The organism is Sphingomonas sp. GW821-FHT10C01, from assembly GCF_059415525.1.
On sequence record NZ_JBWKNK010000003.1, the window covers coordinates 340,615 to 387,015 of the forward strand.

Below are 46,401 nucleotides of genomic sequence, written 5' to 3' on the forward strand. Positions count from 1 at the left end.
GTTCGGCGGCTGGGTGCCCTTCCCCGCCTATCTGCCCGAGCGGCTGGCGTCGGTGCGGATCACGCGTGGCGGGGGCAGCGGCTATCATGGCGCGGGCGCAATGGCTGGGACGATCGAGCTGACCAGCGCCGACGCCGCGACGCTTGGTCCGCTGGCGCTGACCGGCTTCTACGGCAGCCGCGACTCAATCGATCTGGTGGCGACCGGCGGCGCGAAGCTGGGTAGCGGATCACTGACCGTCACGGGGCAGTTCGCCCGCGGGGACGGCTTCGTTCCGATCGTCGAAGAGAATCGTGGCCCGGCCGATCGTGCCGCACCCTATCGACAGGCCAGCCTTGCCCTGCGATCCGTGTTTCCGGTCGGCGAGAACGTGGAGCTGCAGGCGAACCTGTCGGGCTTCACCGACGAACGCGATCGTGGCACCGATTTCACGCCGATGACCAGCCAGGGCGCCGACGCCAGCGTGCGCATGGTCGGGCGCGGACGCTGGCGCTGGTCGGCGCTCGCCTATCTCCAGCATCGCGATTTTTCGAGCGGCTTCGCCAGCATCGGCGCGGGCCGGGCGACCGCCTCACCCACGCTCGACCAGCATGTCCCGGCGACCGGCATGGGTGCACGGCTGGAGATCGAGCCGCCGATCGGCGGTGGCGCCACGCTACGCCTGGGCGGCGATCTGCGCCATACATCAGGGCGCACGCGGGAACTCTACACCTATGTCGCGGGCAAGCCGACGCGACGACGCAGCGCGGGCGGCGAGACGCTGACCGGCGGGCTGTTCGCGGACCTCAGCCTCGAGCGCGGGCCGCTGACGCTAAGCGCGGGCGGGCGGGCCGATCGCTGGACCATCGCCCGTGGTTCGCTGTTCGAGGCGCCGCTGGCGGCTGGCGCTGCGCTCACCGATACGCGCTTCGCCGACCGTGACGGATGGGAAGCGAGCGGCCGCATCGGCGCGGCGGTGAAACTCACGACTGGGGTTTCGATCCGCAGCGCCGTCTATAGCGGATGGCGCCTCCCGACACTCAACGAACTCTACCGCCCATTCCGCGCCGGGACCGACGCGACCGCCGCCAACCCGCTGCTCGACCCAGAGCGGCTGACGGGTGTGGAAGCGGGGATCGACCTGACGCCGACCTCGACGCTGACATTCAGCGCCACCGGCTATTGGAACCGCATCCGCGGCGCGATCGGCAATGTCACGCTGGGCACGGGGCCCGGCAGTTTCCCCGGCGTCGGCTTCGTCGCGGCGGGCGGCGCCTATCGCCAGCGGCTCAACCTCGACGCGATCGTCGCGAGGGGGGCGGAGGTCGATCTGCGCTGGCGATCCGGCCCCTGGCGCGCCAGCGCGTCCTGGGCGTTCACCGACGCCGATGTCGAAGCGTCGGGAACCGCGATCGTGTTGGACGGGAGGCGGCCCGCTCAGACTGCCCGACATCAGGGATCGGCAAGTCTCGGCTGGACGCGCGACCGAGCGTCGGTCTCGTTTACCGCTCGCTATATCGGCCCGCAATTCGAGGACGACCAGAATACGAGGGTGCTGGCGGACGCCGTGACCTTCGACGCGCGGATCGCGATCCCGGTCACTGCCAGGCTGGCTGTCGAGGCGCGGGGCGAGAATCTGACCGACGCCCGTGTCGAGGCCGCGATCACCGGCAACGGCATCGTCGAGCGCGCGACGCCGCGCACGCTCTGGATCGGCCTAAGCTACCGGGTTCGCTGAGCCACAAGATCGTCGAACAGGTCGAGATAGGCCCGAACCGGATCCGGCCCGGTTTCCACCTTTGGCTCAGGGCGCTGGCGGCCGGGCGTCAGCCAGTAATTGAGCGCGCTGACCAGCCGCGCGCGATCACCCGGCGGTATGACGGTGCCGCGCGCGGCGGAATCGATCAGTTCGGGAATCGCGATGCTCGAATCGGTGGCGACGGCCGGCGTGCCGAGTGCGATCGCTTCGCGCAGCACCCCCGGCACACCTTCGAATTCGGACGTCAGCACCATCACCGCCGCGCGCTCGATCGCGGGCAGCGGGTCGGGCGCGTGACCGGGCATCGATACGCGCCCTTGAAGGCCCAATCGTTCCACCAGCCGTTCCAGAGACGCGCGCTCCCCACCTTCGCCAAGGATCAGCAGGTGAATGTCGGGATCATGAAGCCTTGGCATCGCGGCGATCAACCGATCCCAGCGCTTCTGCGGGGCGAGCCGACCCACACCGAGAATGAAGCGCCCGTCGGGCATCGGTGGCAAGGGCGCGCCCGGGATTGGCAGGGTTGGGGGGTTGGCAATGACGTGGACCCGCGACGGCGCGATCCGCATCTGCTCAACCGTTTCCTTGGCCATGGCGGGCGTCATCGCGACCAGCGCGTCCAGAAATCCGGGATGCATGCGCAGCCACGCGCCATATCCCCAGCTGACGGCGCGAAGCAGATCCGATCGCACGAGCGAGTTCGATACCTGTGCCGCCATCGGCGGGCAGGACTTGCCCAATCTGCGATGCAGCCAGAACGCCGCGGCGGTGTAGTGGTTGCCGGGGCAGAAGATCACGTCGGGGCGAACTTCCCGTACGATATCGGCGAGGCCGAACATCGCCCGGTATCTCGCATCGCCAAGTTCATGCAGCACGACGTTGGGCGGCAGCTCATGCGCGAGCGCGCCACTCGCATCGCCGATCACGAGCGTGACCCGTCGTCCGGCCTGTTCCCAGCCGGCCGCCATACGCATCAACGCGCGCTCCACCCCGCCCCCTTTCAACGTCTGGGCGAAGCTGAGGATGTGGGATGCTGGCGGGCTGCGATCGGGCATGGACTTGCGGATTGCCTTGTTAAAGCCCAAATCGCCCCGCGATGAAACCGCATTCTAGTGCGACTGGCCCCGGGGTTAGAATGTCAGGCGCGTTTTGGCATGCCGTAAATTGAAGTCGCTGCGGAGAAGGATGCCAGATTGGCTTATGTAGAACCGCAGGGAGCGCAATCCTTGAATACGACTACCCTGACCGGCTCCGCAGCGCAACATGGCGTCGCTGGCCTAGCTGGCCCCGAACCGATCTCCAAGATCAAGCGCCGCTGGCCCACCTGGCTCGGCGCGGCGCTTTCCTTGCTGATGATCGTAGGGGTCGGCAACGAGCTTCTCAAGAACGGGCTGACCGGCCTGTCGAGCGCCGCGCCCGCCAACCTGACCTTCTACCTCGTCTTCCTGCTATGCTACCTCGCGCCACCGGCCTTCGATTTCGCGATCTTCCGCCGACTCTGGGGAATCCCGTGGAGCGGGATGATCGCGCTGAACAAGAAGCGCATCGCGAACGACGTCGTGCTAGGCTATTCCGGCGAGGCCTATTTCTACACCTGGGCCCGCCAGCGTACCCAGATGGTGGCGGCGCCGTTCGGTGCGGTGAAGGACGTATCGATCCTGTCGGCGATCTCGGGCAACGCCACGACACTGGCCCTGATGGCGATCGCGCTGCCGCTGGTCGGCGATCTGCTGACCCCCGCCCAGTACAAGACCGGGCTGATTTCGTTCGGCGTCATCATCGCCATGTCGCTACCCTTCCTGATCTTTTCCAAGCGCGTCTTTTCGCTGCCACGGCGCGTTCTGTGGTGGGTGTTCGGCATGCATACGCTGCGCATCGTGACCGCGTCGGTACTGCTCGCGCTCGTCTGGCACTTCGCGATGCCGGAAGTCTCGATCGTGATGTGGTTGCTGCTTTCGGTGGCCCGCATGCTGGTGTCGCGCCTGCCGCTGGTCCCCAACAAGGACCTTCTTTTCGCCAATTTCGCGATCATAATGATCGGCCAGGGCGAGGCCCTGTCGCAACTGATGGCGCTGGTCGCGGCGGCAACCTTGCTGATGCATGCGGTGTTGATCATCGGCTTTGCCGTTCTGAGCTTTGTTAGGAAGGATCTATGAGACCCGTCGTCTTCGCTTTCGGAGTTCCGCTTTGCGCGATCGCGCTGGTCGTTGCGCCGGGCGCCGCGGCGCAGACGGTGGTGGGTGAAGATGCCCAAGCCTGCATCCAGGGCAATGAAACCGCGATTCGGGTCAATGTGGTCGGTCTCAAGGACCGCATCGGGCGGCTCAAGCTTGAGCTATACCCGGCGACCGAAGAGGATTTCCTCAAGGACGACCATGCGCTGGTTCGCGAAGGCAAGCTGTTCCATCGCAGCTTCGCCGAGACGCCACGCGCGGGCAACGTCATATTGTGCATCAAGGCACCGCGTCCCGGTCGCTATGCGCTGTTCCTGACGCATGATCGCGACGGGAAGAACAAGTTCAACTTCTGGAAAGACGGCGGCGGTCTGCCGAGCAATCGCAAGCTCGGCCGCAGCCGCCCGAAAGTGGGGGATGGCACCATCAATGTCGGTCACGGCATCACGACCGTGACGATCAAGATGCAATATCTGCGAGGCCTGTCCGGCTTCGCGCCGTTAGACAGCTGACCGCATATGCGCATCGTCGACGTCAACGAATATTATTCGCCGACCGGGGGCGGGGTCCGCACCTATCTGGACCGCAAGATGCGGATCATGGCGGAGCTGGGCCACGAGCTGATCGTGATCGCCCCGTTCCATGAGGACCGGATCGAGGACCGGCCCGATGGCGGACGCATCTACTGGGTCAAATCGCCGCCGTTGATCGTCGATCGCAACTACTGGCTGTTTCGCGATGCCGGGCCAGTCCTGCGCTTGCTCGACGCACTCAAGCCCGACGTGGTCGAGACCAGTTCGCCGTGGCGCCCCGCCTGGTTCCTGGGCCGGTGGCGTGGCGATGCGCTGAAGGTCTTCTTCGCCCACAACGACAATATCGGCGCCTATCCCCAGCGCTGGCTGGCGCCCTTTGCCAGCCCGGACCGGATCGAACAGATCTTCGGCTGGTACACGCGCTACATGAACAAGTTCCTCAAGGGCTTTGACGCGTTCGTGACCAACGGCCCGGCGCTGGCCAAGCGCTACCGCCGCCGCGGTATCCATGTCGATGCGGCGATGCCGCTCGGGATCGACCGCAACCATTTCTCCCCAGTTCTGCGCGACGAGGAACTGCGGGCATCGATGCTGGCGCAGCTCGGGCTGCCGCCCGAAGGGCATTTGCTGATCGGTCTCGGCCGGCACCACAAGGAAAAGCGCTGGCCAGTGGTGATCGACGCCGTCGAACGCGCCGGGGGTCAGCTTCCCGTCGGTCTGATGCTGTTGGGCGACGGCCCGCAGCGATCGGCGCTCGAGCGTCAGATCGCGGGGAACCAACATATCCGCCTGTTCCGCCCGATCTACGATCGCGAGCGGTTTTCCCGCATCATGGCCAGCGCTGACGCGCTCATCCATGGTTCGGACCAGGAACCGTTCGGGCTGGTCGCAAGTGAAGCGCTGGCGTCGGGTCTGCCGCTGATCGTGCCCAACGACGGCGGCTGCGCCGAGGTGGCCGACCCGCTGTTCGCCGAGACCTATCGCGGCGGCGATTCGCGATCCGGCGCGGCGGCGATCCGGCGCCTGTTCGCGCGCGAGCCGGCGATATTGCGCGCGGCCGCGCGCCACGCCGCCGGCCATGTCCTGTCCGATTGCGATCATGCCGAATCGTTGATCGCGCTCTACGAAACACTGAGGTCAGGCCGAGCGCGCGCCGGCGAGCACGCCGCCGCCACGTTCGGCATCACGGGGTGACGGCGAAAACCTCCTGCGGGCATTGATCGATGTGCCGGGGCCAAGGATCGTCCTTGCGCCGATACACGACGCGCGTACGGCCCCGGCCATTACGAACACATAGCACCGGGTCATATTCCGCGCGCAGCACCTGGTGCAGCAGCGACCGGGTCGGGCGATTGCCGAACGCGAACGCCGGAAAGGTCTCGACAATCGCCTCCGGACGATTGGCGAGGATTCTCCGGGTCTCTTCGAGCGGGTCCACGCCCAACGCCCAGGCGTTGTTCTCGTCCTCCGCGTTGACATGGCCGGGGAACGACCAACGCGAAGGCAGGCACGAACCGGTCATCATATAGAGGCCGGGATAGCCGTTATAGATGAAGATGCAGCCATTCCGCGGGATCGCCGCGGCGGCAACGGCACGCATTTCCGCGTTCCCGCCCTTCAGCGTGATAAGGTGCCATTGCACAGCCTGCCCGGCAACCAGCGCCACCAAGGCAATGCCGGCGCCCAGTCGCCGCTTCGCATCAAGCGCGGGTGCGAGCAGCAAGCAGAGCGGAGGCAGCAGCGGCAGCGCATAATGCGGGCTGTTGAAGCGCCAGTAGATCAGGACCCCCGCAAGGGCGACGAGCAGCCAGACCCGCAGCAACGTGCGCTCCGGTCCGCGCGCTTGCCCGCGCAGCGCATGACGACCGACCAGAGCGATCAGACCGAAGGGCAGGAAGATAGCGCTCACCTCGAACAGCTTGCCGACCTGGTTCAGCGGGGCCCCTTTGCCCTGCCCGAAGATGGAAACGAAGTTGCAGAAGATGAATTCGGCAAGATGCCCGACCGACCAGTAATAGAGCATCGCGAGCAATGTCGGGAGCAGCGCCAACGCAACCATTCCCGCGCCGAATGCCACGATCCGACCCCACCCCATCCGCGCCCGAAAGGCGAGCCACAGAAAGGCGCAGCCGAAGAACATGCCTTCAAACACGACCGTGTATTTGATCTGGATCGCGGTGCCGATGAGCAGCATCGCGATGCCGCCGTTCAACAACAGCCGTTCCGGCGTTCGCGCGGCCGCGAACAGCCGCGCGGCGGCGGCAAGCACCAGCAGATTGTAGAAGACCGGCGTCTGCCCGCCTTCGCCCTCCATGAAGTTCAGCCACAGAATATAGAGTGCGGCGGCCAATCCCGCGCCGGTCCGACCCGCATGGCGGCGCGCCATGACATAGATCAGTACCGCCGTGGCGACGACGAACAGCGTCGCCACGAGCTTATACTCGACGAACCCTTCTCCCCCGAGCAGGCGGGCACCGGCATAGATCAGAAAGATCCCGATCGGCTTGCGGTCGAAGATATCGACATAGGGAAGCTCCCCGCGCAGCATCCGGTCACCGACGAGAAGGTAGAATTGCTCGTCGAAACCAAGCGCCGGGTTGCCGAAGGTGATGAAGCGCACGGCAACCGCAAGCACCAGCAGCCCCGCCGCAATAAGATAGTCCGAACGTCCAAGCGCGCCGGCGCGGGGTTCGGAAGCCGGCCGGCCCCCGCCGGATTCGCTAACTGTCATATTCACCTTTCTCGAACCGGTGTCGCCGTTCCGCGCGCCGCGCTAAGCCGAAAGCGGCCCGGCCATTCCCCATAGGCACGGCATTGGCAAGCGCTCACGCCCGTCGGTCGCGGTCGCGAAGATCATAGTTTAGACGGATAGACCGGCTGAATATCGACCGGGATCGCCTTCATCGACGCGATAACGCCGCGCGCATTGTCATCGAGCACCGCCCATTTCGCCATGAACGTCTTGACGCCGGCATAGTCGCCATTGCCCTGAAGCACGATCATGTCGCGCAGCAGGTCGCGCAGGCCGAGCTCGAACCGCGCATCGTCGATGCGGTAGCGCCCGGCCTTGGCGTCCCAGGCAAACGCGCCCTTGGCCTTGAGGTAGCCGAACTGCATCGCCGCGCCCTTGCCGTGCGCCTCCTCGATCCCGAAGCGCATCGCGCGGAAGGTACCAGTGAGGTAGGTGGCGAAGAGCCGTGACTTCTCGGCCGTGGGCAGCTCGCCCTTCTGCATCATGAACAGGATGTTCCAGGCGCCCATGACATCGGCCTTGGCTTCCTCCAGACCGCCGGCCTGATCCTTGAGCGCCTCGCTTACCGTGGTCTTCTGCCCGTTCACGACGATCGTGCCCGGCCCCAGGCTGTGCGACAGCTCATGGAACAGGGTTTCGAGCTGCATGTACTTTCTGGACACCAAGCTCGCCTGATCGGGCACCAGCACCAACGGCGCCATCGGGGCGAGGATGCGCTCATACTTGGCGCCGAGCACGTTGGAGAGGATCACCTTCTTGGCGCCCTTCGCCTCACGCACGCGTTCGTCATTGGGCAGGTTGAAGGCGATGGTCTGGACGCCCGGCACATTGTCGCCGCCGCCGCGGATCTGTTCGGCCACCGCGATCGGGCTTTCGAAGCCGCGCTGGAAATTCTTGTACTTGGCGGCAACCGGTAGGTTGGCCTCCATGTCGCGCAGATAGCGTTTGTACTTGGCGAGCGCGGCGGACTCGGCCGGGTCCTTGAGCGTCACGAAGCTTTCAAACGCGGTCTTCTGGCCGAGCAGCCGGTCGGTATAGACCTCGTACGGCCCGATCGCGACCTCGATCGGGGTGCCCTCCAGGTCCATCCAGGCAAGCTCGGACTCGAAATAATTGTCGGTCAGGAACGCCTTGGCCCGCAGCGTCAGGAATTTCTTGAGGCTGGCGTTGGTGGTGATTGCCGCGGCCTGATCGAGCAGCTTGGCGGCCTGCGTCAGCTCGGCCTTGTAGGCGACCGAATAGGGGATCGCCTTCAGCTTCGCGCCATCGCGAACGACGACAGTGTAGGGGCTGTTGAGCGCAAGCTTCTCACCCGGATTTTTCGACAGATAGGCTTCGAACTCTTCGCGCGTCAGGTCGGTGGGATAGAAACCGGCCCCTTCCGGCATCTTCGCGCCGCCGCCGAACGGGTGCAGATCGGCCAGCTCGTCCCATGGGCCGAAATTGCGATCGTACATTTCCAGCGTGGCCGCATCGCCCCGCTTCTCGAGTCCGGCACGCGTCGCCCGCCAGTTCGAATCGCGCTGGGCGCGATAGATGGTCGACATGATGTCCGACGCCTGGATCAGCAGATTGACCACCTGCCGCTCCTCGTCCGTGAGGAAGCTGGTGTCGGCCTTCATCTCGATCGTCGCGAGTTTCGCCTTTTGAGCGGCAAGATCGTAGCTGTCGGCGACAGCCGTCGCGTCATTGCCCGCGGTCGGGCTCTGGTTGCAGGCGGCGGTGGCGAGAAGCAGCGCGGCAAGGGCGGTTTTGCGCATCGGTATCTCCGGAAACCAGTCGGTTGCCGCCCGCTCTAAACCTGTCAGGATCGACTGTCACGAACCAGCCACATGCGCGGGCCAGGGACGCCGGGAGGGAGACCAGCCATGACCATCCGTATCGATCGCCGTTCCTTGATCCTCACCGGCACGCTGGGGCTGGGCGCCTATGCCATCCCCGGTTTCGCGCAGGGTCCGAACTGGATCGTCGACGGCTTCACCCATTCGGTGGCGAGCGGTGAGCCGGGACCGGACTCGATGCTGCTGTGGACCCGCTATGTCGGCAAGGGCGACTCGGCGAAGCTCAAGGTCGAGGTTTCGGAGACTCCGGACTTCGCCAGGATCGTCGCGGGGGGACAGGCGATCACCGGCCCATGGCGCGATTGGACCACCAAGATCACGGTCACGGGCCTCAAGCCTGGCACCCGCTATCACTATCGCTTCATCGGACCCGACGGCAGCAAGTCGCCGGTCGGCCGCACTCGCACGCTCCCTCAGGGCAATGCCGCACGCTTCGGCATGGCGATCTTCTCCTGCTCGAACATGGGCTTCGGCTATTTCAACGCCTACGCCCATGCGGCCGCGCGCGACGACATCGACCTTGCCGTGCATCTGGGCGACTATCTCTACGAATATGTGCACGGCACCTATCCGGCGATGGATCAGGTGATCGACAATCGCCTGCCGCTGCCCCCAACCGAGATCATCCACCTCGCCGACTATCGCCTGCGCTACGCCAGCTATCGTACCGATCCCGACCTACAGGCGCTGCATGCCGCCAAGGCGATGGTGATCCAGATGGACGATCACGAATCCGCTAACGACAGCTGGGAAGGCGGCGCGCAGAATCACTCGCCCGACAAGGAAGGCGACTGGAGCGTGCGCCGCGCCGCCGCGCTGCAGGCGTGGCGTGAGTGGATGCCGGTCTCCGACGAGCCGTGGAAGACCTATGAGATCGGCACGCTCGCCACCCTGTTCCGCACCGAAACCCGGCTGCTGGGCCGAACGAAGCCATATAGCGCCGCGCCGTTCCTGATGGCGGACGATCCGGTCGCGGCGCTCAAGGCGTTCCGCGACGGCGCATGGCAGGATCCGGCGATGACGATGATGGGCTGGCAGCAGGAAGCGTGGATGGCCGCCGAGCTCAAGCGATCGGTCAAGGCGGGCACGCGCTGGCAGGTGACCGGGTTCGGCACGATCATGGGCAAGCAGGTGGCGCCGAAACAGGCGATGGAATGGCTCAAGCCCGACGCCGCCGAGATCGCGAAACGTTATGTAAAGGCGGGCGTCACGCTTGCTTCACTCGGTCTTCCCTCGAACCTCGACAATTGGGGCGGCTATCCTGCGGCGCGGGCGCGCTTCCTCAAATCCGCACAGGCGGCCAACGCCAATCTCGTCGTGATCGCCGGGGACAGCCACAATGCCTGGGCCTATGACCTGGCGCAGGACGGCAGACCGGCCGGCGTCGAGTTCGCCGGCCATGCGGTGACCTCACCCGGCTACGAAGGCTCAACCGCCGCCGATCCCAAGGTCATCGCCCGCGCGCTGGTCGAGACCAATAGCGAGCTCAAATGGTGCGATACCTCGCGCCGCGGCTACATGGCGCTGACGCTGACGCCAGACACGGTACGCAACGACTGGCTCTTCGCCGACACCGTGCGGACCCGTACCCCCGCCGCCAGCATCGGCCACACCGCAACGGTGCGCCGGGGCCGCAACGTGATGGCCTGACGGGTAGCTGGATACCCAAAGGTCTCAAATGTCACGCCCCTACGCGCGCGCGAGGACATCAGGATCGACAATGCGAAAGAGCGCATGGTCGCTCGCAAGCTGGATCCAACATTGCAAGCCCCCGCAACGGGAGCGGGTCAGCCCTCGAGGCTCTTCGCCACCTGTTCGATCATGTCCTTCGACAGGCCCGGCGTGGCGAGGATACGCGCGAGTTCGGCGCGCATCTTCCCCGCGCGCGTCTCGTCGAAACGCTTCCAGCGGCCGAGCGGCGGAATGAGCTTGGCGGCGGTCTGCGGGTTCAATTTGTCGAGCGCGATCAGCTGGTCGGCGACGAAGCGATAGCCGCGCCCATCGCCCGAATGGAAGGCGCGCTGGTTGATGGCGAACGCGCCGACCAACGCGCGCGCGCGGTTGGGGTTGGCCAGCGTGAAGTCGCGATGCTTCGCCAGCTCCTCGACCGCTTCCGCCGTATCCTCACGGGTCGCCAGCGCCTGGGTCTGAAACCATTTGTCGAGTACCAGCGCGTTGTCGGCATAGCGGTTGTAGAAGATGTCGAGCGCTGCGATGCGCTTGTCCGACTTGCTGTTGACCAGGGTCATCAGCGCACCCTGGCGATCGGTCATGTTGTCCGCGCCTTCGAACTGGCCGAAGGCGAGATCGGGGCCGTCCGCCGCGCCGCTGGCGTTGATATAGCCGAGCGACACCGTGCGCAGCCGTCGCGCGCCCTTGCCCGCAGGGCTGTATTCGAAGCGGTTGGCCTTCACCGCGTCATGCGCGTCGCGCCATTGCTGCTCAAGCGCCTTGCCGAGATCACGACGCAGCGCCTCGCGCTTCTGGAAGATCAGCTCGGGATCGACCACCGGCAACTGGTCGCCGATGAAGCTGTCCGATGGCAGCAGCACGGCTTCGGCAACGAACGCGCGGTCAAGCGCCGGGTCGGCGAGCGTGTTGGCCACCGCCTCGATCACTGGGGCGTGATCAGCACGGCCCTGGGTCACCGCCGCGACCAGCGTGTCGAGCATCAGCTGCTGCATCGCCTCGTACCGCGCGAACGGATCGTCGTCGTGCGCCGAGAGGAAGGCGAGATCGGCGGCGCTGCGGTTGGTGTCGACGATCACCGGTGCGGAGAAACCGCGGTTGATCGACAGCACCGGGCGCTCGGCAACGCCCTCGAACGCGATCTCGGCTTCGGCGTCGGACAGCAGTACCAGCTGCTCGGGCGCGACCGGCTTGGCACTCTCGCCGCCGAACAGGCGCAGCTTGAGCGGGAGCACCATCGGCGCCTTGTCGGGCTGGCCGGGGGTCGGCGGCACGGTCTGACGGATCGTCACGCGCGCGCGGCCACCCTCATGCTCCAGCGTTGCACTGACGCGTGGCGTGCCGGCTTGCGAATACCAGAGGCGGAACTGGCCAAGATCGCTTCCGCTTGCCTCTTCCATGCACGCGACGAAATCCTCGCAGGTCGCGGCGGTGCCGTCGAAGCGCTGGAAATAGAGGTCCGTCCCCGCGCGGAACTTCTGCGGGCCCAGGATCGTGGCCATCATCCGGATGACCTCGGCGCCCTTGTTGTAGATGGTCGCGGTGTAGAAGTTCGAAATCTCGAGATATTCGTCGGGGCGAACCGGATGCGCCAGCGGCCCCGAATCCTCGGGGAACTGCGCCGCGCGCAGCCCGCGCACATCCTCGATCCGCTTGACCGCTGCGCTGCCCTGATCGGCCGAGAAGCTCTGGTCGCGGAAAACGGTGAAGCCTTCTTTCAGCGAGAGCTGGAACCAGTCGCGACAGGTGACGCGATTGCCCGACCAGTTGTGGAAATATTCGTGCGCGACCACCGCGGCGACCGCGTCATAGTCGTAATCGGTGGCGGTATCGGGGTCGGCGAGGATGTAGCGGCTGTTGAAGATGTTCAGCCCCTTATTCTCCATCGCGCCGAAGTTGAAATCGTCGACCGCGACGATGTTGAACACGTCAAGGTCGTACTCGCGGCCATAGAGTTTCTCGTCCCACGCCATGCTGAGCTTCAAGGCATGAAGCGCATGGTCGGTCTTGGGCAGGTCCTTCTCGCGCACCCAGATGCCGAGCTGAACCTCGCGCCCCGACAAGGTGGTGAAGGTGCCGCGATTGGCGGCAAGGTCACCGGCGACCAGTGCGAAGAGGTAACAGGGCTTGGGGAAGGGATCGTGCCACTCCGCCCAATGCTTGCCGTCAGCCGCCTCGCCCGACGTCACCGGGTCGCCATTGGCGAGCAGGACCGGGAAGCGCGTCCTGTCGGCAGTCATCTTCACCCGGTATTTGCTCAGGACATCGGGCCGGTCGGGGAAGAAGGTGATGCGGCGGAATCCCTCGGCCTCGCACTGGGTGCACAGGTTCCCGCCCGAGGCGTAGAGACCCATCAGCTGGGTATTGCGCTCTGGTGCGATCTCGACCCGAGTCTCGACGACATGCGCGTCGCCGGGCAGCGCGATCACCAGCGTCGGGCCGTCCATCTCATAGGCGGCGTCCGCACCATCGACCTTGACCGAAAGCGGCGCCAGGCCATCGCCGTCGAGCCGCAGCGGGCGGTCATGTTCGCCGTTCCGCTCGACATTCAGCACCGCCGTTACCCGCGTCGCCGCCGGGTCCAGGTCGAAGTCGAGCGCGATTTCCGGCACCTGCCAGTCGGGCGCGCGATAGTCTTCGCGGCGGATGACGTGTGGGGCGGAGGCGAGAGCGTCGATCATGGGACAAGCCTATAGGTGGTGCCGACTGAGTGGCACCACGAAATTTCGTTGCGGTGTATAGTTCTAATGCTACGCCTCAACCCATCCTTTGTTCAATCGGAAGACCGTAAATGCTGCGTCCGACGCTCACGCTCGCTCTCATCAGCCTTGCTTTCCCGCTCGCCGCGCAAGAAGCGGCGACCGACACGACCAAGGCGCCGAGCGCCGCCGAAACCAACGCCTTTGTCAACGCGACGCTTCCGGCCGATCAGGCGGCGATGAAGTCGCATGTCATGTTTCTGGCGTCGGACGCGATGAAGGGGCGCGATGCGGGCACCAACGAGTATGAAATCGCCGCGCAATATGTCGCCGCGCAATTCTATGCCGCCGGACTCAGGCCCGCGGGCGTGGACGGCAGCTATCTCCAGCCCGTTCCGCTGCTCAGCTTCCGCCCCGCCGACAAGGGCACGCTGACCGTGACGCGCGCCGGCGCCGCGCCGGTCAACCTCGTCTTTGGCGAGGATTACATCCCAGGCGGCAACCCCGAAAAGCTCAGCACGGTGATCGATGCGGGCGTGGTGTTCGCGGGCTATGGCATCGTCGCGCCGCAATATAAGCGCGACGATTACAACGGCGTGGATGTGAAGGGGAAGATCGTCGCGATCTTCTCCGGCGCACCCGGCGGCTTCGATGGCGAGGAGCGCGCCCATTTCGGCAGCAACGCCAACAAGGCGGCGATCGCGGCCGGCAAGGGCGCGGTCGGCGTCATCGTGCTCGAAAGCCCGAGTTCGGCAAAGGTACGCCCGTTCAGCCGCCTCTCCGAAGCGTGGGACGAATGGCGGATGACCTGGGCCGATGCCCAGGGCAACGGCCACCTGCCCGCCAAGGGCACGCCGACCATCGCCTCACTCAGCGTCAAGGGCGCCGCCAAGCTGTTCGGCGCCGACAAGGGCTGGGCTGCCGCAACGAAGGCGGTCGAAGCGGGCAAGACGGCGGTCGCCCCCTTCGCCAGCAGCGCAACACTCGCCGCCGCGCTCAAGACCGAACGCAAGACGGTGACCAGCAGCAATGTCGCCGGGATCCTCCCCGGCAGCGATCCCAAGCTCAAGGATCAGGTTGTGGTGCTCTCCGCACATCTCGACCATGTCGGGGTCGGCAAGGCGGATGCGAAGGGCGACACGATCCATAACGGCGCGATGGACAATGCCATGGGCATCGCCTCGCTGATCGAGGAGGCGAAGCGCTTCCAGGCGTCGGGCAAGCCGCCGCGTCGCTCGATCATGTTCCTGGCGGTCACCGCCGAGGAAAAGGGGCTGATCGGCGCCGACTATTTCGCGCACAACCCGACCGTGCCCAAGGCGAATCTGGTCGCCAACGTCAATCTCGACATGCCGGTGATCACCTACAAGTTCGAGGACATGATCGCGTTCGGCGCGGCACGCTCGACGCTCGGTCCGATCGTCGCACGCGCGACCGCCGGAGTTGGCGTAGGCGTCGGCAAGGACCCGATGCCCGAGCAAGGCTTTTTCGTCCGCTCCGACCATTATCGCTTCGTCCAGCAGGGCATCCCCTCGGTCTTCCTGTGGCCGGGCATGGCGGGTGTGGGCGGCGAGGCGTTCAACCGCTTCCTCGCCACCCGCTATCACCGTCCGTCGGACGAGATCACCAACCCCGAGATCAAATGGGATCAGGGCGTCCGCTTCATCGAGGCCAATTACGCCATCGCGCGCGAGATCGCCGACGCCGATGCGCGCCCGGCATGGAACAAGGGCGATTTCTTCGGCGTGCTGTACAGCGGATATGGCGCGAAGTGACGTGATCCTCTCCCGCTGGGGGAGGAGCTAGATGCGCCTGCTTGTCTTCGGCCTAGGCTACACCGCGTCGGCGATCGCCGCGCGGCTGCCGGGTGCGCGGATTGCGGCGACCGGGCGCTCCGGCGATATCGCCTTCGCTGACGCGGATCGCGTGCGGTTCGAGATCGCACAGGCGACGCATATCCTCTCATCGGTACCACCGGGCGAGGGTGACCCGGTGCTGGCCTCCTATGGCGACGCGATGGCCGCGACCGGCGCGTGGCTCGGCTATCTCTCCTCGACCGGGGTCTATGGCGACACCGGTGGAGCGTGGGTCGACGAAAGCGCGCCGACCGGGACCGGGCGGCGCAGCGCGCGCGCCGTGGCCGATGCGGCCTGGCTCGCGCTGGGCGCTCGCGTGTTCCGGCTGCCCGGTATCTACGGTCCCGGCCGCTCGCCGCTCGACCGGATCCGCAACGGCGAGGCGCGGCGGATCGACGTGCCAGGGCAGGTATTCAGCCGCGTGCATGTCGACGATATCGCCGGGGGGGTGATCGCCGGCTTCGACGCACCGGCAGGCGCCTACAACCTCGCCGACGACGAACCCGCGCCGCAAAGCGACGTCATCGCTTTCGGCTGCCGGCTGCTGGGGTTGCCGGTGCCGCCGCTCGTGCCGCTGGCGGAAGCGAACCTGTCACCCGCTGCGCGCGCCTTCTATTCGGAGAATCGCCGCGTCGCGAACGGCAAGGCGAAGCGGGCGCTGGGCTGGCGGCCCGCTTATCCCGACTACCGGTTGGGCCTGCGCGCCCTCAACGCCAGCACCAGTCCGGCCCCCGCGAGCAACGCGCCACCGGCGGCAAGCAGCGACCAGCGATAACCCTCGAACAGCGTCGAGAGCAGCATCGCCAGCACCGGGATGATGACGCTCGAATAAGCCGCTTTGGCGGGACCGATCTTGCGTAGGACCGTGAAGTAGAGGGGGAAGGAAATCGCCGAGCCGAAGATGCCGAGATAGAGGACGCCGGCGACATAGTTGAACCGCGTGTCGAACACCGGCGGGCCGACGGTGCTCCACGCGAAGGCAGCATCCATCGACGCGCCGATCAGCATCGACCAGCCGAGCATCGTCGCCATCGGATAGCGCTTCGCCGTATCGGTCGCCTGCATGACATTGGCGGTCGAGGCCGACAGGACACCGAGGCAGGTGAGGCCGATACCGAGCCAGATCTCGCCGCTCGCCATCGGATCGCGGCGAAGTTCATGCAGGAACAATAGCCCGACGCCAGCCATCGCGATCAGCGATCCGATGATGAGCTGCCGCCCCATACGCTGGCCCAGGAAGATGCGCGAAAACACCGCATTGGGAATCAAGAGCAGCGCGAACACCACCGCGACCAGCCCGGAGGTGACATGCATCTCCGCGCGGTAGACGAAGTTGAAATTGAGCGCGAATTGGAAGGCGCCCATCAGCGCGGCGAACACGACGCCGCGCCGGTCAAGCCGCAGCGACTGCCGCGTGAATATGGCCCAGCCGAGCATCGCGACACCGGCGATCAGGAAACGATAGGTGACAGACCAGGTCGGCGGGACCACGCCCAGCTGTCCGGTGATGACGATCCAGGTCGATCCCCAGATCAGCGTCACCGCCGCAAAGGGCAGCAACACCGATAACCGAGCGGAATTGGGCGTCCGCGTGCCGATCACAGCCTGAGAATCGCTTCGGCCAGCGGCCGGACCGCCGCCTCCCCCTGATCCCAGGAAACGACCAGCCGCACCACACCGGGTGACCAGTCGTAGAAATCGAAACCCTGCGCGCGCAGCGTCGCGGCCTCGGCGGGCGTTACCTTCAGGAACACGGCATTGGACTCGACCGGATGCGCCAGGCGCCCTTCCGCCGCCTGACCAAGCAGCGCGGCCCCGGCATTGGCGGCACGCGCATTGCGCAGCCAGAGCGCATCGTCGAGCATCGCGTGGAGTTGTGCCGCGAGATACTTGCCCTTGGACTGAAGATGTCCGGCGCGCTTGCGGCGGACGCGCGCGGCGTCGGCGAGATCAGGGCGGAAATAGACGAGCGCTTCCGCGCCCATGCCGCCATTCTTGATGAAACCGAAGCTCAGCGCATCGGCCCCGGCACGCCAGGTGAGGTCGGCGGGCGAACAGTCCAGATGCACCAGCGCATTGGCGAAGCGCGCGCCATCGACATGGAAGCCAAGACCGCGTTCCTTGGCGAGCGCGCCGATCGCCGCGGTCTCCTCAGGGGTATAGACCAGCCCATATTCAGTGGCGTTGGTGATCGAGATCGCATGCGGCTGGGTCCAATGGACGCCGGGCTTGATCCGGTCGATCACCGCGCGGATCGCATCGGGGGTCAGCTTCGCGCCGTCGCCCTCAGCCAGCAGCAGCTTGGCGCCGTGGGTGAAGAATTCGGGCGCGCCCGCCTCGTCCGCCTGGATATGCGCCTCGCGGTGGCAGACCACCCCGCCATAGGGCGGGCAGAGCGACGCGAGCGCGAGGCAATTGGCGGCGGTGCCGGTGGGCAGCCACAGCACCGCGACCTCGGTTTCGAACAATTCGGAAAAGCGCGAGTCGAGCGACTGGCTGAGCGCGTCGCCATCATAGGCGATGTCCTGCACATTCGCCGCCGTCAGTGCCGCAAGCACCTGGGGACTGGCGGGCGCGGTATTGTCGGAGAAAAAACGCATGCGGCCACATGCGCCCGGCGATTCATGCCGTCAACGGTCGTCCGTCGAACGACGGGCGCACGCGTTTGACGATCGCGTCGTCATCGCGCGGCTGGCGGGCTTTGCCCATGTGAAGAGGGTCGCCTGGCGATCCTCGAACCCTGAGGGAGGATCGGCTGTTTCGAGGGGGGACGGCGACGGCGATGGTTCGCGTCCCGAAACTCCCGAGGCGGTGTCGCACCCCGGGCCTGCGGGGCTCAGGCGATGATGCCCGAGCCCGGCACGGCGGTGGTGGTGAAGATCGTCACGGCGGTGATGCCGAAGGAGACGAAAGTGGCGAGGACGTGGCGTGTCATGGTCTTGCTCCCTGTTCTGTGTGGGCCGGTCAGGCGACCGGACCCATGCCGACGGTGTTGGCGATCAGGACCGCGGTGAAAGCGGCGGCACCGAGGAGCGAGAAAGCGTAGCGGCTGAAGTCTTCGAAACGGATGGCCATGATTTCATTCCCTTTTGTCATTCCGCCGAACCGTTCGGCGAGATGCCAGGAGAATTGCAGGGTCCGTGCCAGTTTCAATAAACTATTGAAATACAAGGATTTATTATTTTGTTGCCAATCTTGTTCGGATTTTTCACCAAGTTATGTGGTGAAATTTCCCAATCATAAGGGGCGAAATCCGCAACCTAGCCGGCGTGGACGCAGTTCCGTCCGTCATTCTTGGCGGCATAGAGCAGCCGGTCGGCACGGCCGATGCTGTTGGCAAGCGGCTCCCCCTTGCTGACGAGCGTCAGGCCCGCGGAGAAGGTGATCTCGCCAAGCGGCGCGTCGGTCTCACGCAGGCGATAGCGTTTCGCGGCGACGGTCGCGCGGGCATTGTCCAGCGTGACTCGCGCGCCCTCAAGGCTGGTGCCCGGAAACAGGATCGCGAATTCCTCACCGCCATAGCGCGTGACGTAATGCCCCTTGCAGCTTTCCTTGAGCGTTTCGGCGATGGTCTTGAGCACCCGATCCCCCACGGCATGGCCGAACCGGTCGTTGACCGTCTTGAAATGGTCGACGTCGCAGATCGCGACGCACAAGCGCTCGCCCCCGGCCACCAGTTCGGCATAGGACTCTTCGAACGCCCGGCGATTGGGCAATTCGGTCAGCGGGTCGCGGCGGGCATTGTCGCGCGCCTCCTCCAGCTTGTCGCGCAGTTCGGTCGCCTCTCGCGTCGCATTCTCGAGCCGCGATTCAGCGCTATGGACGCGTTCAAGCATCGTCGCGGTGACGCGCGACAGGTCGTCGAACATCGCACCCTCACCCCCCCGACCATAACGGCGGATGGCGTCGGCACTGGCCGCGAGATCGCGGCCGAAGCCCACCGTCTCGTCGTGCATCGCCTGGACCATGTCCTGGAAGCCTTCGACCTGCATCTGCGTCCGGGCGACAAGCCCGTCAGCCTTCTCACGGACGCTCCGCGCGTTCGCGGGCGTTTCGACGCCCAGCGATTCGACATCGCGCTTCGTCAGACGCACCCCGCCATCCGTCAGCGCCGCCACCGCTCGCGCGAGCGGACCGGCCGGATCATGAAGCAGATGCCAGGCGAACGCGAAGTTCGCCGGATCCGGCTCCAACCGCTGATTCAACAGAAATGTACTGATACGCTCATAAAGCTGCCAGGCCGGGTCATCCGCCCCTGTGGCTTCAGCGGCCCTCGCCACCGTCATAGAATCCAATCCCCACGCTTATCGGGGCGCTCCTTACACGCGCCCGCAAACGCACTCTGATGACCGCTCTCTAGGCGCTAACTGCTAAAATCCAGTGAAATCGTTACACCCGTAATAAGCATATTATTTACGCTGCTTGGCGTGCCATTCCTTCACCGCCGCCAGCGTATTGCGGATATGCGGCGCGGGGCTCATCTCGCTATGAGCGTAGATCACCTTGCCGTCGGGGGTGATGACGAAGCTGGTACGGCTGGTCATCGCGGTCTTCGTGCCGTTGCGCTTCAACGCCACGTCATAGCCGTCGATGATCGCAGGGGTCGCCTGCGCCACCGCGAACTTGCTCGCGCAATCCTTGGTCGAAAAATCCTTGAGCTTGTCGATCGGGTCGGCGGCCATGCCGATCACGGTCGCGCCCGCAGCCTTGAACTCGGGCGTCGCGGCGGCGAAGGCCTGCGCCTCGGCGCTGCAACCCGGGGTGAACGACATCGGGTAGAAATAGAGGACGACCGGGCCCTTCTTGAGCTGCTTCTTGAGGTTGAGCGTGAACTCCTTGCCCGCAAGCGCGCCCTGGGTGGTGAAATCGGGCGCGGCGGCACCGGTCGCGATCTGCGCGGCGGCGGGTACCGCGGCGGAGGCAGCGGTCATCAGGGCGAGGGCGGCAACGATCGTCATGCGCATCTTATCTCTCCTCATTTGCGGCGCTTATGCGCCTCCCGCGGGTCCACGCCAAGATCAGCGCGTCAGCGAAATCCCGATCCGGCCATGGGTATCGCGGCGGCGATAGGCATCGAGCGCCTCGCCGAAGCCAGTAAAGCCCTGCCCGAATAGATAGATGCCGAACCCGCCGCCCAGATCGGCGAGCGGATAGGAAGCGAACAGCTCGGCCGCGCCGCGCCCGCTGTCGGGATTGCCGCGCACATTGAGGCTTAGCTTCAAGCTGTCCGGCTTGACCAGCGTCAGGCCCAGCGACGCATTGCCCCAATAGCGGTTGAGATCGGGCGCCACCCCCTGCTTGCCGACATAGATCCAGGCCTGCGGCGTCACCTCGGCGCGCCAGTCGCCGCCAAGATCGAACGCCTTGGTGAAGCGGGCGAAAATGCGGTTCGAATCGATCGAGGTCGCCGGCCCCTCACCGTTCGAATCATGGCGCCAGCCGATCCCGAACATCGCGGTGTCGTCGATCGCCTTCTCGTAGAAGACCTCGGGCGAGTAGGTGGTGTGCTCGAACGGCCCGGAGGGCAGATCGAGCCGCCAGAACATCGTCTGGGTATAGGCGAATTTGAACCCGCTCAGCGCGCTGTCGTTTCGAAACGGCTGGAAGGCGAAGCTGAACTGGAGCTTCGTTCCCGAATCTCCGGGTCCGAACGCGCCATAGATCGGTTCGTGGGGCGTGAAGCGCCCGAGGAAACCCGACGCGGTTCCCGCCGAACGCCGCACCTCGGTCTCACCATCCGTGTCGGAATTTGCCGCCGTCGCGCGCGCGTCCGCCGGGTAGGCGCTGCCGACACCCGGCGGCAGCTCGCCGACCGTGGTTGGCGCCGGACGCGCGGCATAGGCGATCGGGACATAGCGCGCCTTGGCGAAACCGCCGGGCGCAATCATCGCGGAAGCGGCCGGCAGCCGCTCGAGCGTCATCCGCGTGCCGTCGGCCGCGGTCACCTCGATCTGGCGCGGCCCTTCGGCAGGCACCGGTGCCGCGCCTTCGTTGAGCAGGATCACCTCGACCCCGCGCAGCGCGTCGCGCTCGGTCGCGGGCTGGGTGGGCACGGCACGGACCTGGGCCAGCGCGGGCGCGGCGGTCAAAGCGAGCGGGACGAGAAGCAGTGAGCGCATCGGTGCCCCGGATGCCAGCAAGCGATGACGATTGCGAGTCGATTGGCGCGCGCGGGCTATCGACGCGCCCATAAGCGGGTCATACCGTGCGCCAGGGTGGCTCGCACAACAAATAATGGGAGAAGGTATGACCGCAGACGAAGCCGCGATCGTGAAGGTTCTAGACGAGATCTACGCCATTATCTCGGGCCCCGCGGGCCCGCGCGACTGGGCCCGCCAGCGCGAGATCTTTCATGACGAGAGCCGCCAGATGCGGACCTGGATCGAGGCGGACGGGCAGCCGGCGATCAGGATCATGGGCCGCGACGCCTATGCCGCCGACACCACGCCCTATTTCATGGAAAATGCCTTTTACGAGGTCGAGACCGCGCGCCGGATCAACATCTTCGGCAACATCGCCCATGTCTGGAGCATCTATGAGGCGCGCCGCTCACCCGACGCCTCCGATCTCGACCGGCGCGGGATCAACTCGATCCAGCTCTACAAGAGCGCGGACGGCTGGAAGATCATCAGCATGATCTGGGACAATGAACGCGAGGGCGTGGTCGCCAGCCTCTAGGCGGCTGCGGGTTAGGGGCCGGGGCGCCTTCGCGATGCCCCGGCCCGCAACGAATTACCGCTTGATCGCGCGTTGTTCGACCACCACGCGCTGCTCGATCACCTGATCGAGCGTCCAGCGGATCGACGATGCGTCCGCGGGCGGGTTCTTCACCTTCTCCTCGATGATGCGTAGGCGATATTCGATGCCCGGCTGCGGGTCGAAGTCGGTGATCCCGAAATAGTGGAGCTGCCAGGGATCGCTTTCCTTCTCGCGCACCTGCAGGCAGGTCATCGGCGCGACGCCCGTGCACGGCTTGGTCTCGGCCGAGACATAGATGAACTTGCGCGGCGCATCGGCGGCGGGCTTGTGCGCGGCCTGATAGGTCAGCGTCTCGCCCTTGGCGGTACGCAGGACCAGCTGGTCGCCATTGATCTGGTAGCGGGTGACGGCACCCAGCCGGTCGACATAGGCGCGCTCGGTCGCCATCGCCGGCTGCGGACAGGCCATCAAGGTGCTGGCGAAACCGCCCTTCTTGTCGCCGAAACGGATCTTGCCGCCCTTGGCCTTGAAGGCCCCGCCGGTGCGGTTGCAGCCGGTGCTACTCGAGAAGCGACCGGTCTTGGCATCGAAGTCGAGGCGCAACGGCTTGCCCGCGGGCAGGTTGCGACCGCTCCACTCGACCAGGTCCCAATGCTGCGCCGAAAGCGCGGGCGCGCCCTTCGTGGACGAAGGGGCGGCATGGGCTCCACTGGCTGCCAACATCGCTGCCATGGCGATCGAAACGGCGCCGGCATGGCGGGGGAAATTCATTACTAAGCTCCTGTTTCAGATGGAGGGCGCATCTGGGCACTCCCCCCTGAATTAGGCCTGTCCCGCTTGTTGCCGGAGCGACAGGAAGCATGTTGGTTTCGATTTATACCAATCGAATCAACCATGTAAGCGCATTGCTGCGGTGCAAAATAATTCGATGACATCCCGATCAGGGCAAGGAAAGGGGCCGGAAACCAGACAGTCAGGCCTGTCTGATCTCCGGTCCCGATGCCCCTTAGAACCGTCGCGACGCGCGCAGCTGAAGCGTTCCAGCCCGGCTGCCCTGACCGCCACGCCACCCGGTCTCGAAGTCGAGCGCCCAGCCGCTCAGCAGGTGTTCGACGCGGGTACCCAGGCTCAACTGGAACTGCTCGCGCGACCAGCCATTGCCCGACAGCGAGTAGAATGCCGCACCGGGGATGTCGGCATAGTCCATCAACTGCGGATCGATATCGGCGAACTCATGGTTCCATTCAGCCCGCAGGCGCGGCGTGATCGACCCGAAGCCCACCTTCTGGCGATACTGGATACGACCGCCGATTGTTCCGATCACCGAGCGCACCTCACGCTCGTCGAAGCGCAGATTATAGCGTCCCGCACCGGTCTCGGCATAGGCGTCGAGATCCGCATCGAGATACTCGCCGCGACCATAGAGCGACCATTGCAGCGGACCGTTGCTCTGATCGACGCCGAGCGAGAGCGCGGCGACGGTGTAGCTGCCGTCGCGGCTTCCGCGCGCTTCCGAATTCACCGCCCCGACGAAGCGTCGGGTCGAGAAGTCGAGCTGGCCGCGGCCGACCATGCCATCTACGAAGATGCCATCGACCGGCAGAATGCTGGCATAGGCGGCATAGAGCGAGCTGGTCCCGCGGACCTGCGCCGCGGTGCCGATCCGGCTCAGGTCGTTGCCATAGCCACCACCCACGCCGACGATGATCCCATCCGCCAGCTTGATGTCCGCGCCGCCGCTGAGGCCAGCCGTGGTCGCGCTGATCTTGCTGCGGTCGGTGGTCTCATTGCGCGTGCCGATCTCGATCGCGCCGCCTGCCCAGAGGGCGAGCGAGCCGATCCGGCGCTTGCCGTCCTCGTCGACCGATCCCGATCCCGGTTCAGCGGCGGCGTTCGCATTGCCCCCCCCGATTCCCAGCCCGGCTCCACCCGTCACACCGCCAGCGGTGGCGAGCATCCGGCCGTCACCGAGCGCATCCGCCCGCGAGAGCGGCGAGCGCAGGTCGTTTGCCACCCGGCCGATTGCCGGATCCTCGCTCGACCGGCGCATGCGATCGGTGATCAACAATCCCCAAGTCGAATCGTCGAACCGGTCGATCATCCCGGAGCCGTCGCGCGAGTTGAGGGTGATCCCCATCCCCGTACCGGCCCCACCGCTATCGCCGTGGAGCTGCTCGGCGCGGCGCATGAAGTTGGACACCTGCGCACGGGCGAAGCGGCGCGCCGTTTCCGCCTGAGCGTCGCTGATCGCGCCCACGACCGGATCGGTCCGTGGATCTGGGCGCGCCTCGACGGTGAGCGTCACCGTCGACGGTGCCGAGGTGCCGAACACGTTGTTGAGCGTGTAGGTGACCACGATCGTGCCGCCGAACCGGTTGTTCGGGGTCACATCGAGGCGGTAGGCGCCGGCACCGACCGCGACGATCGCTGTGGTCGCCGAGTTCGCAGGCGTCACGCTGACGACAGTCGCGCCGGTGAACGGACCGCGATCCGCACCGTCGGTCAACATCACCGAAACGATCTGTCCATCGCCCGTCTTCGCCGTCTTCGGCGTCGCCACCGGCACCTGACCGACAACCGTGACCGTCACGGTTCCCGGCGTCGAGGTGCCGCCCGGGCCGACAGCGACGAAGGTGAAGCTGTCAGCGCCGGCATAGTTCAGCGCCGGCTTGTAGGTGGCGATGTAGGGCGCTCCCGCGCTCAGCGTCACGGTCCCGTGCGCCGGCTGGGTTGCGACCTGGATGGAACCGTAAACACCGGTGACCAGTGCCGACAGGTCGATGGCGACGCTGTTGTTCGTACCCGTCGTGTTGCCGGAAACGCTGCCCGTACCCGGCGCCGCCACTGGTGCCGGCGGATTGGCCACCGTCAAGCTCACCGTCGCGGGCGACGAGGTGCCGCCCGGACCGGTCGCCGTGTAAGCGAAGCTGTCCGTGCCATAATAGCCCGCGGTCGGGACATAGGTGACCACGTTTCCGCTCACCGTTGCCGTGCCGTGTGCGGGCATGGTGGTGATGGCGATGCTGTTGTGGACGCCGCTGATCGAGCTGGTCAGATCGATCGCCGTGCCAGAGCTGTTGTAGCCCACGGTGACGCCACTACGGTTCGCCGCGACCGGTGCCGGCGGATTGGCCACCGTCAAGCTCACCGTCGCGGGCGACGACGTGCCGCCAGGACCGGTTGCCGTGTAGGTAAAGCTGTCCGCGCCGAAGTAGGTCGCGCTCGGCGTGTAGGTCACCACATTGCCGCTCACCGCCACCGAGCCATGCGCCGGTGCGCTCGCCACCGCGATGCTGGTGTGAACGCCCGTGATCGAGCTGGTGAGGTCGATCGGCGTGCCGCTGCCCGCATAGGGCACCGCCACGCCGCTACGATCGGCAACCGTCGGTGCCGGCGGCACCGCCACCGTCAGGCTCACCGTCGCAGGTGCGGACGTGCCGCCCGGGCCGGTGGCCGTGTAGGTGAAGCTGTCCGCGCCGAAGTAGGTCGCGCTCGGCGTGTAGGTCACGACATTGCCGGCAACCGTCACCGTGCCGTGCGCAGGGGCAGTCGCCACCGCGATGCTGGTGTGGACGCCGCTGATCGAGCTGGTCAGGTCAATCGCCGTGCCGCTGCCCGCATAGGGCACCGCGACACCGCTAAGGTTGGCCGCGACCGGCGCCGGCGGCGTCGCCACGGTCAAGCTCACCGTCGCGGGCGCCGAGGTGCCGCCAGGGCCGGTTGCCGTATAGGTGAAGCTATCCGCGCCGAAGTAGGTCGCATTCGGCGTGTAGGTCACGACATTGCCGCTCACCGTCACCGTGCCGTGCGCGGGTGCGCTCGCCACCGCGATGCTGGTGTGGACACCGCTGATCGAGCTGGTCAGATCGATCGCCGTGCCGCTGCCCGCATAGGGCACCGCCACGCCGCTGCGGTTGGCCACGACCGGCGCGGCCGGCGTTGCCACGGTCAGAGTCACGGTTGCGGGCGCCGAGGTGCCGCCCGGACCGGTGGCCGTGTAGGTGAAGCTATCCGCACCGAAGTAGGTCGCGCTCGGCGTATAGGTCACGACATTGCCGCTCACCGTCACCGTACCATGCGCGGGTGCGCTCGCCACCGCGATGCTGGTGTGAACGCCCGTGATCGAGCTGGTCAGGTCGATCGCCGTGCCCGTTCCCGCATAAGGCACCGCAACACCGCTAAGGTTGGCCGCCACCGGCGCGGCGGGCGTCGCCACGGTCAGGCTCACCGTCGCGGGCGCCGAGGTGCCGCCAGGACCGGTGGCCGTGTAGGTGAAACTGTCCGCACCGAAGTAGGTCGCGCTCGGCGTATAGGTCACGACATTGCCGCTCACCGTCACCGTGCCGTGCGCTGGGGCAGTCGCCACCGCGATGCTGGTGTGAACGCCCGTGATCGAGCTGGTCAGGTCGATCGCCGTACCCGTGCTCGCATAGGGGATTGCGACTCCGCTGCGATTGGCCGCAACCGGCGCGGCCGGTGTCGCGACAGTCAGGCTCACCGTCGCGGGCGACGATGTGCCGCCCGGACCGGTGGCCGTGTAGGTGAAACTGTCCGCACCGAAGTAGGTCGCGCTCGGCGTGTAGGTCACGACATTGCCGCTCACCGTCACCGTACCATGCGCGGGTGCGCTCGCCACCGCGATGCTGGTGTGAACCCCCGTGATCGAGCTGGTCAGGTCGATCGCCGTGCCGCTGCTCGCATAAGGCACCGCGACACCGCTAAGGTTAGCCACGGTCGGCGCCCCGGGCGTTGCCACGGTCAGGCTCACCGTCGCGGGCGACGATGTGCCGCCCGGACCGGTGGCCGTGTAGGTGAAGCTGTCCGCGCCGAAGTAGGTCGCGCTCGGCGTGTAGGTCACGACATTGCCGGCAACCGTTACCGTACCATTCGCAGGTGCGCTCGCCACCGCGATGCTGGTGTGAACCCCCGTGATCGAGCTGGTCAGGTCGATCGCCGTACCCGTGCTCGCATAGGGCACCGCCACGCCGCTGCGGTTGGCCGCAACTGGTGCTGGCGGATTCGCCACGGTCAGGGTCACGGTTGCGGGCGTCGAAGTGCCACCGGGGCCGGTCGCGGTGTAAGTGAAGCTATCCGCACCGAAATAGTTGGTGGTCGGCGTGTAGGTGACCACCGTACCAGCAATGCTCACCGTACCGTGCGTCGGTGCCGTGCCGATCGCGACGCTCGAATAGACCCCGCCAATCGACGGCGCGAGATCGATCGCGGTACCCGTGCTGTTATAGGGGATCGCGGCGCTCGTGTCGGCGGCCGTTGGTGCTGTCGGCGTTGCCACCGTCAGGCTCACCGTCGCGATGTTCGACGTGCCGCCAGGGCCGGTCGCGGTATAGGTGAAGCTGTCCGTACCGAAATAGCCGGCCGTCGGCGTATAGGTCACCACGTCGCCCGCAATGCTGGTCGTGCCATGCGAAGCTGCAGTGCCGATCGCGATACTGCTGTGCGGGCCGCCGGTGATCGAGGCCGAAAGATCGATCGCCGTGCCGGTGCTGTTATAGGGCACCGCCACGCCCGGCTTGTTCGCCGCGATCGGCTTGTCGATGAAGGTGAAGGTTGCCGAGGTTGTGCTGGTCTGCCCGTTGACGGTGACCGTCACGGCCTTCCCGCCCGAGCCTGCAGCCGGCGCGGTGACGGTGAGCGAGGTCGCGCTCGCCGCGGTTACCGTGCCGTTGCCCGCCGAACCGAAGGTCACCGTGTTGTTGCCCGGCGTCGTGCTGAAGCCCGTGCCGCTGACGGTCACGACCTGGCTGACCGGGCCCGAAGGCGGTGCGACGCCGGTCACCGTCGGGACGACGGCGAAGCTCCCACTCGGCGCCGACGTCGTCGTCGGGTAGCCGCTCGGGGTGAAGGCGCCGAGCGAGAACCCGGCGGTCGAACCCGCCGTGGTGCCGGTATAGCCGATCGTGACGGTGCAGCTGCCCGAAGGAATGCTGAAACCGTTGAACTGGAAGTTCGCGCCGCTATCCGAGCCGCTGGCGCCGCAGCTGCCGCCCAGCGTACCGCGGCTGACCAGCGCCGAACCGCTGAACAGCGGCGCGATGCTGGGCGAGGCCGAAGCATTGGGATTGGTGAAGGTGATCGTCGCGGTGCCGGTCTGGCCGACACCCAGCGACGTGGTCGAGAAGCTGACCGAGGTGGTGATGGCGCTCGCTGCGCCGACGGTGACGCTCTGCTGGACCTGCGCGGCAGCGTTCCAGTTGGAGTCGCCCGCCTGGTTGGCGTTGATGAGACAGGTGCCGGTCGATTGGAAGGTAACCGAGCCCCCCGAGAGTGTGCAGATCGCGGCCGAACCTGCGTCGATCGTGAGCACGGGCGTCAGGCCGGAAGAAGCCGTGGCGGTCACGTTGTACGCAGCGCCACCCACCGACGCGGCCGGCGCAGTCGAGGTGAAGCTGATCGCCTGGTTGCCCTTGGCGATCGTAACCGTGGTGACTCCCGTGTCCGCCGTGCGGGGCGGCCCCTGCGAGTCGCTCACCCGGACGATATAGGAGAAGGTGCCGGCGATGGTCGGTGTGCCCGAAACGACACCGGTCGAGCTGCTGAGCGTCGTGCCCGGCACAAACGCGCCGGCGTTGAGCGTATAGGTATAGGGCGCGAGGCCGCCCGCGGCGGTGTTGGCCTGGCTATAGCCGGCACCGACCTGGAGGCCCGAAGCGGCGGCTGCGTTGATCGTCAGGTTCGCCGGAGTCACGGTGAAGCTCCGGACGACGTCAGGCGCGGCGCTCCAGTTGCCGTCACCGGCCTGGCTGGCGGTGATCGAGCAGGTGCCGATCTGCAACAGGGTGAGCGTGGTGCCCGAAACGGTGCAGATACTCGTGGTGGTCGAAGCGAACCCGACCGTCAGGGTCGACGAGGCCGTTGCCGAGAGGGTCAGCGGCGACGCCGAGAGCGAGGCGTCGGACAGCGTGCCGAAGGTGATCGTCTGGGCGCCCTGGGCCACGGTGATGCTGTACGACTGAACCCTAGTGTACGGGCCGCCGCTACCCGCGGTCGAGCTGTCGGTCGCCGTGATATCGAAGTTGAAGGTGCCGGTGGCGGTCGGCGTGCCCGACAGCGTGCCGCCCGACAGGGTCAGGCCGGTGGGCAGCGTGCCCAGAGTCGGCGCATAGCTGTAGGTGGCCGTACCGCCGTTTGCCGTGAAGCTCTGCGAATAGCCGGTGCCGACCGTCGCACCCGGGAGCGCACCGGAAGCGGGCGACAGGGTGATCGTCGGCGCGGCGATGGTCAGCGAGAGCGTGCCGGTCGCCTGAGTGAACGGGCCGGTACCGAGCGAGCTGTCGGTGACGGTCGCGGTGAAATTGAACGTGCCGCTCGCGGCGGGAGTTCCGGTGATGGTGCAATCGGCGTTGAGCGCCGTTCCCGCAGGCAGCGAACCCGATGCGGGCACGGTGCCGCAGCTATAGGGCGCCCGTCCGCCGGTGGTGTTGATCTGTACCCCGGACAGAGCCTGGCCGCGTGTACCACTTCCGCCGGTGAGCGAGGACGACAGCGTCGGATTGCTCACGGGAACCGTGGTCGTCGCCGGGGCCGAGGTGCCGCCCAGATTGGTCGCGGTGAAGGTGAAGCTGTCGTTTCCGCGGAATCCGGTGGGCGCGGTGTAGGTCACCAGCCCGGCGGAATCGACCGAAACCGATCCGCCCTGCGCCGTCGTGGCCGAACCGACCGCGAAGTTGGTCGGGCTGTTGGTCGCGTGGCCGGCGACGCTGAAGTTCACGCTGGCCGCATTATAGGCCACCGCCGACGCCGTGAACGAACTGGCGACCGGCGCGGCCACATAGGTGTATTGATCGGACGCGCTGGTCGCGCTGGTGCCGCCGGGCGTGGTGACCGTAATGTCATAGGTGCCGGCCGCGCTCGCTGGCGCGGTCGCGGTGATCTGGCTGTTGCTGTTGATCGTATAGGTCGCGTTCGTCGCGCCGAACTTCACCGCGCCTGTTCCGGGCGCCGCCCCGAAGCCGCTACCGGTGATGGTCACCGTCGTACCGCCGCTGGTCGGGCCGGCGGTCGGCGAGACCGACGTGACCGTCGGCGCCGCCACATAGGTGAACTGGTCCGCGGCGCTGGTGGCGCTGGTACCTCCGGGCGTAGTCACCCGGATGTCGTACGTACCCGCGGAATTCGCGGGCGCCGTCGCCGTGATCTGGGTGTTGCTGTTGATGGTGTAGGTCGCGTTCGCCGCGCCGAACTTCACCGCACCCGTACCGGGCGCCGCCGCGAAGCCGGTGCCGGTGATGACGACCGTGATCCCGCCCCCGGTCGGGCCGTTGGTCGGCGAAATCGACGTGACCGTCGGCGCCGTGATATAGGTGAACTGATCCGCTGCGCTGGTCGCGCTGGTACCGCCGGGCGTGGTGACGGTAATGTCGACCGTACCGGCGCTACCAGCGGGGGCGGTCGCCGTGATCTGCGTGTTGCTGTTGATCGTGTAAGTCGCGTTCGTCGCGCCGAACTTCACCGCCCCGGTCGGGTTCGCTATTGAGAAGCCGCTACCGGTGATCGTCACCGTGGTGCCGCCGCCGGTCGGGCCAGCGGTGGGCGAGATCGACGTAACCGTCGGCACTTCCTGCGCGATGACGAAGCCGGTCAGCGCCACATTGGTGAGCGTAAAGGGCTGCGCGGTGCCACCATTGGCGCCGGTCACCGACGAATCGGTGATATCGACGTTGAAGCTGTAGGTGCCGGACGTGGTCGGCGTGCCGGTCAGGGCGCAATTGGCCCCTAGCGTGACGCCGCTGGGCAGCGCGGCCGACCCGCCGTTGAGCACGCAACTATAGGGCGCGTTGCCGCCCGCCGGTGTCACGGCATAGCCTGATAGTGCAGCCGCGACCCTGGCGCCGGAGCCGCTGATCGCCGCTGTGATGGTCGGATTGCCGACAGATACCGTTACGGTCGCCGGTGGATTCGAATCCCCCGCGCTGTTGCTGGCTTTGGCAAAGAAGGTGTCGTTGCCACGATAGCCGACGCGTGGCGTATAGGATGCAACCCCGGAGCTGCTGATCGAGACCGTACCGCCACCGCTGGTGGCCGCGCTTGTCGCATAGGCGCCGCCCGAGGCGTTGGACACCGTATAACCCGTGGGCGCATTGGTCGCGCTGCCGCCGGTCGCGACATCGATGCTGGTCGCCGAAGCGCCGCCCGGATTGTAGGCGACGGTGCTGCCGAAGGTGAAGCTGTTGAGCGTCGGCGGGCTCACTGCGGGCGTGCAGGTCACGCTCGCGACAATGGTGCCGTTCGTGCCCGCGTCGCGACCGGTCGTCAGACCGACAGCAGTGGTGCCTGCCGGGAGGGTGTAGGCAGCGCTCGTCAGAGTACCTGACGTCGTCGTCAGGAGTGCCGCAGACGCGGGGTTGGTGGCTGAGCCGGTCCCCGAGCCGATCCGCAGCCGCAGCCGCAATTGCAGTCCCGCGGTCGTAGTGAAGTTGCCGGTGACGACGATCTGGTCGCCGGCGTCGAAGGTGTAGAAAGTGGCGTTGCTGGGGACATAGTTCATCGCCGGATCGAACGGGTCAGTCCAAGCCACCGACGAGCGGGACATGTGATAGGTACTGGCTGCATAGCTCGCCGCCGCGGTCGTCCCGGAGGCGGGGGCGCCGCTCACATAGACCACCTGGTGATTGAGCACGCCGGCGTTGATCGCGGTACAACCGGTCGAGGCCTGCGCGGCCACCGGCGCGAGCGCGGTGAGGCCCATCGCCAGCAAGGCATGGCGCATGATCGCGGGCGCGCCACCTCGCCGCTTTGATGAAACCGCCGGCTTGGCGCGAGATGCCCCAAGTTGACATAGCGCAGCGAAAGCGCCCGCGAATCCAACGGCCACAGCAGATTCCCCCCAGTATTCAAGCAGAGAATATGCTATTATTGCACAAACGCAAGCGAAACGACTCGTTGCGTATCGCGAAGCATGCTGTATTGATGCGCTAAATTCGAGGAACGTGCCTGCGCATGTGCTTCGAAATTCCGAACCAGATTCCATGATTGGCGTTGTTCATGGCGGAACCACAGAGGTAAACGGACAGGAAACCTTCCACTCCAGGGACCGCTAACAAGATCGTCGGCGAGCCTGCGAACCTCAACTCCGCTCATTTGTGGGTTTTGCGTGTTTCTATAATAGTAGGGTGACGATATCGTATCGATATCATCGTCCGCACATGAATCACTTGGGAGGAGGGTAAGATGGAACCTTTTGTTGGCCAGATCATGCAGGTCGGCTTTAGTTTCGCGCCGCGCGGCTGGGCGATGTGCGCGGGCCAGTTGGTTGCGATTCAACAGAACACGGCGCTGTTCTCGTTGCTTGGCACCAATTTTGGCGGCAACGGCCAGTCGACCTTCGGCCTTCCGGATGCGCGCGGCCGCGTACTGACCGGCACCGGCACCGGACCCGCGCTGGCGCCGGTGGTGCTGGGCGAAGTCGCCGGCACACAGAATACCTCCCTGACGATCGCCAACATGCCGGCGCACAACCACGCCGCGGTGTTCGCCGGCGCCGTGGGCACGCTGGGCGCTCAGGTTCAGGCAAAGAGTGGCATCCCGCAAGCACAGCTGTCCGACACGCCAGCCGCAGGCAGTTTCCTTGCCAACACCGCCGATCCGGAAGTGAGCGGCACGCCGCTGATCTATGCACCGGCGTCGTCGGCTGGCACCGCCGTGAATATGGGGGGCTGCAGCGTGACCGGTGCTCCTGGCGGCACCGTCACCATCGGCGCGACTGGCAGTTCGCTGCCGTTCAGCATCCAGCAGCCCTATCTGGGCATCACCACCATCATCGCCACCGAAGGCGTCTTCCCTTCGCGCAACTGATCCTGAAGGGCCGGGCATCGCGACAGCGCGCCCGGCCCTTTGCGATCACGACGAAGTCAGTTGAACACCGCCTGATAGTGACGCCGGTCCGCCGAGGGCTGAAGCTGTGTGATCATGATGTTGTGCGGCCCACCCTTGCCGCAATCGAACTCATAGGTTTCGTCGAGCAGATAGACATGCTGGGGCGAATCAAAGAACAGCGAGAAGGGCTCGCGAAAGCCGATACCCGCCAGATATTTGCCGCGTTCGATACGTTCGAGCGTGATCTCCACCGGCTGCGGGATGGTGTTGACGCGGACCTTGCGGCCCACCCACGGCTCGAAATCTTCCGGCTTCATCAGATACATGGCATTCCTCCCCACCCGTATGCGGTACGCTACCGCCGTGGATTGCCCGGTGACAACCCGGTTGTGAAGTGATCGCCCGCATTTGAGACGGGGATGACGATGACGATGAAGCCACCCCCATTTCCGCGTACGCGATCCATCCCGCCCGATGACGCGCGACTCGCAGCGCACGCGATTATGCTGCGCCCGGCGACGAGCGAGGATCTCCCCCTGCTCGCCCGCCTGTACGCGAGCTTCCGCAACGCCGAGATGCTGTTCGTGCCGTGGAGTCCGTCGGAGAAGCAGGCCTTTCTCGACGACCAGTTCCGGCTGCAGCACAGCCACTTGGTCCGCCATTTCCGGCGCGCCGATTTCTGGATCGTCTGCGATCCCGATTCGGGGCCTCTCGGTCGCTTCTATCTCGATCGCTCGGCCCGGGAATGGCGCCTGGTCGACATATTGCTGGCGACCGATGCGCGCGGCCGGGGCATCGGCACCACCCTTGTCCGCTGGGCCCAGGCACATGCCGCCGATGCCCGAGCCAGCGGGATCGCGCTGCATGTTGCGATCAACAATCCGCGCGCTCACGCGCTCTACGCGCGCATGGGGTTTATCGAGGGCGAGAGCCGGGACGGATTGCATATTCCGATGCTTTGGCGCCCCCGCGAGCCGTAGCCGGCGCACATCTATCGTATCGAAAGCGCACGCAGCTCCGCATCCGGCCCAGCCAGATACCGGGCCACCGCATCGCCGATCGCGGCACCGGCCTCACTGCGCTTTTCCTTGCCATCGGGTTCGAACCGCGAGTCCGGGAACTTCGCATCGCGCGATGCGCGCGCCGCCGCCCGGGCTCGTTCCGCGCTGGTCAGGTCCAAGCCGAAATGCGGCGCGATCCGCTGTTCGAACGCTTCAGGCAGCGCCGCATAATCGACCGCCATTCCATCTCCGCTTCGCAACGCGGCGAGCGCGGCGCCGTGATAACGCGCGAAAATGACCGCGCACTGCTCTTCAGCCGCGACCGGGATTCCGTCGGCCGGTCCATAGAGTCCATCAGGCACCAGACCCGGCACGGTCTGATAGCCGCGCATCCGCAGCTGCGACACCAGTACCTCCGCCGGATCGCGGAACAGATAGATCCAGGGGACATCGGGAAACGCCGAGCGGAACAACGGCAGCGCCAATATATGCCAGCTGTCGAGCTTGATGAAGGAACGCTGCTCGCCTTTTCCTGGTCTGGTCAGGGCGGCGACCATTGCCCGCATCAGCGCCACATGCCGGTCTTGCGGGATATCGGGCCGGGCCAGGGCGAAGCGCACCACGGCGTCGAGCGGCCCCGGCTCGGAAAGCGATATCGTCGCGTCGAGCGCGCCCAGCATCTGCCCGACCAGAGTCGAACCGCAACGCGACATGTGAAAGACCAGCCCGCCCAGCGAGGTGGCAGGCTGTGCCGACGCGGCCGCGACGAACGCGTCGAGCGTCGTCGCGTGCCGCAGCACCCGGTTGAAGGGCCGGAACGTCGCGGTCGCGATGGCATCGGCATAGAAGCTCCGGTCGATGGGCGCGTCGCCGAAGCGGGCCCAGTCGATCGCGACGTGTCCGGCATGTTCCATCAGCGCGACCGGAAGCCAACCTGGCGGCGCCCAGGCACCGCTCGCCGCAGCCACAGCTCTGCGCGACCGGGGCCGAATCGTCTCATCATCGAGGTCCAGCCCCAGCCTTCGCGCAACCTCTTGCGCCCGCAAGGCAAAGGCGTCGGCGCAGATTGTGTCATCAAGCTCCGCCTGCAGCGAATCGTCGGCGAGAATCGCCCGCTGAAAGATGTCGAAGCCGCTTGTCACCCCGTTCTCCGCATGCATGATCATCCGACGCGCGCGCCGCCGTATCACCGAACGACGATGGACTTGATGAGCAGTAGCCCAAAAACATTCCCCGACCGGGTACGCCTGCCGCTCACCTTCGATCCGGTCAGGCTTGCCGCGGATCTGGAACTGCTTGAGAGCAAAGGGTGGACGCCGCATTTCGTCAAGCAGAACTATGAGGGTGAATGGAGCGCGATCCCGCTACGCGCCGCGCGCGGGGCCGAGCATCCGATCCTGATGATCACCGCTAACCCCGGAATAGACTATGTCGATGCGCCGCCCCTTCGCCAGACACCCTATTTCCGCGAAGTCCTGTCCGCGTTCGATTGCCCGCTCAACAGTGTCCGATTGATGCGGCTTGGCCCCGGCGCCTCGATCCTGGAGCATAGCGATCCCGGCCTTTGCGCCGAAGACGGCAGCGTGCGCCTGCACATCCCGATCCTGACCAACCCCGAAGTCCGCTTCTACGTTAACCATAGCTCGACGCCGATGCTTCCGGGCGAGGTCTGGTATCTCAGACTGTCCGATCCGCACCGCGTCGACAATCTCGGCGAGAATGAGCGGGTTCACCTAGTGATCGACGCGAAGATGAACCCCTGGCTGGAACGGCAGCTTTCAGAGCATCCGTCCGCCTAGCGACGGCGTTTGCGGGCGCCTGCGCATAGAACGCAGGCTTGGTTCGCGCCTTTCGGCTTCACGCGAAGCCGTGGAAAAGCGGGGCGGGCGAGCTTTGCGGTGAATGGGGGCATCATGCCCTGGCGGAGACGGAGGGATTTTTACGCATCAAATCAAGCAATTGAGATCGCTCAATTCGTCCCGACCAAGCAGAAATCTTCCCACATTTCTTACCACACGCATCCGTACTGGCCTCAAATCCACCGGACGAAAACAGTTTGAACCGACCCGATTCTCCTGTCCAGAGGCATCCTTCGCGCACGACTTGTATCCGCACGTAATCAGCTAGCTCGAAGGACGGCGAGCGCGTGACAGCTGCTCCGCCCTGTCGCCACCCTCGGATGGACCAGCGGTCCTGCGATGACCATCGCGGCATTCACCAACGGAAATTCAGAGGTTCCGATCCTGTCCTTGCGATGGACATTGCGCGTCGCCAGTTCGCGAGACTGTCAGAATCAGGTGATGTCATGAAGAAGATCGGCTTTCTGTCCTTTGGCCATTGGTCTGCCGCGCCCCACTCGGCGACGCGCTCGGCTAGCGATGTGCTGCTGCAATCGATCGACCTTGCGGTCGCAGCGGAGGAGCTGGGCGCCGACGGAGCCTATTTCCGGGTACATCATTTTGCCCGGCAGCTGGCCTCACCGTTCCCGCTGCTTGCCGCCGTGGGAGCCAAGACCAAGCGCATCGAGATCGGCACGGGCGTGATCGATATGCGCTACGAAAACCCATTCTACATGGCCGAGGATGCCGGTGCCGCAGATCTGATCAGCGGCGGGCGCCTTCAGCTCGGCATCAGCCGGGGATCTCCAGAGCAGGTGATCGAGGGCTGGCGGCATTTCGGCTATGCGCCAGCCGCCGGGGAGAGCGACGCGGACATGGGCCGTCGCCATGCCAAAGTGTTCCTCGACCTGCTCAAGGGGGAAGGTTTTGCCCAACCCAATCCGCGTCCCATGTTCCCCAATCCGCCGGGGCTACTTCGGCTTGAGCCACACTCGGCAGGATTGCGCGAACGTATCTGGTGGGGCTCCGCATCGGATGCGACGGCAATATGGGCGGCCCAGCAGGGCATGAATTTACAAAGCTCTACGTTGAAGGCGGACGAGAGCGGGGAACCCTTTCACGTCCAGCAGGCGAAGCAAATCCGAACCTACCGCGCCGCGTGGCAAGCGGCAGGTCACGCCCATGAACCGCAGGTATCTGTCTCACGCTCAATCTTCGCGCTCACCAACGACGAGGACCGCGGCTATTTCGGGCGAGGCGATGATAAAGATCAGATTGGCGTGATCGACAATATGCGCGCTGTGTTCGGCCGCTCCTATGCCGCCGAGCCGGACAAGCTGATCGAACAACTGCGCGCTGATGAAGCGATTGCCGAGGCCGATACCTTGCTCCTGACCGTCCCAAATCAGCTCGGTGTCGATTACAATGCGCACATACTCGAGAGCATTTTGACGCATGTAGCGCCGGCATTGGGCTGGCGCTGAACCAAGATCAGCACCCCCGCTCTCATCCCAATCATCGCATTGTCAGCTACGCGCCCTAAGTTCGGCCGTTTAGCCGCGATGTAGGCGATCCCGAAAGCGGCCGTTCATTCAAGCTGCGATCGGTTATCCGCTAACGGTTGGTAATTGAACGCTAGCTTGTCAGCTTTGTCTCACATCACCGGCAGAACGAAATTCTCCTGACCGAACTGCCGCCATCGCGGATGAAAGCTTGTAGCCGCCTCTTCTCGCTGCCTGCCCCCGTGCCTCGGGGGTGGGCTAGAGGGCCGCGACCGCCCACCCCGCTGACCGAGGCCCAACGCCAGCGCACACGCGCTGACCGCTTTGGCCGGGCCGCAAGGCCCGGCGGGAGCGGAGCGACCTAGCCCGCACCACGCGCGGCCATGTCTCCAACAGGAAGGGGAAGATTGGCTTGGCGGCTCAACTACTTGCCGCTCACCGGCACCGGAGTCTCTACCCCAGTGCTACCAGTCTCTAAATTACGATGTGCAGACAATGGCCTACCCCATACGGGGAGCCATTTCCTTTATCTTGCCCTCGCCCTCGCGCTTTCAACCCACCGAAGCAGCCGTTCGTTGTTTTCAAAGGGGCTAACGGCCCCCTCCGACAAGCACTCCGCCAGCGCTGCCTCGACGGCGGCGCGCTCTTGGTATTCCGGGTACTTTTCCGGATGCTGCTCGGCATACGACCATAGTCGCCAAGCATCGAACCCGACAACGCCCTCGGGCGTAGCAAAATCAAAATCGACATCATGGTCGGGATATTCGACCAGACATCCCACCCCATGCATTTTGTATTGAACGCCCGCTGAGAGTTCACCTGAACGAGCGATCACGCCCTCGGCTGCGGCTTTTAAGATGTCTCTGCGACCGATTTTTCGCTCGAACATATCCAAGCATTCAGTCACGGAACCCATGTAGTCAGCGATGAGCTTTTCCATGACTATCTCCTATATTTTCCCGGCGGGGTGAGCCTATTTGGACCAGCAGTTTCAGATGCTCTAATAATGTCATCGGCCGACTGCCAAGCGCTTGGATGCCCCGGAATGGCTGCAGGCGACAAGACGCGGACATCGACTCCTGTATTCGTTCGCATAGCAGCGGCGGTTCTATGGTGACCATCCACAATGATCATTCTTCCGTCGTGCATGATGATATCAATAGGTGCGCCTACATAGCCATCTGCTCGCATACTATCAGCGATCCGATTGACCGATCGACTGGAAGCGCTGCCCTCAATTGAATGCGAGCGAATTAGCGTCTTGGCATCAACACCGCCGATGATTCTAGGCACTGCATTTTCTGCGGAAAATGCGCGTATGGTTCCCGGCGTGGACTCGAAGCCTTCCAATAGAGGAGCTTTGGTTGAATAGCGGCTTGAGTCCAATCCAAGATCGACAATGTTCCCCCCGGTTGAACCAAGCCGACCCAGCCTACCAAAAACAGGTATCAGTGAGAGGCTATCTGACCAGGTTAGATTGCCATTATATGCTCGGACGCCGATATCGACGATTCCTCCTGCACCTGTCATTGTGAACAACGTGTATTGTGATTTCCCTAGCTCCCAGAACAAATCATTGACTGCTTTATCGGCAATTCCATCCCACTGGCGTATCAACTTCCTGTTGTGATCGATGGCTGAGTTGAATTCTTTCAGTCCGTCAACACTATGAACGCCCGGTTTATAGTCTTGATTGTATGACGCGACCCAGCTGTCCAATGTTCGCATATCGAGAGCATAGTTGGCTACTTCGACACTGAGCGGCCTGAGCCCATCTGATCCAAGGCCGGATGGCGCCGCCTTCGCACCTCCGCCGGCCTCAACGTACGCGTCACGGAGTCCGGTCCTAACGCGTTCCTTTTCCGCTACGGCCCCCACAAACTGCTCAACAGCAGAAAGCTTCCCATCTCCGTCCGTGTCCATTGCGGCGAATTTCATCTTCGCAATGGCCTGTTTTGCTTCAGCACTGAACTCAAGCAAGCCGCTGTAATCTATCCGCGATCCCGCTTCGTCTGGCAAAGCGGTTGCTCCAACTGTAGCCGCTTGGGTCCCTGTTTCAGATGCGCGGGAGCCGCCCCGCCCGCGCGAAGCCTTGACCTCGCTCACCACCAGGCTCCCCAGCGTCAGCACCATGTCCGGCAGCGTGGCGACGAGGTTGTCGCCGAAGCTGGTACCGTCGATGAGGCTGCGCGCGGCGGCGGTGGAGATCGAATTGGCGGTGACGGCCGCCACTTGCGCGAGCGCCGGTGACTTGAACATGCCGCCGACCGCGCCCGGCACGGCCTGACTGAGACCGGCGGTCGCCACCGCCGCCCAGTCGAACTTCTTCTGAAGCCCGGTCAACCGCCCGACGCCTTGTGAAATCGCGCTGGTGATCGCGCCACCGGCGATCTTGCCTAGGAACTGGCTGCCCGCGATGTTGTCCACCGATACCGTCGGCATGAACGCGCTGAGCGCGGCGATGCCGACGGCGTTCCAGTTGAACCCGCCCTGCTGGATACCCGTCGCCATCCCGAACAGCTGGCTGCCAGCGCTGGCCGCCGCGGCTGTCACTCCGCCGCCGATGATTCCGCCCGCCACCGCAGCGGCACTACCCGCCGCCGCCGCGCCGCCGCCGGCCAGCAGAGACCCGAAGAACTTGGCGACCGGAACCTTGATCACCGCAGTGATCGCGATCGCCACCGCCATCATGATGATCTGCCCCACCATGCCGCAGCCGTCCCGCTTGGGCGGCTTGGGGGTGTTGGGCGAGGTGTTGCCGATCGCCTCGGCTGGATCATAGGGCTTGAAGGTATCGGCGTTATGGTGGTTGCCGACTACGCCGCCCGGGATGCGGATCGGGGTGCCCGCGGCGAGCGCGCTTGAGCCGAGGCCGGGATTGGCTTCGGCCAGTTTGTACCAGAGCGTGGAGTCTCCCCACACTTGGGCAGCGATCGACTGCAGCGTCTCGCCCCCGGTTGTGAGATAGCTGGAGGCGCCATCGCTGATGGTGCCGCCGTTGAACGCGGTGAAATTGGAGTCGAAATCGGCATAGGCCGATCCGGACGTCGCGCCGCCGCGGAACGGCCCGTTGCCGGGCGCCGCGGTGCGCTGAGCGATCGCGGTGTTGTAGTCGACATTGCTGGTGCCATCGTTGCTGATGACGCCCATCTGCCGCCCGCCGAACATGTAGGTGCGGGTCTGCGGATCATTCTGGTTGAAGTTCCAGTCGAACTCGCTGCGGCGGATGATCTGGCCCTGCAGATTGTTGGTGTATCCGATATAGTACGCGCGCGCCGTGCCGCTGGGATCGCCGCTGACGCTTACACCGGTCAGCATTCCGTAGCGGTCATAATCATAGGTCGACGAACTGCTGCCATGGCGATTGGTGAGGGTGATGCCCTTCTGCATCGCCGCGTCGGCCCAGAAATAGGTTTGCCGCGTTTCGCTGTCGACAAAGGCATTGTCCGCCGAACTGCCATAGACGGGCGAAAAGCCGCCGTTCATCCAGTTCTTGGTCCGGCTGAAGTAGAGCACGCTGCCGGTCGAGCTGCCGGTCTGGCCCGAATGGGTGATGACGGGCTGGTTCGGGCCCGTGCCGTCGGCGCTGAAGTGATTGACCGTATGGGTCTGGACCGTGTCGCTGCCCTGCCGGGTCGAGGTCTTTTCCGACAGCACCTGACCCCGCAGGTCATAGTCGATGCTGTGGCGGCTGTGCATGGCGGTACCCCAGACGTCATGCTCCGAATAACCAATGACCCGGTTGAGCGCGTCATAGGTGGTGACCGCACGGAGCACGCTGCCGTTCATGACCGTCGTCAGCTGTCCGGCGGCGTTGTAGGCATAGTCCTCTTGCGCGTTCCAGCCGGTCTGCGCGGTCGCCCGCTGCCCGGCGACATTATAGGTGATGTCGGTACCGACTGCGCCGCGCGAGATGTACCCCGACCCTGCCGCACCGGTGAACGTGCCCTTGGTCGTGACGAGCCGGTTCATGCTGTCGTAGCGGTACCAGTAGCTCTGCGGGGTCGCGTTGACCGAAATCGCACCGCTGGCCGCCATCTCACGATAGTCGGTCGCGATGGAGCGCACATTGCCGACCGCGTCGTAAGTCCATTTCTTATCGACAAAGTCGACGCTTCCCTGATTTGGTCCCGGAACATCGCGGTAGCGGGTGATGCGGCCCGCCGCGTCATAGTCGGCGCGGCCATCCTGCAACGTCTGCCTGTCGACATTGTAGGCTTCGGGTATAGTCTCGTACCAGCCATAGCCCTCGCCGTCGGGCGTATCTGGCGAGGTGCCGGGGCCCCGGACCCAGATCGTTTGCTCTGCCCGATAGGTGGCGCTGGAACTCACTAGCATCTCGCGGGTCAACCGGCCGAGCGCATCATATTCGTAGCTCGCGATCTTGTTCGACCAATCGGTGTTGGCCACCTCCACATCGCCGGTAAAGACCTGACGAATCTGACCGGTATTGTAGTAGCTGTAGGTTTTGTAGGGCAGTGTTTCCAAGACGAACTGCTCGGTAAGCATCCGGCCGGCGAGATCGAAGGTATAGCTGTAGGCGATACCACCCTTGTTGACGCGGCCGGTCACGCGACCGAGCAGGTCAGTGCGCTGGATCGCGGCGTGGATAAGGTCGGTGCCGGATACGCGGTCGGCGTTGGTGCTGGTGGTCTGGGTCGAGCCGACGAGCTTGCCAAGGCTGTCGAAGGTCCAGGCATAGCTGGTGGTGGTGGTCTCGCCGCCGATCACGACCGAAGAAATGACCCGACCCTGCGCGTCATAGTCGGTGTAGGTCCTGGCACCGACGCCCTGGAGCGAATTCCACTGCTGGATGCGCTGGCCGAGGCCGTCGTAGCGATACTCCTCGGTCAGCAGTCCACCGCGGCGCAGGACCGAGGTAACCCGGCCCATGCGATCGTATTCGTAGTGTTCGTCCTGCCCGAGTTCGTTGCGCAGGATGCGGGCGTCGCCGAACCGGTCGTAGAGGGTCTGGAACACGCTGCCATCGGCACGGATTTCCTTGACCGCCAGCGCTTCGGCCCCGCCGTGGCCGGTGCCTGCTAGCAGTACCCGTCGGGTAAGGTTGCCGTTGGCGTCGACAGCGCCAATCAGGCGGCCCGAAATGTCGTAGCGGTAGTGCTCGGTCGGGTTGACCGTCGAGACCGTGCCGTTTTCGCTGGTGACGCTGACCTGCGGCGACACCTTGGTCAGCAGGCGACCCATGTTGTTGTAGGCAAAGGTGGTGATCGCGCCGTAGGTGTCGATCTCCTTGGTGACCTCGCCGAACGCGTTGTACTCGCGCGTGGCGGTGACATCGGCGGTCGTGGTGGCGTTGAGCTGGCGATCGGGCGCGCGGGTGTGGGTCACCATGCCGCGCTTGTCATAGGCGGTGACAGTGGTGACCGCGTTCGCCGTGTTGGTGTCGCCGGTGCTTGTGATCGACGCGGTGTAATTGGCCTCGGTCAGGGCCGACAGGTCGGCGCCCGCCGACGTCAGGGTCAGCGTCTGGCGGCCGGCCTTGTCGTAGACCTGGAACTTGAGGACGCCGTCGCCGGCATTGGTCCGCCACATGCGGCCCGACGCGTCATAGTCGAAATATTCCTGATAGACCGCGGCCGTGGTGTGGCCCGCGGTGGTGCCGCGCTCGACCAGTTCGCCATGCGCGTTGTAGCGCATCCGCGTCGCCGCATAGGCTTGGCCGTTAGTGTCGGTATGAACCCAGCTGCTGCCGTCTAAGCGTGCGAAGGTCTGCGCGATAACGCGGCCAGCAGCGTCATGGACGTAGAAGATCGCTTCGGTGACCGAATAGCCGGCCGAGAGCATCCGCGCATAGCTCTCCGCGACGAGGCGGCCGGCGGAATCATAGTGATAGTTGCGCGTGCGCGCGTCGGCATCGGTGGTGGAGGTGAGGCGTCCGTCTTCGTAGATGTTGCCGGTAATACGATCGCTGACCGTGCTGCCGTTGCCGGTCTGGCGCGTGGCCGTGAGCTGATCGAGCCCGTTGTAGAAATAGCGTAGCTCCGGAATAGCCTCGCCGCCCGCGTAATTATCGTACTTCGGGCGCGTTTCCTTGGTCAGCCGTCCCGCCGTGTCATACTCGTAGGTGGTGGTGTCGCCATTGGCCTCGGTCTTGGTCCAAACTTGGCCGAGCGCGTTGTAGGTGTAGATTATCTCGGCATCACGCGCGGTACCGCTGGCGTCACGGACCGTACCAGCCCGCGGCGTGAGCTGGCCGTTGAGCGGATCGATCGACCAGGTCTCGACATCGATACGCTTTTCGGTGAGGCGGCGGCCGAGCCTGTCGTAGGTGAAACTGGTGACGCGGTCGGTCAGAAGAGTCTCGACCGGTGGCGGGGCATCGGGTGTGACCGGAGAATCCCAGCGCTTCGCATAGCGCCGCTCGGTCAGGGCGTTGCCCTCGGCGTCATATTGCCACTTGGTCAGGAAGTTCTCGCGATCGACCTCGTGCGTCTTGCGGCCAAGCTTGTCGTAATAGGAGAAGGTTGTGGCGCCGTTGGGGTCGGTGGTCTTGATGACGTTCCCGGCGGCGTCATACTCGTAATAGGTGAAGGCAGGGCCGGTCTGGGTGACGAACACCGATCCGTTCCAATAGCCGGTCCGTCCCGCATCCTTGTAGCTCGACGTCAGGCGATTGAGGTTGTCGTAGTTGTAGAAGGTATCGCGCGCGGTGCCGCCGGGCAGGGGGGCGGTGCCACCCGGCGTCGCCGGCAGCGTGACCAGCGTGTCGAAGGCGCGGGTCTGTTTGAGGTTGCCGGCGGCATCGTAGATATACTGCACCACCGCGCCGGTCGCATCGATCTGCGCGACCTTGCGATCGAGATCGTCATAGTAATAGTAGAAGAGCGGGCGACCATTCGTCGCATCCTTGGTCTGGATCAGGTTCCCGCGCTTGTCATAGGCATAGGTCTCGACCGGGGTATTCATGACCCCCGACAAGCCGACTTTGACATCACCGCCCGTCTTCGAGATCAGCCGGTCCGCCTTGTCATAGGCGAAGAGGGTATCGCGCTGTTCGGGCTGCCCCCATGCCTCGACCAGATGAGTGAGGTTGCCGCGTGAATCATAGAAACGAACATTATAGGAGTAGGCGGCCACCTGATTGCCCAAGCTGTCATAAACCGGCGCATAGGTTGTCTGCCAGCGCTGAAGACCGCGCCGGTCATAGCTGTACTGGATGATCCCGCCGAGCTTGTTCTGGATCTGGCTGAGGTTGCCGAACGCGTCGTACCAGCGATATTCGGTCTTCTCCTCGGCATCGGTGGTGCTGGTGACGCGCCCGAGCTTGTCGTAGGCGAAGCGGGTGGTGGCGTCGGCTGCATGAGGCGCCGAGGTCGGGCGCACGTCGATCGAGACCGGATCGCTGGTCGCCGCTCCGCGCCGGGTGACGGTCTCGATCTCGCCGAACGCGGTGTAGCTGGTTTCGGTCAGATAGTTTTCAGCGTCGCGCGAGGCGATTACGCGGCCGTAGACATCGTAATAGTTATAGGTCGCGTTGCCGCGCTGGTCGGTGCTGCGCACGACATTGCCGAACGCGTCATACTGGTAGCTGGTCGTGCCCGACGCGGCGTCGGTCTGCGTCAGGACGCGTCCGAGACTGTCGTGGGTGTAGGTCGTGGTCCGATTGAGCGGATCGGTGGTCGAGACGAGATTGCCGAGGCCATCATAGGCGAACCCCGTCAGCGTCTGCTCGGGCGTGCCATAGGCCTCATAGCGATACTGCTCACGCCCGGCCGCATCATATTCGTAAATGGTCAGGCTCTGATCCGGCGTGCCGTGGCCGGTATAGACATGGGCTAGCTTGCCACTCGCATGGTAGACATAGGCTTTCCGGTTGCCGACGCCGTCATATTGCTCGCTAAGCCGGCCAACGACATCATAGCCGAAATAGTCGACTGTGAAGCCGCCAGGCGTGACCGCGTCACCAAACGTCCAGCTGTCCGGTACGGCGGCGTCGTAGCGATAGGTTGCGAGCACCCGGCCTTCGGCGTCATAGTCGTTTTGGGTGACATAGCCTTCGGGATCGACGACGGCCCGCAGTTCGCCGCGCGCATTATAATAGTTGCGGCTGATGCGATCGGTCGCGGCGGAATTGGCGGCCACCCAGCCGTTCATGTCCGCCTGGGTCGGCAGCGAAGTGGTCGCGCGCAAATTGGCGTACGCAACCTTCTTCGTTACCCGACCGCTGGTGTCGTAGCTGAAGCCGGTGACCGCGCCGCCGGCATCGATGGCATAGGCGACGCGGCCAGCGGTATCATAGACCGCCCAGCTCGTGCGGTTGGCCGCATTACTGGCGGCTCCGGACGACGCAATCGCCGCCTTGACCGCCGCGAAGGTCAGACCCGAAGGGAAGCTGATCGCGGTCGCATAGGTCGTGACCTTGCGCACCAGCCCGATCGAGCCCCAGGCGACATCGGATTCATAGCCATATTCAGTGACCTGGCCGAGCCCGTCGATCTGGTACCGCAGAAAGCCCTGACCGTCATAGACATAGTTCATCTGACGGTTGGCGGGGTTGGGGTTCGGGTTGGTGCTGTCGGTCAGCTGCTGATGCGTGCCGCTCGCACGCAGTGCCGGATCGGTCGCCTTGGCATAGGCGACCTCCTTCACCTTGCGGCCTGCCCGATCGTAAGCGATGCGGGTCAGATAGCCCGCACCATCGAGCGCGCCGATGCTGCGGCCGTCCTTGTCGTAGAAGACGCGCGCGATGGCGTCCCGGGCGTCGGCCGCGGGCAGTATGACGCTGGCGGGCGCGGCGACCTTGAACGCCGCGATCTGGGCGGCGGTCAGCTTGTTGTAATAGCCGGTCGTTCGGATCAGCTGGCCCGAGGCGTCATACTCGTAGCTGGTGACCGAGCCATCGCCGTCGATCGCCTGCAGTACCCGGCCTTCGGCATCATAGATGTGCCAGGTCCAGATGTCGGTGGCGTGTCCGTCAGGCCGGATCGCGGCGATGTCGATCGTCGAACCGGGGGCGGCAAGCGCCGTGAAGTGGGCCGGATCGACCCTATACGCGAAGCGCGCGGTCGCGACGAGGCGGTTGCGCGCATCGTAGCGATACTCGATCAGGTCGCCGGATTCATTGACCTCGGCGGTTTTCCGCCCGGTCTTGTCGTAGAGATAATAGCGGGTGACGCCGGTGGCGTCGGTCGTGGAACGCAGCCGTCCGTTCAGGTCATAGACGTTGCTGGCGGTACCGCCGACGGTATAGGCGCCGCTCTCGGTGACGCTGAGCAGGTCGCCCGC

General features: G+C 65.1%; 27 protein-coding genes (1 of these 27 only partly in view). 12 read left to right on the forward strand and 15 right to left on the reverse strand.

Translation table 11 applies throughout. From position 1 onward, the window contains the following. Positions 1-1,717: the 3' portion of a TonB-dependent receptor gene (locus tag AC07M1_RS15595; RefSeq protein WP_495163538.1), read on the forward strand. 317 nt of this gene lie to the left of the window's left edge; the window shows 1,717 of its 2,034 coding nt (coding positions 318-2,034); its start codon lies off the left edge, out of view; the stop codon is at positions 1,715-1,717. On the opposite strand, the gene AC07M1_RS15600 is transcribed toward AC07M1_RS15595, so the two are convergent. Then, positions 1,702-2,793 carry a glycosyltransferase gene (locus AC07M1_RS15600; RefSeq protein ID WP_495163539.1) on the reverse strand — a complete coding sequence of 364 codons (1,092 nt, stop codon included), beginning with the start codon at positions 2,791-2,793 and terminating at the stop codon, positions 1,702-1,704. The two genes, AC07M1_RS15595 and AC07M1_RS15600, sit on opposite strands and share 16 nt — an antisense overlap. Positions 2,794-2,964: 171 nt before the next feature. Between AC07M1_RS15600 and AC07M1_RS15605 the strand changes: the two genes are divergently transcribed. The 3 genes from AC07M1_RS15605 to AC07M1_RS15615 are packed head-to-tail and all read left to right on the forward strand — an operon-like array spanning position 2,965 to position 5,639. Further along, positions 2,965-3,894: a hypothetical protein gene (locus AC07M1_RS15605; RefSeq protein WP_495163540.1), complete on the forward strand. Its 930-nt coding sequence runs from the start codon at positions 2,965-2,967 to the stop codon at positions 3,892-3,894. Beyond that, positions 3,891-4,424, forward strand: a complete 534-nt coding sequence (locus AC07M1_RS15610; RefSeq protein WP_495163541.1) for a DUF2141 domain-containing protein — start codon at positions 3,891-3,893, stop codon at positions 4,422-4,424. The genes AC07M1_RS15605 and AC07M1_RS15610 overlap by 4 nt, the downstream gene beginning before the upstream one ends. 6 nt (positions 4,425-4,430) lie before the next feature. Further along, positions 4,431-5,639: a glycosyltransferase gene (locus AC07M1_RS15615; protein ID WP_495163542.1), complete on the forward strand. Its 1,209-nt coding sequence runs from the start codon at positions 4,431-4,433 to the stop codon at positions 5,637-5,639. Here AC07M1_RS15615 and AC07M1_RS15620 read toward each other — a convergent pair. Beyond that, positions 5,629-7,080 (reverse strand): glycosyltransferase family 39 protein, encoded by a 1,452-nt coding sequence (locus tag AC07M1_RS15620; RefSeq protein ID WP_495163543.1) that lies wholly within the window; start codon positions 7,078-7,080, stop codon positions 5,629-5,631. The two genes, AC07M1_RS15615 and AC07M1_RS15620, sit on opposite strands and share 11 nt — an antisense overlap. A gap of 218 nt (positions 7,081-7,298) precedes the next feature. After that, positions 7,299-8,957, reverse strand: coding sequence for a DUF8614 domain-containing protein (locus AC07M1_RS15625; protein ID WP_495163544.1), 1,659 nt, complete (start codon positions 8,955-8,957; stop codon positions 7,299-7,301). A 108-nt stretch (positions 8,958-9,065) separates the two neighbouring features. On the opposite strand from AC07M1_RS15625, the gene AC07M1_RS15630 reads away from it, so the two are divergent. Beyond that, a complete protein-coding gene (locus tag AC07M1_RS15630; RefSeq protein WP_495163545.1) occupies positions 9,066-10,688 on the forward strand; it encodes an alkaline phosphatase D family protein in 1,623 nt (540 codons plus the stop codon). 137 nt (positions 10,689-10,825) lie between these two features. Here AC07M1_RS15630 and pepN read toward each other — a convergent pair whose 3' ends face one another. Continuing rightward, entirely contained in the window at positions 10,826-13,408 is a 2,583-nt protein-coding gene (gene pepN, locus AC07M1_RS15635; protein WP_495163546.1) for an aminopeptidase N, read from the reverse strand. A gap of 110 nt (positions 13,409-13,518) precedes the next feature. Between pepN and AC07M1_RS15640 the strand changes: the two genes are divergently transcribed. Then, a complete protein-coding gene (locus AC07M1_RS15640) occupies positions 13,519-15,201 on the forward strand; it encodes a M28 family metallopeptidase (protein ID WP_495163547.1) in 1,683 nt (560 codons plus the stop codon). Between the two features lie 31 nt (positions 15,202-15,232). Further along, a complete protein-coding gene (locus AC07M1_RS15645) occupies positions 15,233-16,057 on the forward strand; it encodes a Rossmann-fold NAD(P)-binding domain-containing protein (RefSeq protein ID WP_495163548.1) in 825 nt (274 codons plus the stop codon). On the opposite strand, the gene AC07M1_RS15650 is transcribed toward AC07M1_RS15645, so the two are convergent. The 5 genes from AC07M1_RS15650 to AC07M1_RS15670 all read right to left on the reverse strand — a co-directional run bounded on the left by AC07M1_RS15650 (position 15,967) and on the right by AC07M1_RS15670 (position 21,401). Continuing rightward, positions 15,967-16,845, reverse strand: coding sequence for a DMT family transporter (locus tag AC07M1_RS15650; protein WP_495163549.1), 879 nt, complete (start codon positions 16,843-16,845; stop codon positions 15,967-15,969). The two genes, AC07M1_RS15645 and AC07M1_RS15650, sit on opposite strands and share 91 nt — an antisense overlap. Before the next feature lie 35 nt (positions 16,846-16,880). Next, positions 16,881-17,882 carry a threonine aldolase family protein gene (locus AC07M1_RS15655; protein WP_495163550.1) on the reverse strand — a complete coding sequence of 334 codons (1,002 nt, stop codon included), beginning with the start codon at positions 17,880-17,882 and terminating at the stop codon, positions 16,881-16,883. A 660-nt stretch (positions 17,883-18,542) separates the two neighbouring features. Next, the gene (locus AC07M1_RS15660; RefSeq protein ID WP_495163551.1) at positions 18,543-19,487 is read right to left on the reverse strand and encodes a GGDEF domain-containing protein; all 945 of its coding nucleotides are present in this window, start codon (positions 19,485-19,487) and stop codon (positions 18,543-18,545) included. 204 nt (positions 19,488-19,691) lie between these two features. Beyond that, positions 19,692-20,246 (reverse strand): peroxiredoxin, encoded by a 555-nt coding sequence (locus AC07M1_RS15665; RefSeq protein ID WP_495163552.1) that lies wholly within the window; start codon positions 20,244-20,246, stop codon positions 19,692-19,694. 54 nt (positions 20,247-20,300) lie between these two features. After that, positions 20,301-21,401, reverse strand: coding sequence for a phospholipase A (locus AC07M1_RS15670; protein ID WP_495163553.1), 1,101 nt, complete (start codon positions 21,399-21,401; stop codon positions 20,301-20,303). Between the two features lie 127 nt (positions 21,402-21,528). On the opposite strand from AC07M1_RS15670, the gene AC07M1_RS15675 reads away from it, so the two are divergent. Next, the gene (locus AC07M1_RS15675) at positions 21,529-21,960 is read left to right on the forward strand and encodes a hypothetical protein (protein ID WP_495163554.1); all 432 of its coding nucleotides are present in this window, start codon (positions 21,529-21,531) and stop codon (positions 21,958-21,960) included. 54 nt (positions 21,961-22,014) lie between these two features. On the opposite strand, the gene AC07M1_RS15680 is transcribed toward AC07M1_RS15675, so the two are convergent. Then, a complete protein-coding gene (locus AC07M1_RS15680; protein ID WP_495163555.1) occupies positions 22,015-22,752 on the reverse strand; it encodes a DUF4377 domain-containing protein in 738 nt (245 codons plus the stop codon). A gap of 235 nt (positions 22,753-22,987) precedes the next feature. Further along, a complete protein-coding gene (locus AC07M1_RS15685) occupies positions 22,988-31,708 on the reverse strand; it encodes an Ig-like domain-containing protein (protein WP_495163556.1) in 8,721 nt (2,906 codons plus the stop codon). A gap of 461 nt (positions 31,709-32,169) precedes the next feature. Here AC07M1_RS15685 and AC07M1_RS15690 point away from each other — a divergent pair, with 461 nt between their 5' ends. Continuing rightward, positions 32,170-32,793: a phage tail protein gene (locus tag AC07M1_RS15690; protein WP_495163557.1), complete on the forward strand. Its 624-nt coding sequence runs from the start codon at positions 32,170-32,172 to the stop codon at positions 32,791-32,793. A 56-nt stretch (positions 32,794-32,849) separates the two neighbouring features. On the opposite strand, the gene AC07M1_RS15695 is transcribed toward AC07M1_RS15690, so the two are convergent. Next, positions 32,850-33,140, reverse strand: coding sequence for a DUF6916 family protein (locus AC07M1_RS15695; RefSeq protein WP_495163558.1), 291 nt, complete (start codon positions 33,138-33,140; stop codon positions 32,850-32,852). A 99-nt stretch (positions 33,141-33,239) separates the two neighbouring features. On the opposite strand from AC07M1_RS15695, the gene AC07M1_RS15700 reads away from it, so the two are divergent. Continuing rightward, entirely contained in the window at positions 33,240-33,794 is a 555-nt protein-coding gene (locus AC07M1_RS15700; RefSeq protein ID WP_495163559.1) for a GNAT family N-acetyltransferase, read from the forward strand. A gap of 11 nt (positions 33,795-33,805) precedes the next feature. Here AC07M1_RS15700 and AC07M1_RS15705 read toward each other — a convergent pair whose 3' ends face one another. Beyond that, on the reverse strand, positions 33,806-35,137 hold the full coding sequence (locus AC07M1_RS15705; protein WP_495163560.1) for a sulfotransferase family protein: 1,332 nt from the start codon (positions 35,135-35,137) through the stop codon (positions 33,806-33,808). Between AC07M1_RS15705 and AC07M1_RS15710 the strand changes: the two genes are divergently transcribed. Both AC07M1_RS15710 and AC07M1_RS15715 read left to right on the forward strand, forming a co-directional pair. Beyond that, positions 35,024-35,614 carry an aspartyl/asparaginyl beta-hydroxylase domain-containing protein gene (locus AC07M1_RS15710; protein WP_495163561.1) on the forward strand — a complete coding sequence of 197 codons (591 nt, stop codon included), beginning with the start codon at positions 35,024-35,026 and terminating at the stop codon, positions 35,612-35,614. The two genes, AC07M1_RS15705 and AC07M1_RS15710, sit on opposite strands and share 114 nt — an antisense overlap. Positions 35,615-36,120: 506 nt before the next feature. Then, positions 36,121-37,137 (forward strand): LLM class flavin-dependent oxidoreductase, encoded by a 1,017-nt coding sequence (locus tag AC07M1_RS15715; RefSeq protein ID WP_495163562.1) that lies wholly within the window; start codon positions 36,121-36,123, stop codon positions 37,135-37,137. A 544-nt stretch (positions 37,138-37,681) separates the two neighbouring features. On the opposite strand, the gene AC07M1_RS15720 is transcribed toward AC07M1_RS15715, so the two are convergent. Then, positions 37,682-38,095, reverse strand: a complete 414-nt coding sequence (locus tag AC07M1_RS15720) for a DUF6896 domain-containing protein (RefSeq protein ID WP_495163563.1) — start codon at positions 38,093-38,095, stop codon at positions 37,682-37,684. A gap of 2 nt (positions 38,096-38,097) precedes the next feature. Then, the coding region (locus AC07M1_RS15725) for a hypothetical protein (protein ID WP_495163564.1) at positions 38,098-46,401 on the reverse strand (8,304 nt) is incomplete at its 5' end.

Excerpts from the sequence above, each read along its gene's own strand:
- AC07M1_RS15600 (WP_495163539.1), bottom strand. The coding sequence starts at position 2,793 with ATGCCCGATCGCAGCCCGCCAGCATCCCACATCCTCAGCTTCGCCCAG.
- AC07M1_RS15610 (WP_495163541.1), top strand. The coding sequence starts at position 3,891 with ATGAGACCCGTCGTCTTCGCTTTCGGAGTTCCGCTTTGCGCGATCGCG.
- AC07M1_RS15615 (WP_495163542.1), top strand. The coding sequence starts at position 4,431 with ATGCGCATCGTCGACGTCAACGAATATTATTCGCCGACCGGGGGCGGG.
- AC07M1_RS15625 (WP_495163544.1), bottom strand. The coding sequence starts at position 8,957 with ATGCGCAAAACCGCCCTTGCCGCGCTGCTTCTCGCCACCGCCGCCTGC.
- AC07M1_RS15630 (WP_495163545.1), top strand. The coding sequence starts at position 9,066 with ATGACCATCCGTATCGATCGCCGTTCCTTGATCCTCACCGGCACGCTG.
- pepN (WP_495163546.1), bottom strand. The coding sequence starts at position 13,408 with ATGATCGACGCTCTCGCCTCCGCCCCACACGTCATCCGCCGCGAAGAC.
- AC07M1_RS15640 (WP_495163547.1), top strand. The coding sequence starts at position 13,519 with ATGCTGCGTCCGACGCTCACGCTCGCTCTCATCAGCCTTGCTTTCCCG.
- AC07M1_RS15645 (WP_495163548.1), top strand. The coding sequence starts at position 15,233 with ATGCGCCTGCTTGTCTTCGGCCTAGGCTACACCGCGTCGGCGATCGCC.
- AC07M1_RS15655 (WP_495163550.1), bottom strand. The coding sequence starts at position 17,882 with ATGCGTTTTTTCTCCGACAATACCGCGCCCGCCAGTCCCCAGGTGCTT.
- AC07M1_RS15665 (WP_495163552.1), bottom strand. The coding sequence starts at position 20,246 with ATGCGCATGACGATCGTTGCCGCCCTCGCCCTGATGACCGCTGCCTCC.
- AC07M1_RS15670 (WP_495163553.1), bottom strand. The coding sequence starts at position 21,401 with ATGCGCTCACTGCTTCTCGTCCCGCTCGCTTTGACCGCCGCGCCCGCG.
- AC07M1_RS15675 (WP_495163554.1), top strand. The coding sequence starts at position 21,529 with ATGACCGCAGACGAAGCCGCGATCGTGAAGGTTCTAGACGAGATCTAC.
- AC07M1_RS15680 (WP_495163555.1), bottom strand. The coding sequence starts at position 22,752 with ATGAATTTCCCCCGCCATGCCGGCGCCGTTTCGATCGCCATGGCAGCG.
- AC07M1_RS15685 (WP_495163556.1), bottom strand. The coding sequence starts at position 31,708 with ATGCGCCATGCCTTGCTGGCGATGGGCCTCACCGCGCTCGCGCCGGTG.
- AC07M1_RS15690 (WP_495163557.1), top strand. The coding sequence starts at position 32,170 with ATGGAACCTTTTGTTGGCCAGATCATGCAGGTCGGCTTTAGTTTCGCG.
- AC07M1_RS15695 (WP_495163558.1), bottom strand. The coding sequence starts at position 33,140 with ATGTATCTGATGAAGCCGGAAGATTTCGAGCCGTGGGTGGGCCGCAAG.
- AC07M1_RS15700 (WP_495163559.1), top strand. The coding sequence starts at position 33,240 with ATGACGATGAAGCCACCCCCATTTCCGCGTACGCGATCCATCCCGCCC.
- AC07M1_RS15710 (WP_495163561.1), top strand. The coding sequence starts at position 35,024 with ATGAGCAGTAGCCCAAAAACATTCCCCGACCGGGTACGCCTGCCGCTC.
- AC07M1_RS15705 (WP_495163560.1), bottom strand. The coding sequence starts at position 35,137 with ATGCGGCGTCCACCCTTTGCTCTCAAGCAGTTCCAGATCCGCGGCAAG.
- AC07M1_RS15715 (WP_495163562.1), top strand. The coding sequence starts at position 36,121 with ATGAAGAAGATCGGCTTTCTGTCCTTTGGCCATTGGTCTGCCGCGCCC.
- AC07M1_RS15720 (WP_495163563.1), bottom strand. The coding sequence starts at position 38,095 with ATGGAAAAGCTCATCGCTGACTACATGGGTTCCGTGACTGAATGCTTG.